Origin of the sequence: Actinosynnema sp. NPDC002837, from assembly GCF_040295345.1 — a bacterium.
GTDB lineage: Bacteria > Actinomycetota > Actinomycetes > Mycobacteriales > Pseudonocardiaceae > Actinosynnema.
In genome coordinates this window covers 112,249-158,633 of the sequence record NZ_JBEOVG010000013.1, presented here as the reverse complement: position 1 = coordinate 158,633, position 46,385 = coordinate 112,249, and the positions used below count along the sequence as shown (strand labels likewise).

Here is a 46,385-nt window from a genome sequence, read left to right as displayed (position 1 = left end):
CGAGGACTACCTGCGGGCACGGCGGCTGCCGCGTGCCACGGACGGGGAACGGCCGGCGCGGGATCGCCGCGCCGGGGGCCCGGCTCAGTCGGACACCGGGTGGATCAGCTCCACGCTGCCGCGTCTCGCGGCCCAGTGGTCGATCGCCTGTCCGCACGCCTGGTCGAGGTGGCGGACGCCGGTCAGGTCGACGCGGACGTGCTTGCTGTCCGGCACGGCCTCCAGGGTCTCCAGCAGGCCCGGCAACTTGAGGAACGTCGCGTTGCCGCGCACCGCCACGTGGTGGTGGTCCTCGCCGTGCGCGGTCACCGTGACGGTCAGGCGGGACATGTCCCAGGCCGTCTTGACCACCGCCGCGAGCAGGCCCGCCAGGGTGCCGGTGAGCAGGTCCGTCACCACGATCAGGCCCGCGGTGAGCACCAGGACGGCGGCTTCCGCCCGGTGCGCGCGGGCCAGGGCCAGGACCTGTCCGAGCGCCAGGAGCTTCCACCCCGCCTGCACCAGCAGCGCGGCCAGGACCGCCAGCGGCACGTAGGACAGCACGCCCGGCAGCAGCACGACGAACACCAGCAGCCACACGCCGTGCAGCACGCGGGACAGCCGGGTGCGGGCGCCTGCGTCCACATTGGTCGCGCTGCGCACGATCACGGCGGTCATCGGCAACGCGCCGAGCACACCGCACACCGCGTTGCCGACGCCCTGCGCCACCAGCTCCCGGTTGTACCGCGTGCGCGGCCCGCTGTGCATGCGGTCCACGGCCGCCGCGCTGAACAGGCTCTCCGCCGACGCCACCAGGGCGAACGTCAGCATCGCGCCCAGCACGCCCGCGTCCAGCGGGGAGAAGTCGACCAGGGACACCACGTCGGTCAGCGGGCCGACCGAGATGCGCGGCAGCGGGAGCAGCGCGCCCACCGCCGAGGCGACCACGACGGCCACCAGCATCCCCGGCACGGCGCGCCACGGCGTGCGCTTCCACAGCCACGCCACGACCAGCGTCAGCACGCCGACGGCCAAGCCGCTCAAGCCGACCGGCGTCGTCACCGCGGTCCGCGCGAGGTCGGCCAGGCCCGCGAACTTCTCGCCGGTCGTGGCGGGCTGGTCCTGCCCGCCGAACGGGTAGAGCTGGCCGAGCACGAGCACCAGGCCGATGCCCGCGAGCATGCCCTGGACCACGGCCGGCGAGATGGCGCGGAACCAGCGGCCCAGCCGCAGCAGGCCCAGGGAGATCTGGAGCAGTCCCGCGCCGAGCACGATGAGGCCGAGCGCCGCCAACCCGTGCTCCGCGACGGTGTCCGCGACCAGCACGGTCAGGCCCGCCGCCGGGCCGCTGACCTGCATGGTGCTGCCGGGCAGCAGGCCGACCACGAGGCCGCCCACCACGCCGGTGATGATGCCCAGTTCCGCCGGCACGCCGGAGGCGACGGCGATGCCCACGCACAGCGGGAGCGCCACCAGGAAGACCACCAGCGAGGCGCCGACGTCGGGCCAGAAGGTCGGCGGCGCCGGTCGTTCGGTCCGGGTGCTCACGCGCCGACCCCCGGGTCGTTCACGGTGCGTGATGTCGTGCGGGTGAAGGGTTCGGGCTCGCCGGCGGGCCCGCGTCCCATTTTCCGGGAAACGCGAGGTGAATGCGCACGGGCGGGCCGGAGCCGTTGACGGAATTCCATTCGGTTTACCCCACTCGTCGTTGGTCGGACGATGCGATCTACTGGCGGTGGGGCGCCGATCAGTTCCGGAACACCTGTAAAGCCGACGGCGTGGTCCAGGAACGGAGGTGTTCTTCGCGGCCTCGTCCTACGGGCGGCGATGTGCTCACGGTAGCGCGGCGGGTCGTGCCGGGAACGTCGCGGTGAGAGCGCGCGACCGGTCTGGCCGGCCACGATCGGGTGGACCAAGATCGCGGCTCGGGGCCCTGGCGGCACTCGCGGGCGGGTTCTTCCTCCGAGCCGGCCGCGCTGTGCCCGACCGGGACGGCGCGCACGACGCCGACGTGGCCGAACGGGGAGGGTGCGAGCACGGCGACGAGCGCCAAGGCCATCGCGACGACGACGACACGCGCCATGACACCCCCCGATGAGCCGCGCCTGTGATCAAGTGTCACAAATCCGGGTGACGTGACGGTTAATCCGGAACCGCCTACGCCCACTCCGCCCGATATTCACTCGATGGTTCGTGACGCAGATCATCTACCGGGTATTTCAATCACTGTGAGTGATCGAAATACCCTGTGCGGGGTGGAGACTGGCACGCCGGCGGACATCGCCGCACAACTGCAAGCCGATCTGGAGCAGTACCCGGACGAGCGGACGCAGATCCTGATCGAGGCAGCCGAGACGTGGCGCCAGGCCGGCGAGGGCGAACGTGCCGTCGCACTGCTGGAGCAGGCCGTCGCCGAGGGCGGTGAGGACGCCGACGAGGCCCGCGTGGCGCTGGCCGACGTGCTGTTCGCCCTCGACCGGGTCGAGCAGGCCGAGGCCCAGCTCGACACCCTCCGGCGCGAACGGCCGCCGTCACCGGCGCCGTACCACCTGGCGGCCGAGCTGCTGGAGGAACGCGGCTCCCTCGACGAGGCGCTGACCTGGTACGGCATGGCCCTGTCCCGGTTGACCGAGGAGGAGCTGGCGCAGCGGTCGGGCGAGTTCGGGTTCGCCTCCTACGCCAACACCGTCCTGGCCGGCCGGCGACGTGTGCGCCAGGCCCTGGCGATGCCCCCGGACGAGCTCGACGAGTCGGTCCGGTCCATGGAGGACCACGCGGAGGAGTTCGCCCGCGCCCTGACGCCGCGGGCGTCGCCGAAGGAGGCGCGGGTGCTGTTCTGGCCTCGCGGCGAGATCTCCCGCGCGCACGAGACGTGGCCGCAGCTGGTGCAGCACGCTGACGAGGAGACCGTCCTCGCCGACCGCGAGGCAGCCAACCGCGAGCTGTCCGAGTCGGGCGTCGCCCGGATCACCATGGTGCCGCTGACCGTCCACCGGCTCTTGGACTTCGCGGCCAGGACGGGTGGCGATCCCGCCGACGAGCAGATCCGCCTGGCGTGCCTGGCGGAGATCGTCGAGGAGGGCGGCGCGGTCGCCTGGCCGCCCGCCCGCAACGCGCCCTGCTGGTGCGGTTCGGCCGCCAAGTACAAGAAGTGCTGCGGCCGCCCAGGCCGGTGAACCACGCCTAAGAGAGGGCTGCGAGGGTGAACGAGGCGGCAGCCGCGACCGAGAGCAGCGCCCGGACGTGGTTCATGGGCACCCACTCGCGGAGGTAGCGGGTCCAGTACTCGGTCGTGCCGAGCCGTTCGAGCTCGTTGTTGCGCGGGATGTGGAACGCGCCCGTGAGCACGATCCCGCCGAGGACGTAGAGCGCCGCGCCCGCCCACGCCCAAGGGTCGCCCTCGAACGCCGCGACCACACCGACCACCGCCGTGCCGACGAAGACGCCGATGAACGCGGGGTTCACCACGGCGAGGTTGATCGCCCGCATGGCGGCGACGCCGACCGCCGGCTCGGCCCGCCGCAGCCCGGGCATGACCATCGCGGAGAACGCGAAGAAGACTCCAGCCATCATCCCGCAGCCGAGGGCCGCGATGATCGTCACCGTGGGGAACATGGACCCAGTCAAGTGGACGGGTCCTCGACTTTCCATCGCTCGACGCCTCGATCGCATACGCGAGCGTCTTAGGCTGGCGGCCGTGGACGTTCTCGCCGGGCTGCTGGACGGGCCGCGCGCCCGTGGCGCGTTCCTCATGCGCACAGTCCTGGACCCGCCGTGGTCGCTGCGCATCGAGGACCGCGCGCCGTTGACCGTGGTGGCGATGGTGCGCGGCGGCGGGTGGTTGCTGCCGCACGACGGCGATCCCGTGCCGCTGGGCGCCGGTGACGTCGCCGTGCTGCGCGGGCCCGACCCGTACGCGTTGGCCGACGACCCGGGCACGCCCGTGCAGGCGGTGGTCCACCCCGGCGAGATCACCACCACGCCGGACGGCGCCGCGCTGTGCGAGCAGTGGGGCCTGGGCGTGCGCACGTGGGGCGCGAACCCCGACGGGTCGGTGGTGATGCTCAGCGGCACGTACCAGTTGGACGGCGAGGTGAGCCGACGGCTGCTGTCGGTGCTGCCGCCGTTCCTCGTGGCGCCGCGCGCGGAACTGCCGCTGGTGCCGCTGCTGGCCGACGAGATCACCCGGGACGAGCCGGGCCAGGAGGCGGTGCTGGACCGCCTGCTCGACCTGCTGCTGATCTCCGTGCTGCGGTCGTGGTTCTGCCGTCCGGAGGCGGAGACGCCGACCTGGTACTCGGCGCACGCCGACCCCGTGGTGGGGCGCGCGCTGCGGCTGCTGCACGGCGACCCGGCGCGTCCGTGGACGGTGGCGACGCTGGCCGACGCCGTCGGCGTGTCCCGGGCCGCGCTGGCCAGGCGGTTCACCGAACTGGTCGGCGAACCGCCGATGGCCTACCTGACGGACTGGCGCCTCACCCTGGCCGCCGACCTGCTGCGCGAACCGTCCGCCACCGTCGCCGCGGTGGCCCGCCAGGTCGGCTACAGCACCGCGTTCGCGCTGAGCACGGCGTTCAAGCGGGAACGCGGCGTGAGCCCCTCCGAGCACCGCGCGGGCGCGTGAGCGAAGCCGCTAGGCGCCGATCAGGCGGGCGGCGAGGTAGCCCTCCAGCTGGTCCATCGACACCCGCTCCTGCGACATGGTGTCGCGCTCCCGCACCGTCACGGCGTGGTCGGTGAGGGTGTCGAAGTCGACCGTCACGCAGAACGGCGTGCCGATCTCGTCCTGCCTGCGGTAGCGGCGGCCGATGGCGCCCGCGTCGTCGAACTCGATGTTCCAGTGCTTGCGCAGCGCGTTGGCCAGGTCCTTGGCCTTCGGCGACAGGTCGGCGTTGCGCGACAGCGGCAGCACGGCGGCCTTCACCGGCGCCAGCCTGCGGTCCAGGCGCAGCACGACCCGCTTGTCCACCCCGCCCTTGGCGTTCGGCGCCTCGTCCTCGGTGTAGGCCTCCAGCAGGAACGCCATCATCGGCCGGCCGACACCCGCGGCGGGCTCGATCACGAACGGCCGGTAGCGCGAGTTGGTGGCCTGGTCGAAGTACGACAGGTCGACGCCCGAGTGCTCCGAGTGCGTGGTCAGGTCGAAGTCGGTGCGGTTGGCGATGCCTTCCAGCTCACCCCACTCCTGGCCGCCGAACCGGAACCGGTACTCGATGTCGACGGTCCGCTTCGAGTAGTGCGACAGCTTCTCCTTGGGGTGCTCGTAGTGCCGCAGGTTCTCCTTGGAGATGCCCAGCTCGTTGTACCAACGCGTGCGCTCGTCGATCCAGTACTGGTGCCATTCCTCGTCCGTGCCCGGCTCGACGAAGAACTCCATCTCCATCTGCTCGAACTCGCGCGTGCGGAAGATGAAGTTGCCCGGCGTGATCTCGTTGCGGAAGCTCTTGCCGATCTGGCCGATGCCGAACGGCGGCTTGCGGCGCGACGTGGTCTGCACGTTGAGGAAGTTCGTGAAGATGCCCTGCGCGGTCTCCGGGCGCAGGTAGTGCAGGCCCTCCTCGGTCTCCACCGGGCCGAGGTGGGTCTTGAGCAGGCCGTTGAACATCTTCGGCTCGGTGTACTGGCCGCGGGTGCCGCAGTTCGGGCACGGCACGTCGGAGACGTCGCCCTCCGCGACCTGCTTGCCGGTGCGCTCGGCGTACTCCTCGACCAGCGTGTCCTGCCGGAACCGCTTGTGGCACGAGTTGCACTCGACCAGCGGGTCGACGAACGCCTCCACGTGACCGGACGCCGCCCACACCTCGCGCGGCAGGATCACCGACGAGTCGAGGCCGACCACGTCCTCGCGGCCGCGCACCATGAAGTTCCACCACTGGCGCTTGATGTTGTCCTTCAGCTCGACGCCGAGCGGACCGTAGTCCCAGGCCGACCTGGTGCCGCCGTAGATCTCGCCGCACGGGTAGACGAACCCGCGACGCTTGCACAGGCTGACGACGGTCTCGATGCGATCGGCTGCCACGGACACTCCATCGGGAGATGCAGAAAGGGACGGAAACGGGCTTGCCAGCGTAGTCCTTGCCGTCGGGCAGCCCTCGGGCGACCGGGCCGCACCCGTGCGCGCACGTTCCGGTGACGGCGGCGTCCGGAGGCGGGGTCGCGGGACCGGCCCGCTCAGCGCGGAGTCGTCGGACCTGCGGCTTCGCCGAGACGGACGGTGCCGGCGTCGTGCGCCAGCAGGCTCACCTCGCGGCGGACCGCGCCGTCGGCGGCCACCAGCAGCGGTTCGTAGGCGGCCGGCTCGTCGGTGCTCGCCTCCGACAGCAGGGGGATGACGTGCTCGCGCACCTCGAACGGCGACAACGCCCGCCGGTAGGCGACCACGGAGTCGAACTCGACCGTCAGCACGAAGCGGTCCGCCTCGTCGGTCGACCGCGACAGCTGGGCACGTCGGCAGCCGGGCTGGGCGGTGAGCAGGGCCAACGCCCGGTCGACGCGCCCGGTGAACGCCTCGACCCCGGTTTCCGCCACGGTGAAGCGGCACACGAGCAGCACGGTGCAAGGATGCCACGGTGGCTGGTGACTCGAAGCGGACCCTGATCCCCGGTGCCGGACCGCTCTCGCGGGTGCCCGCGCCGGCGGCGTTCCTGCTGGTCTTGGCGCTGTTCCTGGCGGGCGTGTGGCTGCGGGGCACGGTGGGCGCGCTGCTGCTGGGCCTGCTGGCCCTCGGCGTGGCGGCGCTGCTCGCCACCACGTGGCCCCTGCTCACGCCGAGCGCACGCGTGTTGAGACTGCTCGTCCTGGCCGTGCTGGTGCTCGTCACGGTGTCCGTGCTCTAGCGCCGTAGTATCGGTGGTGAAAATCCATACCACGTGGGAGGCGCCGTGACGGCAGGAGTGCGGGGCGAACACGTGCACTCCCCGGAACGCCGGGTGCCACCACCGGCGCCGCGGCAGCCGACCCGGACCCTGTCCGCGGCCGGCGAGCTGCTGCGGGCGCTCGCCGCGCCGGTGCGGATCGCGATCGTGCTGCAACTGCGCGAGGCGGACCGGTGCGTGCACGAGTTGGTCGAGGCGCTGGGCGTGGCCCAGCCGCTGATCAGCCAGCACCTGCGGGTGCTCAAGGCCGCGGGCGTGGTGCACGGCGAGCGGCACGGCCGCGAGGTCGTCTACCGGCTCGTCGACGAGCACCTCGCGCACATCGTGGTAGACGCGGTGACCCATGTGGACGAGGGGCCGCCGCGTGGTATCAACCAGACCGACCGGACCCCCCGGACGGAGGAGATGTGACCACTAGCGAGCGCCCGACCACCGCGGTGCCCGGGCTGCGCTCGACCAAGCAGCGCACCGCCGTGTCCAAGCTGCTCGACTCGCTGGGCGAGTTCCGCTCGGCCCAGGAGCTGCACGAGGAGCTGCGCAAGCGCGGCGAGGGCATCGGCCTGACCACGGTCTACCGCACGTTGCAGTCGCTGGCCGACGCCGGCGAGGTCGACGTGCTGCGCACCGACTCCGGTGAGGCGATCTACCGCCGCTGCTCCCAGCACCACCATCACCACCTGGTGTGCCGCGGGTGCGGCCGCACGGTGGAGGTCGAGGGCCCGGCGGTGGAGAAGTGGGCCGACCGGATCGCGGCGGAGAACGGGTTCGTCGAGGTCAGCCACACCGTGGAGATCTTCGGCACGTGCCGCGACTGCTGCGACGGCGGCCGAGCCGAGGCCCGGCACTCTTAGCCCGGGCCTCGTGGCTCAGCCCTCGTAGGTGTCCTCGGGCGCGGTGATCGGCACGACCTGCGACACCGTGAACGTCGGCACGAACGCGCTCTCCTTGGTCGCCGAGCCGGGCACCACCCGGCCGGTGGCCTCGACCCACTGGTCGGTCGGCAGCGCGGCGAAGTCCTGACCGACCATCTTCGCCTTGACCGGCGAGGCGTCGGCGGCGCAGCACGAGATCGTCAGCCGGGCGATGAACACGTCGGCGTCCTTGCGCACCACGAACCCGGTGAGCTTGACCGTGCGGTCGTCCAGCGAGCCGGAGTCGTCCCACGCGGTGCGGGTGACGAACTCGCCGATGGTGAGCGGCACGACCTCGTCGGACGGCAGCGGGGCGAACCCGCTCGACGCCTTGGCCTCCTGGGCGGCGTTGCGGTCGGACCGGTTGACCGTGTCCGCGCCCAGCGCCGGCGGGCTGATCAGGAACACCGCGAGCACCGGCAGCAGCAGCATCCACGGGCTGCGCGACGAGCCGTGCTCGTGCCCGGCGTGCTCGATCCCGCTGGGCTCCGCCTGACCTGCCCGGGACTGCCCGGCGCGGATGTCACGGGCGATCGACACCAGGGCCAGCACCACCATGACGCCGCCGGTCACGACCAGCCACGGCTGCAACGACTCCTTGACGTACCGCAGGTACGTGCCGGTCAGCGCGAGCTTGAGCAGCGCGCCGCCGAGCAGGACCAGCAGGATGTTCTGCGTCTCACGCCTCATGGGTCCCCACGCCTCCTCGGTTCTCCCGCCTCACAGGAACACCGCTCCCGCCGCCAGGGCCGACGCGATCGCGACCAGGAACGTGGCCGGTGCGAAGCGCGCCGCGAAGGACTTGCCGAACGCGCCCGCCTGCAGCGCGATGAGCTTGACGTCGACCGCCGGGCCGACCACCAGGAACACCAGCCGGGGCAGCAGCGGCAGCGCCGACATCGAGGCCGCCACGAACGCGTCCGCCTCGCTGCACAGCGCCAGCACCACGGCCAGCAGCGACAGCACCACGACGGCCAGCACGATCTGACCGCCCAACGTCTCCAGCCACGCCTGCGGCACGAGGACGTTGAACGCCGCCGCGAACACGCCGCCGAGCACCAGGAACCCGCCCGCGTCGACCAGGTCGTGCCGCGCGGTCTCGGCGAACACCAGCCAGCGGGACGACCCGTCGTGGTCGGGCAGGCGGCGCAGCGCGCGTTCGGCGATCCACTCGGCCTTGCCGAACCGGGTCCACAGCCAGCCCATGACCACGGCGGTGAGCAGCGCGCCGACGAACCGCGCGGGCACCATCATCGGCGCGTTGGGGAACGCCACGGCCGTGGACACGAGCACGATCGGGTTCACCGCGGGCGCCGCGAGCAGGAACGTCAGCGCCACGGCGGGCGCCACGCCCTGCTGCATCAGGCGGCGGGACACGGGCACGGCCGCGCACTCGCAGCCGGGCAGGGCCACCCCGGCGACACCGGCGACGGGCACGGCCAGCGCGGTTCTCGTCGGCAGCGCCCGGCGCAGCACGGTGGCCGGGATGAACGCCGCGATCGCACCGCTGATCAGCACGCCGAGGACGAGGAACGGCAGCGCCTGCACGCACACCGCGACGAACACCGTCGACGCCGTGCGCAGCACCGGCACGTCGAGCACGCCGACCAGCCAGTCCTGCAACAGCAGCGCCGCCACGAGCAGCACGCAGAGCACTTCCAGCGAAGTGATCTTCCAGCGCGGCGGCGGACGGCGCGGCCCCGCGCCCCGGATCTCGCCAGTGATTGTCACTTTCGAGATGATGCCAGAACCACCGCCGACGGCTCACCGACCTACGTCGGGTCTTCAGCCGCCGGCCACGTGACCGTCACGGGCGGTAGGTTCGGAGTGTGGACTGGCACGGGTGGCACGCCGACTACGACCGCCCGGACTCCGCGCTCGCCCGGCGACTGCGGGCCGTCCAAGCGCAGGTCAGGGCCGCGTTGGACGACAGCCCGCCCGGGCCGCTGCGGGTGCTCTGCCTGTGCGCGGGGCAGGGGCGCGACCTGCTGGAGGTGCTCGCCGACCACCCCCGGCGGCACGACGTCCGCGCGCGCCTGGTCGAGTTGGACCCGCGGAACGCGGCGGTCGCCGAGGCGACGGCCCGGGCGGCCGGCCTGACCGGGGTTGAGGTGCGGACGGCCGACGCCTCGCTCACCGACCACTACCGCGACCTCGCACCGGCGGACCTCGTGCTGGTCTGCGGCGTGTTCGGCAACATCACCGACGAGGACATCGAGCGGACCGTCGACCACTGCGCCCAGCTGTGCCGGACGGGCGGCACGGTCATCTGGACCCGCCACCGCGGCGCGCCGGACCGCGTGCCGCTGATCTGCGAGTGGTTCGAGGAGCGCGGCTTCGCCCGCCGTTGGCTGTCCGACCCGGACGCGGGCTTCGGCGTCGGCGCCCACCGCTTCCACGCCGAACCGCAACCGCTGGCCGCGGGCGTGCGCATGTTCACGTTCGTCGGGTACGAGGTCCTCGAGAAGGACGCCCAGCGGTAGACGTAGGAGAACCGCCGGGGCACCGTCAACGGTCCCCCGAACCCCGGTACGGCCGTGCCCGACCGTACCGAGGTGGCCACCCGGCGTTACTCGGAGCCCTCTTCCTCGTCACGCAGCTCGGCGATCGTCGCCAGCACGTCCACCGCCTCCGTGACCGGGAGCAGCGGCTCGACCACGGCGGTCACGCCGCGGCTCGCGGCCAGCACCTCCTCGGCCAGCCGCACGGCGTCGTCACGCTCGTAGGGCCCGCACACGAACGAGGCCCACTCCTCCCCCGCCGACGCCTCGAACGTGATGGCCCACGGCAGGCCCTCCACGTCCGTCTCGTCGTCGGGCTCGTACACGATCACCCCGGCCATCAGGCACCGTCCCCGGTTCCGGCCAGCAGCTCGTTGCGCAGCTGCGAGGCAGTGGACACGACCAGCATCAGCAGCGTGCTCAACGGCTCCGGCTTGAGCCCTTCGGCCGGGAACGCGTAGCGCAACGTCACGTCCATCCCGCGCTCGGTGTTCACCACGCCGAGCGTGCCGAACAGGCCCTGACCGGCGCGTTCCGCGGCGGACACGGCCAGGCTGGGGTCGTTCGGCAGGTCCCACGCCACCACGCAGGTCAGGCTGAGCACGGTCAGGCCGTCGGCCAGCCGCATCGCCTGCACCGCGCACGGCACCTCGGCGTGCTGGAAGCTCAGCGCGCCGTCGTCGTCGACGTGCACCTCGTGGAACATCTCCAACGCCTCGCGGGCCGCGGTGAGCAGCTCCGCGGTCACCTTGGCGTCCTCGTCGGTCACTTAAGAATCCTCCACGTCGGGCTTGTCCACGGCGCCTCCGAAGCGCCGGTCGCGCATGGCGTACGCCTCGCAGGCGCGCCACAGGTCGAGCCGGTCGAAGTCCGGCCACAGGATGTCCTGGAACACCAGCTCCGCGTACGCCGACTGCCACAGCAGGAAGTTCGACGTGCGCTGCTCGCCGGACGGCCGGATGAACAGGTCCACGTCCGGCATGTCGGGCTGGTACATGTGCTTGGCGAGGGTCCGCTCGTCGACCTTCTCCGGGTTGATCTTGCCCGCCGCGGCCAGCCGGGCGATCTCCCGCGCCGCGTCGCCGACCTCGGCCCGCCCGCCGTAGTTGATGCACATCGCCAGGTTCAGCACGTCGTTGTCCTTCGTGCGCTCCTCGGCGACCTCGAGCTCCTTGATGACGCTGCGCCACAGCCTTGGCCGGCGGCCGGCCCACCGCACCCGCACGCCGAGCTCGTCCAGCTCGTCGGTGCGGTGGTGGATCACGTCGCGGCTGAAGCCCATGAGGAAGCGGACCTCCTCCGGGCTGCGCCGCCAGTTCTCGGTGGAGAACGCGTACAGCGACAGCCACTTCACGCCCATCTCGATCGCGCCCTTGGCCGCCTCCACCACGACGGCCTCGCCGCGCTTGTGCCCCTCGATCCGGGACAGGCCGCGCTGGTTGGCCCAGCGGCCGTTGCCGTCCATCACGATCGCGATGTGCCTGGGCACGAGGTCCGCGGGCAGCACCGGCGGCGTGGCGCCGGTGGGGTGCGGTTCCGGGGGTCGGGGAACGCGCTGGACGCGCTCAACCCGCCGTCGGCGGAGCATGGCTGTCCTCTCAGGGGGTGTGCTGCGGAGGGGTTTCTCGTGCGGCAGGCGACTCTAACCGTCGGTCGCCTGCGCCTTTCTCTCGACCAACGGCAGCGACCGCAACTGGCGCTCCAGGTGCCACTGCAGGTGCGCGGCGACCAGGCCGCTCGCGTCGCGGCGGGCGACGGCGGGAATGCCGTCCACCTCGTCCCACCGGCCGTGCAGCAGCGCCGCGAGCAGGCGCAACGTGTCGGTGGACGGCGTGGCGCTGCCCGGCGGACGGCACCGCGGGCACACCATGCCGCCCGCGTGCACGTTGAACGCCTTGTGCGGGCCGGGGTCGGCGCAGCGAGCGCACTCGTCGACCGCCGGCGCCCAGCCCGCGAACGCCATCGCGCGCATCAGGTAGGCGTCGAGGATGAGCGAGGCGTCCCGCTCCTTGGCCGCCAGCGCCCGCAACGCGCCCGCGACCAGCAGGTACAGCCGCAGGACGGGTTCGCCCTCCTCGGAGGTGAGCCGGTCGGCGGTCTCCAGCACCGCGCACCCCGCCGTGTAGCGCTGGTAGTCGTCCACCAGCACCACGCCGAACGCGTCCAGCGTCTCCACCTGCGTGATCACGTCCAGCGACCGGCCCGGGTAGAACTGCACGTCGACGTGCCCGAACGGCTCCAGCCGCGCGCCGAACCGCGACGACGTGCGGCGCACGCCCTTGGCCACCGCGCGCAGCTTGCCGTGCCTCTGGGTGAGCAGCGTGATGATCCGGTCGGCCTCGCCGAGCTTCTGCACCCGCAGGACCACACCGGTGTCGCGGTAGAGGTTCGCCACCTTCGCCAGTCCCTAGAAACCCAGTCTGCGCAGCTGCTTCGGGTCGCGCTGCCAGTCCTTGGCGATCTTGATGTGCAGGTCGAGGTACACGCGGGTGCCGAGCAGCTTCTCGATGTGCCTGCGGGAGGTGATGCCGACCTGTTTGAGGCGCTCGCCCCGGTGGCCCAGGATGATCGCCTTCTGGCTCGGCCGCTCCACGAACACGTTGGCGTGGATGTCCACCAGGTCGTCGCGCCCCTCGCGGGGCAGCATCTCCTCGACCACCACCGCGATCGAGTGCGGCAGCTCGTCGCGCACGCCCTCCAGCGCGGCCTCCCGGATCAGCTCGGCGACCAGGGTCAGCTCCGGCTCGTCGGTCAGCTCGCCGTCCGGGTACAGCGCCGGTCCCTCCGGGAGCTTGCCCAGCACCAGGTCGGCCAGGGCGTCGACCTGGTAGCCGTTCACCGCGGACACCGGGATCAGCTCGGCGAAGTCCATCACCTTCTGCAGCGCGAGCAGCTGCTCGGCCACCTGCTGCTGACCGACCAGGTCGGTCTTGGTGACGATGCCGATGACCGGGGTGCGCTTGGCGATCTTCTCCAGCTCGGCGGCGATGAACTTGTCGCCGGGGCCGACCTTCTGGTCCGCGGGCACGCAGAACCCGACCACGTCCACCTCGCTCCACGTCTCCCGCACCAGGTCGTTGAGGCGCTGGCCGAGGAGCGTGCGGGGGCGGTGCAGGCCGGGGGTGTCCACGAGGACCAGCTGGCCGTCCTCGCGGTGCACGATGCCCCGGATGGTGTGCCGGGTGGTCTGCGGTTTGCTCGACGTGATCGCGACCTTGGTCCCGACCAGCGCGTTGGTCAACGTCGACTTGCCTGCGTTGGGGCGGCCGACGAAGCACGCGAACCCGGAACGGTAGCCATCCATCCGTCCATTGTCCCCGCACCCGTCGGCCGCGCCGCGTCAGCCCTCGTCAGTCCTTTCGGTCGTCGCGCTCACGGGCGGGCCGGGGACTCTGCGCCCCCGGTCGCGAACGCGCGCAACCCCAACGGCGCCGCGAACGCCTCCTCGAACCACCGCAGGTCGTCGTCCTGGTCCGGGTCGTCGACGAACGCCCGGACCACCGCGCACCACTCGTCCCGGTCGAGCACGGCCCGGTAGCGGTCGACCGACCGTGCCCGCCGCTCGGCCGTGCCGATCTCCGAAGCCCGCAGGTGGTGGGCGATGACAGCCGCCCGGGTGTACCGGCCCGCGCTGGGCGCCTGCCGACCCAGGTGGTCGGCGTACGCGTCCAGCACGGCGTGCGCGTGCGGGTAGTGGTCCAAGGTCCCGCCCATGCCCTCCGCGCCCGCGATCCTGGCCAGCAGGAGTCCGGTGTGGTCCACGAAATCGTCATCCGACCAGGTGGTGATGGCCTCGTGCAGGTGGGCGGCCGTCGCCACCCGTGCCGCGAAGTAGGAGTTGAGGAAGTCTCCGTCGCACGACCGGCGCAGCAGCCAGTCCCGTTCCTCCGTGCCGCCGACCAGGCACAACGCCTCCACCACGTACACGCGGCCCCAACCGGCGACCCGGTCGCCCAACCACACCAGGGCCTCCGCGCCGCCGCGCCGACGTTTCAGCGCGTCGGCGGCCAACCACCCGAACGAGTTCGACAGCAGGCCGATCGTGCGGATCAGCGGGATGTCGTCCTCGTCCCGGCCGGTGGCCAGCAGCGCCAGGCCCAACGCCACGGCGGGCTGGTCCGGGCCGTGCCGGACCAGCCACCGGCCGGTCTCCCGCACGCGCTCCCGATCGGCCCGGCGCGCCGCGGCGGTCATGCGGTCGTTGCGGAAGATCGGCACGTCGAGGTCGCGGACGGCTTCGGCGAGGGCCTGCGGTGGGTCGTCACCGGCGAAGTGGCGGTCCAGGGCCTTGGCGACGTCCGCCCCGACCCGGCGTCGACCGCCCTGCCCGGAGTGGCGCTTCGCGCGCGGCTCGCCGGGGAACGGTCGGCCCTCGTTCGGCAGCGGTCGGTCGGGGTGCTGCTCGTGCAACCGCACGGCGTGCTCGTACAGGCTGATCCGGGGTCCCGCCCCGGTCGTCCCGCTCATCGGCGGGCGGAGGACTCGATTCTCTCGGTCATGATCGCGAGCCTAGCCGCTGCGCGATCACGAAGTCGCCCCTCTCCGGCCCGGAACCCCGGGCGGCACGGTCGGCTCACACCCCGGGTGACCGCCCGGTAACCCTCTGGAGGCTCCCGTGACACTGCTCCGCGCCCTGCCCTTACCCGTGTTGGTGGCATCGACCCTGGTCGGCGGCGCCGGCGTGGCGTCGGCGGCGACCGCCACCGTCGGCAACACCGACGGCGACGGGCTGAACGTGCGGTCCGCGCCGACCTCGGCCAGTTCGTCGCTCGGCCTGGTGTGGGACGGGCAGCGGGTCGACATCTCGTGCCAGGTGCGCGGCCAGTCGGTGACCAACACGCGTGGGTTCACCAGCGACCTGTGGGACTACGTGCCCGCGTTGCGCGGCTACCTGGCCGACGCCTACCTGGCCACCGGCTACGACTACCGCATCCCCGGCGTGCCGGACTGCGGCACGCAGACCGGGCGGCTGGTGCCGGTGTCGCAGTTCCACGGTCAACCCAACCAGGGCGAGGACTGCGGACCGGCCAGCGTGGTGTCCGCCCTGCTCGCGGCGGGCGTGACGCCCAGGTCGTGGAACGCGAGCCGCCCGGTCGACGCGATCAACCGCGCGCGGTCCGACATGGGCTACGACCCGACGTGGAACGACCCGAACAAGTTCGGCACGAACGAGTCCGACGTCAAACGCGCGCTCGCGGCCAACGGCGTGTCCGCGACGGTCGTCTTCAACGACCTGAACCGGGTGCTCACCCACGTCCGCAACGGCCGCCCGGCGATCATGGCGGGCAACATGGTCAGCCTGCCCTGGTCAGGCCGCAACGTCCCGCACTTCCTCACCGTCGCCGCCTACGACGGGGACTACCTGGTCCTCGACCCGGCGTCCCAGGCGATCGTCTACCGGGCGTCCGCCTCGACCCTCTCGGCCTACTTCAACCACGACCTCGGCCGCGCGGGCGTGCTGCTCTGAGAGCCCTCTTCCCGACCGGCAGCTGCCAAGGCGGCCGGTCGGGAGCGGCTCTTCGGACACCGCCGCCATCAACGGTCGTGCACCACGAACCCCTGAACCACCGAATTCCGATAGGTCCGCAAGGCGGACGGGTAGTGCCTGTCCTCTTGGTAAGCGATCACGTGGCCGGGCAACGCGGTGGCCTGCCAACCGACACCGAGCCCTTTGACCAGAAGCGCCAACGCCGAGTCCACTGTCGGCGGAATCCCCCCGAAGTCCAGCACGACCGCCTCCTCGTCCTTCATCGCGCCGTGGTACCTGAACGAGTAGGGCAAGGACTGCTTCAGCACCGCTGCCGCTTCCCTGATCGAGCGCTCACCGGTCAACTCGCGCACCGGGAGGTACAGGTCCACGGGATGTTGCATGTCGAAGTGGCCCTCGGCGACCGGTGAGGCATCCCGGCCCCGGCCTGGATCGCTGTTGCCGAACCCGTTGCGATTCCACGGGGGAACTACGTGCTGTCGTTTCATCAGCAGCGCTTCGGGAGCGATGGCGGTCAAGTCCTCGCTCACGTACAGGTGCGTGAACGAGACGTCCCGCGGGTCCAAGCCGCGGCGCCCGGAGATCTTCCTGAGCGCCCGACCGAGGTTGGCCGGCAAGGTGCGCTCGGCCTTCCCGATGTAGACCAACTGCCCCCTGTGGAACAGCTCGTAAATGCCGGGACGCGGTTGGAGGCGGTCGAGGTTCCCTTCGTCCAGCGGTTGAGGTGACGACTCGGCGAGCCTTGCCCCGAGTTGCTGGGTGAACGCCGCGGTGAAGCTGAAGGCGAAGTCCCCGCCGTCGCTGCTCGAAGTCAGAGGTGGCCGTGCGCGCACGGGGTCCGCGCTCCTCGGGTAGGCCATCACCGGGCTCTCGCTGCCCGTTCCCGCTGTCCGGGGCGCACGTGCTCCTGCCGAACCCCCGCGGTCGGGTGCAGGCGCATCGGCCAACCGTTCGGCGGCCAACCTCAGCACCCGGAAGCGCTCGACCTGCAGGGCGGTGTCCAACCCAGCCGGCGGCGACAATACGGTCACCAGGGCTTCGAGGAGGTCCCAGTTCGGCAGCAGCGGTTTAGCGAACGCCCGGCGAACCCATTCGTGGGTGGCCGTGGTGCGGAAGGCGCCCGCGTTGATATGTCCCGCCACCCGGCGGGCACTCGGCCTCCCCGCCAGGCGGTGCAGCTCGTGCAGCGCTTCGTTCAACTCACGCAGGTGCGGTGGAAGAGGATCCGGTCGAGCGAAGGGCGGCATCACACCTCAACACGGCAAGAACTGTCAACAGCTGTCAACGCGCGTCAACCGGCGGTCCGCCGGCTCCACTCGGCCGTCACATGATGACCAACTCCGTCACCGTTCGTCTACCTGCTCCCGAGAGCCCCGAAGCTGGAACTACCAGCGCACCGAGCGGGTGGGCTCAACGTGAAAGGGGACGCGGGTGTCCGTGGTCGACATCGTCCTGTCAGCTGGACTGGTTTCGCTCCTCGTACTTCTCGGCGTCGTGTACCCGGCTGTCTGGTCGCGGCAGGCCGCACGCAGGAAGGACGCGTACCGCGTGCTCGACCTGCTGCTGCGCAGGCGTCGCCGATGACTCCGATCAGCTCTGGCCCGCCACCGGGCCCGGCTGGCCAACGAGGGCGGACCGTGGTGCGGGCGCCCCTACACGGTCTCCTGCACGGCGCCGGACGCGTCGGCGCGCAGCACCGGCGCGCCGGCGGTCAGGTCGCGCACGGCCGAGACGGAGTCCGCGTCCACGGACTCCGAGGCGGTGACGACGGCTGCCGCTTCCAAGCCCTCGGCGCCGCTCGACACCGCCGCCGCGACCGCCGCCTGGAGGGCGGTGAGCTTGAGCGACGGCAACGCGACCGTGGTGGCCGCGTAGGTCCGGCCGTCCGTGTCACGCACCGCCGCGCCCTCCGCCGCACCCGTGCGGGCCCGCGCCGAGCGCGCCAGCGTCACGATCTTCTGGTCCTCGGGGTCGAGCTCACTCACCGGTGGTCCCCTCGCTGTCGTCGCCGTTGTGCACCGGGCGCACGAGCACCGTCGTGATGCGCATCCGCCCGCGTTCGTCCTTGCCGCCCTCGGCCCGCATCCGCAGGCCCGCGATCTCCGCTTCCGTGCCCGGCAGCGGCACGCGGCCCAGGCGCTGCGCCAGCAGGCCGCCGACCGTCTCCACCTCGTGGTCGTCCAACTCCGTGCCGAACAACGCGTCCAGGTCGTCCACCGGCAACCGCGCGCTGACCCGCACCGAACCGTCGGTCAGGTGCTCCACCGGCGGCCGGTCGTCGGTGTCGGACTCGTCGGTGATCTCGCCGACGATCTCCTCCAGGATGTCCTCGATGGTGAGCAGGCCGGCCGTGCCGCCGTACTCGTCCACCACGACCGCCAGGTGGTTGCGCGACAGCTGCATCTCCCGCAGCAGGTCCGCGATCGGCTTCGAGTCCGGGATGAACGACGCCGGCTTCATCACGTCCGCCACCGACGTGCCGTTGGGCTCCTCGGCCAGCGTCAGCCGCACCAGGTCCTTGAGGTTCACCACACCGACGATGTCGTCCACGCTCTCCCCGATCACCGGCACCCGCGTGTACCCGGTGCGCAGCGACAGGGCCAGCGCCTGGCGGATCGACTTGGCCTGCTCGATCCACACGATCTCGGTGCGCGGCACCATCACCTCGCGCGCGATCGTGTCACCCAGCTCGAAGACCGAGTGGATCATCTCCCGCTCGCCCTCGTCCACGACGCCGCGCTCCTGCGCCATGTCCACCAGCTCGCGCAGCTCGACCTCGGAGGAGAACGGGCCTTCGCGGAAGCCCTTGCCCGGCGTGATCGCGTTGCCGACCAGGATCAGCAGCTTGCTCAACGGCCCCAGCACGCGGCCGAGCACCCGGATCGGGCCCGCCGCGAGCAGGCTCACCGCGTACGGGTGCTGCCTGCCGAGCGTCCGCGGACCCACGCCGACCAGCACGTACGACACCACGAGCATGCTCAGCCCGGCGACCAGCATGGCCACCCAGTCGGTGGCGATGAGCCCGAGGCACACCACGGTCACCAGCACCGTCGCCGCCAGCTCGCAGCCCAGGCGCAGCAACAGCAGCAGGTTCACGTGCCGCGGCCGGTCGGCCAGCAGCTGGATCAAGTGCCTCGTGCCCGCCCGGCCCTGCCGCTGCAACGCCTCGACGCGTGCCCGCGACACCGTGCCCAGCGCCGCGTCGACGCCCGCGAACGCGCCCGCCGACAACACCAACACCACGGCCAGCACCAGCAAGCCGGCGGAACTGCCTATCACCTCGGCCGCCTCAGGCTGTCGGCTCGGGCCGGTCCGCGTCCTCCAGGCCGACCGCCCCGAGGAGCTTCGAGTCGGCCTCGCGCTGCGCCGACTTGCGCTCGGCCTCGGCCGCGGCCGTGCGGAAGTCGCCCAGGATGCGGTTCTGCAACGTGAACATCTCCCGCTCCTCGGCCGGTTCCGCGTGGTCGTAGCCGAGCAGGTGCAGCACACCGTGCACGGTCAGCAGGTGCAGCTCGTCCAGCAGGCTGTGGCCCGCCTTCTTGGCCTGGTCCTTGGCGAAGTCCGGGCACAGCACGATGTCGCCGAGCAGGGCCGGGCCGAGGCCCGCCGCGTCCGGTCGGCGGGCGGAGTCCAGCTCGTCCATCGGGAACGCCATCACGTCCGTCGGGCCGGGCAGGTCCATCCAGCGCTGGTGCAGGTCCGCCATCACGTCCAGCTCGACCAGCAGGACGGACAGCTCGGCCAACGGGCTGACGCCCATTCGGTCCAGGGCGAACCGGGCGGCGGCGACGATGGACGGCTCGTCCACGCTCACGCCCGACTCGTTCGCGATCTCGATGCTCACGGCGCCTATCGTCCCCGGCGTTGCCCGCGCGACCGCGCACCGGGTCCGGCGTGGTGCTGGTGCCCGTTGGCCGCGTCGCCCTCGTCCTGCTCGACCTGCCACTTCTCGTAGGCGTCCACGATGTCCGCGACCAGCCGGTGGCGGACCACGTCGTTGCTGGTCAGGACGGAGAAGTGGACGTCGTCCACGCCTTCGAGGATGTCCTTGACGACCTTCAGGCCGCTGCGCTGCCCGCCGGGCAGGTCGATCTGCGTGATGTCACCGGTCACCACGATCTTCGAACCGAAACCCAATCGGGTGAGGAACATCTTCATCTGCTCGGGCGTCGTGTTCTGCGCCTCGTCCAAGATGATGAACGCGTCGTTCAGCGTGTTGTGGGTCAGCAGGTAGTCCTCGGTGACGTACAGCGAGTCCGCTGCGGCCACCTGGATGCACACCGCCTCGGTGCGGCCCGCGGGCTCGATGCTGTCGATGAACCGCATGGGCCGCCCACCGCCACCGGACGCGAGGTACTTCTCGCGCTTGCGAGCGAGCCTGAAGGGCTCGACGCCTTCCGGCAGGCGGATGTCGACGACGTGCGCGTCGTGCCGGTAAGCCACCTCGCGCCCACCGGCGAAGCCGGGCCTGCGCCCCTCGGCCACGCGGGTCCTGGTGTATGCGACACCACCGAGTGACCGGACCAGGCCGATCACGTCGTCCCTGAGCGCGGCCGACGTGGTCGTGTACTGGATGCGGCAGCTGCGCCCCGCCTGGGTCACGGGTCCGCCGTCGGAATCCAGGAGGCCTTGGAGCAGCGCGACCCTGACCTCAGCCGTGTTGGCGAGGTAGACCTCGGGGATGAACTTCGTGTGCGAACGGGTGCCGAGCAGGTCCAGCGCTCGGAGCGCCCCGGTGACGGGGTTCTCCAGCGTCACGACGTCGCCCGGCGACTTCACCCGGTTGAGGGTGTAGTTCACCCGGTCCTTCAGGTTCACCGCCACCCCGGGCAGGGCGGACTGGAGCGCGACGGCCAGTTCGGGGTCGTTGGTCGCGAAAGACGGCGTGGTGGACCCGGTCAGGCACCCGTCGCCGAGCAGGAGACCCAGGGCGTACGGGTCCATCGGGACCTCGCGCGCCGGATGGCAGGTCGGCGCGCTGAGCACCGGCAACTCGTACCGGCGGGCGTGCGCGGCGCGGAGGTTGCCGATCATCTCCTTGGTCTGCAGCACCCGCCACGGCTTGTTGCGGCGGCGGTCGGACCTGGTCCGCACCGTCCAGAGGTGATCACCGCAGGCCAGCGTCGACGCGCCGTCCTGGGCCGTCACCCGGTAGACGTCCTTCACCCCTTGCGGGTAGACGCCGAGAACCGGGGTCGGCTCGCCGTTCGAGCCGATGACGAGATCGCCGACCTGGAGGCTGCCGATGGGCCGGAAGCCGTCCGGGGTCAGCACGTTGGTGAACACCGGCTGCGCCCGGCCGCGCATGTAGGCCAGTGGGGCGACCTCGATCGTGCCCGCCTGGGTCAGGCGGGGGATCGACTCCGGGTCGACCATGTCGTGCAGCGCGTCGTACAGGGGGCGCAGGTACGGGTCGATCTTCTCGTACAGCGTGCCGGGCAGGTAGCCCAGCCGCTCGCCCGCCTCGACCGCCGGGCGGGTCAGGATGATCCGGTTGACCTGCTTGGCCTGCAGCGCCTGCACGGCCTTGGCCATGGCCAGGTAGGTCTTGCCCGTGCCGGCGGGACCGATGCCGAACACCACGGTGTTCTGGTCGATCGCGTCCACGTAGTGCTTCTGGTTCAGCGTCTTGGGCCGGATGGTGCGGCCACGCCGGGAGATGATGTCGAGGCTCAGCACCTCCGCCGGTGACTCGGCGGTGCCGGCGGACAGCATCGCGACCGTGCGGCGGACCGTGTCCTGGCCGACCTGCTGACCGCGGCTGGCGAGCGTGACCAGCTCGGCGAACACGCGTTCGGCGAACGCCACGTCCGCGGGCTGGCCGGAGAGCGTGATCTCGTTGCCGCGCACGTGCACGTCGGCGACCAGCAGTTCCTCGGCGAGCCGGAGGTTCTCGTCACGCGACCCGAGCAGGGCGAGCACCGCGCCGTCGGGCACGGCGAACTTGGATTGGGCGTCGGCCGCGGTCGGGGCTGCCTGCGGCGTGTTGTCGTCGGTACCGGCCACGTGGCCTCGGGCCCTCTTCCTGCGCGTTCGCGCCGTGCTCGAATGAACTCGACCTACCGCTTCCGATGCTAGCCGCCACCACCGACACTCCGCACCGGAGTAAGAAACGGGTTGGACACGGCGGGTGTACTCGGTGATGTGACGGAGTTGCGCGTGCTCACCCCTTACGACCTGCCCGCCTGCGTCCGCCTCGCGTCGGACCGGGGGTGGTCGGAGGAGCCGGAGAAGTGGGCGTTCCTGCTGCGGGTCGGCACCGGGTTCGGGCTGTTCGACGGTGATGAGCTGGTCGGCACCGCCATCGTCACCCGGTTCGGCGACGAGCACGCGGCGGTCAGCATGGTGCTGGTGGCGTCGAGCCACGGCGGTCACGGGCTCGGGCGGAGGGTGGTGGAGCACGCGCTGGAGTTCGCGGGCACGCCGGTGGTGTCGTTGCACGCGACTTCGTACGGCAAGCCGCTGTACGAGAAGCTGGGGTTCCGGTCGGTGGGCTTGGTGACCGCGCACGTGGGCGCGTTCGGCGGCGCGGCCTCGGGCACGTCGCGGCCGGCCGAGGAGGCGGACCGGGCGAAGCTGGCGGCGGTCGACGCCGAGGTGTTCGGCGCCGACCGGTCGGCGATGTGGCACGCGCTGTTCGGGTTCGCGTCGCAGGTCAGGGTGGCCGAGGACGGGTTCGTGGCGACGTGGCGCAACGGGCCGTTGACGATGGTGGGTCCGGTCGTGGCGCCGTCGGCGGTGCGTGCGGCGGAGTTGGTCGCGGACGTGGCGGTGGGCGCGACGGTGCGGGTGGACGTGCGGGATCGCGCGTTGGGCGCGTGGCTGGAGGCACACGGGGTAATGCCGCGGTTCACCGCGGACCTGATGGTGCGCGGTGCGTTCAGCGGTGACCGCGCGCGCCTGTACGCGCCGGTGATGCAGGCCCTGGGTTAGAGCCCTCGGGCTCAGGCGAGCGGGCCGAGCCGCCGTCCGCCGAGGACGTGCAGGTGGGCGTGGAAGACGGTCTGGCCCGCGTCCGCGCCGGTGTTGAACAGCAGCCGGTAGCCGCTGTCGGCGACGCCCTCGGCCTTCGCCACCTCGCCGGCGGCCAGGAACAGGTCGTCCAGCACGGTGGGCGCGGCGGCGGCCAGGGCCACGGCGTCCGCGGCGTGCGTCTTCGGCACCAGCACGACGTGCGTCGGGGCTTGGGGTGCGATGTCGCGGAACGCCAGCGTGGTGTCGGTCTCGTGCACCACGGTCGCCGGGATCTCGCGGGCGACGATGCGGCAGAACAGGCAGTCGGACATGGCTCCGCAGGCTACCGACCCGGGCCGGTCACGCGCCCTGGGCGTTCAACTCGGGGTCGGAACACGCGGGGCCCCTGGGTTCTACGTCCGGGTCAGGCGGAGGGCGGCGGTGCGGCAGGCGGTCCAGGCCGGGGTGCCGGGGGTGATCAGGGACATGTGGTCGGTGGCGGGCAGGGCGATCAGCTCGGCGCCCGAGGCGCGGGCGAAGGCCTCGCTCTGGGCGAACGGCACGTCCTCGTCGTCCTCGCCGTGGACCAGCACCATGGGCTTGGGGATCGGCAGCTGCGCCGCCGGCGAGGCGTCGGCGTAGAGCGCGGGCACCTCGGCCGGTGTGCCGCCCAGCAGTTCGGCGGCACGGCGGGTGATCTCCGGGTGCTGGAGGAAGTCGAGGACGCCCGCCTGCGCCACGGCGCCCACGACGCGGGGGTGGCGGGCGGCGGCCCACACCGCCAGGTGCCCGCCCGCGGAGTGACCCAGCGTGACCACCGGGCCGAGCGCCGGGTCGAGGGCGTCGATCGCGGCGAGCACGTCCTCGCCGGTGGCGGGCCAACCGCCGCCCCCGGTTACCCGCCGGTACTCCACGTTGTACGCGGCCGCGCCGTGAATGACCAGGTCAGCGGCCAGAGGTCGGCCGAGTTCCAATCCGTAGCGCTGATGCCAGAAACCACCATGGATTACCACGATGACCGGAAAAGATTCACCGGACGGCGCGGAAAACTCGCCGAACTGGCTCGGGTGCGGCCCGTAGACGATGCGCAATCGAAACCCCTTGGACGCAAAAAAGAGGCCGCGTCGCGGTGGGACCTGGGGGTCGTCCCACCGCGACGCGGCGGCGCCGGACCGAGGGGGGAGGTGTCCGGCGAGTCTGGTCGAGGGGTGACCCTGGTTAGCCCAATGGAACCCCTCTGCCATGAGCGTAACCCCTATGTCAGGCGTTCGCCAGGAGAGGGCAACACCAATTACCGCCAGCGATCGGTCAGCACACCCAGCGCACCCAAAGCGACCGCCGCCGCCGTCGACGCTCGCAGAACGGTAGGTCCCAGTCGCACTACGTGCGCGCCCGCACCGGTCAACCTGGACAATTCCTCGTCGGTGATGCCACCTTCCGGTCCGACGACGAGCAGCACATCACCCGACGCGGGCAGCTGAACCGATCCGATGCCGACCGAAGCGGATTCGTGCAAAACCAAAGTGACCGCCGACACCGACGCCAACCGCGCCAGCCCGGCGGTGGAAACGGGTTCCGCGACCGACGGCACGCGCGCCCGGCGTGCCTGCTTGGCCGCCTCACGCGCGGTGCTGCGCCAGCGTTCGAGGGCCTTCGCGCCGCGCGGGCCGTCCTCCCACTTCGTCACGCAGCGCGAGGCACGCCACGGCACGACGCCGTCCACCCCGGCCTCGGTGGCCAGCTCGACGGCCAGCTCGCCCCGGTCGCCCTTCACCAGCGCCTGCGCCACCACGACCCGCACGGACGGCTCCGGCACGGTCCACCGTTCGACGACGCGCAGCCGCAGGGAGTCCTTGAACGCCTCCGACACCACGCACCGCACCTGGTCGCCCGTGCCGTCGGAGAGCACCAGCTCCTCCCCCGCGCGCAACCGGCGCACGGTGGCCGCGTGCCGCCCCTCGGGGCCGTCCAGGACGGCCTCGTCACCGGGCGGCAGCGCGGCGACCAGGAAGACCGGCAGCGTCACCGGTGGTTGCGGCCGGACCGCAGCCGCGAGAAGAGCCCGCCACCGCCCTTGCCGTTGTGCGCGAGCGTCGGCTCGTCCTCACCGCGCGACACGGCGAGCTCGCGCAGCAGTTCGGCCTGCCGGGCGTCCAGCTTCGTCGGCGTGACGACTTCGAGGTGCACGTGCAGGTCGCCGCGGCCGTCGATGCGGCCGCTGGACCGCAGCCGGGGCATGCCGCGCCCGGTGAGCACCAGCTCGGTGTTCGGCTGGGTGCCGGGCTCGATCTCCAGCTCCTCCTCGCCGTCCAGCGTCTGCAACGGCAGCACCGCGCCGAGGGCCGCGGTCGTCATCGGGATGCGCACGGAGCAGTGCAGGTTGGCGCCGTCGCGCTCGAAGACCTCGTGCGGCACCTCCTCGACCTCGACGTACAGGTCGCCGGCCGGTCCGCCGCCGGGGCCGACCTCGCCCTGGCCCGCGAGCCGCACCCGCATGCCCTCGGCCACGCCGGCCGGGATCTGCACCGAGATGGTGCGCCGCGAGCGCACCCGGCCCTCGCCCGCGCACTGCTGGCACGGGTCGGGGATGACCTCGCCGAGGCCGCGGCACACCGGGCACGGCCGCGCCGTGACGACCTGGCCGAGGAACGAGCGCTGCACCGACTGCACCTCGCCCCGCCCGCCGCACGTGTCGCAGCGCACCGGGGACGAGCCGTCCGCGCAGCCGCTGCCGACGCACCGGTCGCACAGGATCGCCGTGTCGACGGTCAGTTCGCGCGAAGCCCCCGCCGCGCACTCCTCCAGCGTCATCGACAGCCGGATCAGCGCGTCCGAGCCGGGCTGCACCCGGCTGCGCGGACCACGTCCGCCACCGCCACCCGCGCCGAAGAACGCGTCCATGATGTCGCCGAGACCGAACCCCGCGAACGGGTCGCGCATGCCGCCACCGCCGCCCGACTCCAACGGGTCGCCGCCGAGGTCGACGACCTGCCGCTTCTTCGGGTCCGAGAGGACCTCGTAGGCGGCGGTCACCTCCTTGAAGCGCGCTTCCTCGTTGGGGTTGACGTCGGGGTGCAGCTGCCGCGCGAGCTTGCGGTAGGCGCGCTTGATCTCGTCGGGAGTCGCGTTCTTGGAGACCCCGAGCGTGCCGTAGTAGTCCCTCGCCACCGTGTTTCCTCCTGCGAACGCGCTGCGACACGCGTCCGCTCGCTTGCGAAACGTCCTTCGGGACCGCGGTGTTCCCCGCCGTCACCGTCCGGTCAAGATCTCCCCCACGTAGTTGGCGACCGCTCGCACCGCCGCCATCGTGCCGGGGTAGTCCATGCGGGTGGGCCCCACCACTCCCATGCCGCCGAGCAGGTTGTCCCGGCTGCCGTAGCCGATGGACACGACCGAGGTGCTGCGCATCTCGGCCGCTTCGTTCTCCTCGCCGATGTGCACCAGGATGCGGCCCGGGTCGCGGGCCGCGGCGAGCAGCTTGAGCACCACGACCTGCTCCTCCAGCGCCTCGAGCACCTGGCGCAGCGAACCGGGGAAGTCTGCCACGTTGCGGGTGAGGTTCGCCGTGCCACCCAGGACCAGGCGTTCCTCGGGGTGCTCCACCAGCGACTCGATGAGCACCGTGCTCACCCGCAGCACGATGTCGCGCAGGTCGCCGGGCACCTCGTCGGGCAGCTTCGCGACCTCGGCGGAGGCGTCGGACAGGCGCTTGCCGACCATGGCGCCGTTGAGCATGGACCGGATGCGGGCGACGTTGTCCTCGGTGACCACGTCGCCGAGGTCGACCGAGCGCTGGTCGACGCGGCCGGTGTCGGTGATCAGCACCAGCATCAGGCGCGCCGGTGTGATGGCGAGCACCTCGATGTGCCGGACGGTGGAGCGGCTCAGCGTCGGGTACTGGATGACGGCGACCTGGCGGGTCAGCTGGGCCAGCAGCCGGACGCTGCGGCGCAGCACGTCGTCCAGGTCGTAGGCGCCTTCGAGGAAGTTCTGGATGGCCCGGCGCTCGGGCGTGGACAGCGGCTTGACCTCGCTGAGCCGGTCCACGAACAGGCGGTAGCCCTTGTCGGTCGGCACGCGGCCGGCGCTGGTGTGCGGCTGGGTGATGTAGCCGTCCTCTTCCAGCGTCGCCATGTCGTTGCGCACGGTCGCGCTCGACACACCCAGGTTGTGCCGTTCGACCAGGGCTTTCGAGCCGACCGGCTCCTGGTTGGACACGTAGTCGGCGACGATCGCGCGCAAGACTTCGAACCGGCGCTCATCGGCGTTCACGCGCGTCACCTCCAGGGACGGACAAGGTCCTTCACCTTGAGTTTACGGAGGTTCGCGCCCGGATCGGAAAACCCGCTCGCCGGGCTTCGGCGCGGTCGGTAGCTTCGGGTGTGCTCACCCGCATCCAGGCCGCCCTGCGCGACGCGATCAGGGCCGACGCCGAGCGCGTCGGGCCGTTCCTCGTCCGCTTCGACGCGCACAGCGACAACCTGTTCATGAACTACGCCGTGCCCGACGAGGGCGCGGCGCCGACGCGGGGTGACGTGGACGCGCTGGTGGCGGCGTTCCGGTCGCGGTCGCGCACGCCGAGGCTGGAGTACCTGCGGCCGTCGCCGGTGGTGGACGCGGCGCTGGAGGCGGCCGGGTTCACCGTCGACCAGCTGTTGCCGGTGATGGCGGTCGACGAGCTGGTCGCGCCGCCGTTGCCCGCCGGGCTGACGGTCGAGGCGGTGACCTCGGACGACGACCTGTTCGCGGTGTCGGTGGTGCAGAACACGGCGTTCGGCGTCGGTGGGGTGGTCGGCGCGGAGGACGTGGCGCGGCAGCGGTCGCTGCTGCGCGACGACGGGGTGATCGTGCTGGCCCGGCTGGACGGCGAACCGGTGGGCGCGGGCGCGTGCACGGCGCCGCGGCACGGGCTGTCGCAGGTGGCCGGGATCGCGGTGCCGGCGGCGTTCCGGGGGCGTGGGATCGCGTCCGCGGTCTGCGCCGACCTCACCGCGCGGGTGTTCGACTCGGGCTGCACGCCGTTCCTGGAGACCGAGCCGGACGCGAAGGTGGACCGCCTCTACGGACCACTGGGCTACCGCACGATCGGCCACTCGGCGTCGGTCACCTTGGGTCGGTCGTCGCTTCCCCGATCCGCCGCGAGCAAGGACGGGTGACCGGTCGTTCGCCCACCGGGTCGGTGAAGCGTCCGTCACACCGGATGGCGCCAGGCACGACCGGCCACCTCGACGCTGCGTACTCGAGTGCCGCTGTGAGTTCCTCGGTCCGCGTTGTCGTGGTCGACACGGGAGTGGCCCTCCCGGATGCCGTTGCGGGACCGACCGGGCACCGGGAGTCGGACGCAGTCACCGCCCAGGAAGTGGGGGCACACCCTGGCCGGCGATCCGCCCCTTTGATCTCCGGCGCCGGCGCCTGGGCCAAGGGTCGGTGTCGGACCGTTCGGGGGCCGGGTCTGCGCGACGAAGCATGGTGTCGGCTGATCAGCCCGCACTTCACCCTTGCGGGCGAGTCCATTGCGGCGGCCGGCCGGGCAGGTTCCACCCCGAACCGCGTAACCAATCCACCAGGCAGGCCGCCGGCGCGACAGGTCTCTTTGCACATTGCGCAACCGTCGATGATCCGAGAATGTCCGAAATATAGCCGGTCGATGAAACCCCTTCGGTCGCCCGTAACGGCGGAACGGATTCCGTCCCGCGCGGAAATGGGGGATTTTCCGTGTCCCTGTCGTTGGGTGACGCGTACGCTCGAGGGGTGACCGGCCCGATCGTCAAGCCCACGAGTACCGATAAGCGCGTCTGGCCACCGAACCCGTGGCGGGCGGTGTTCGTGGTCGGCGGGTTCACCGCACTGCTGTATCTGGTCGAAGCCATCGACGCGGTCCTCCCGGCCGATCTCGACCGGATGTTCGGCATCGTGCCGAGGTCCGTGTCCGGGCTGGACGGCATCCTGCTGGCGCCGCTCCTGCACCTCGGCTGGTGGCACCTGCACGCGGACGCGCCGTTCGTTCTGGTCCTGGGCTTCCTGGCGATGGCCGGCGGTCTGCGCCAGTGGATCGCGGTCACCGCGACCATCTGGCTGATCAGCGGCGTCGGTGTCTGGCTCATCAGTCCAGACGGGGTGCACACCGCCGGGGTGTCCGGCGTGACGATGGGCTGGTTCGTCTTCCTGCTGGCCCGTGGGACCTTCACCGGCGGGGTCCTGCACCTCGGTGTCGCCGTGGCGCTGCTCCTCTACTGGGGCAGCACCCTCTGGCTGATCTTCCCGAGCGACCCGATCATCGCCGGACAGGCACGTTGGTCCGTCTCCTGGCAGGCCCATTTGTTCGGTGCCGCCGCAGGTTTGCTTGCCATGTGGCTGGTAGCCAAGGCCAATTGGCTTGACCGCGCCAAGAAGTGGCGTCACCTCACCTCATGACCGGATGAGGTGCCAGAATGGCGATGTCGCCGGTCCGACACCTGTGCGCCGGCCGCCAGGCGTGCGGAGAGGGCGGAACGAGCGGGACGTGCTGCCACCTCGCGGCCGGCGGCGGCCGCGGTGACTCGAAGAAATCGGCCATGGCCGACATGCCACTTCTGACTTCTACCCCAAATCTTTTTCTGCACTCCCTCGCCCTTCGTTCGAGAGCGCGGTAATGCGCAATCGCGGACGCTGCGCGGTTCCGCGCGTGACGACAAGCCCGACCCTCGATGAGGTGATCACGTGAGTCGGCGCACGACGGCGTCGGCGAGCAGCCGGCCCCGGTCGGTGAGCACGCAGCGGCCCCGGTCGAGGGCGGTGGGGTCCAGCAGGCCGTCGGCGGCGGCGGTCTTGGCTTCGGCTTGGCCCGAGGCATCGAGGACGTCCAGCGGGAGGCCGGTGGCCAGGCGCAGCTCGAGCAGCACGCGTTCCACCCGGCGGTCGTCGTCGGCGAGGACCTCGCGCCCTGCGGCGGGTGACGTGCCGGCGGCCAGCAGTTCGGCGTACTTCGCCGGGTGCTTGACGTTCCACCAGCGCACGCCGCCGACGTGGCTGTGCGCGCCGGGGCCCGCGCCCCACCAGTCGGCGCCCTGCCAGTAGAGCAGGTTGTGCCGGCACGCGGCGTCCGCCGACGCGGCCCAGTTCGACACCTCGTACCAGGTCAGGCCCTGCTCGGTCATGGCACCGTCGATCAGCTCGTACTTGTCCGCGAGCACGTCGTCGTCGGGCATCGGCACCTCGCCGCGACGCACCCGGCGGGCCAGCGCGGTGCCCTCCTCGACGATCAGCGCGTAGGCCGACACGTGGTCCACGCCCGCGCTCCGGACGGCGTCGAGCGACGACCGGAGGTCGTCGACGGTCTCGCCCGGCGTGCCGTAGATGAGGTCGAGGTTCACGTGCTCGAACCCCGCCGCGCGGGCCTCCTGGGCGGCGGCCACCGGGCGCCCCGGCGTGTGCACGCGGTCGAGCACGGCCAGCACGTGCCGGGCGGCCGACTGCATCCCGAGCGAGACGCGGGTGTAACCAGCATCACGGATGGCGGAAAAGAACTCGGGCGACGTGGACTCCGGGTTGGACTCCGTGGTGACCTCCGCGCCGGGCGCGAGGCCGAACGACGACCGCACCGCGTCGAGCACCTGGCCCAGCCCTTCGGCGCCGAGGAGCGACGGTGTGCCACCGCCGACGAACACCGTGTCCACCGCCGGCGGGACACCCAACACGGTCGCCGCGAGGTCCAGCTCGCGCCGCAGCCCTTCCAGCCAGGACGCCGGTGACGCGGAAGTGCCCAGCTCACCGGCGGTGTAGGTGTTGAAGTCGCAGTAGCCGCACCGGGTCGCGCAGAACGGGACGTGGACGTAGACCCCGAACGGGCGGTCACCCAGACCGGTGAGCGCGGAGGTGGGCAGTGAGCCGTCGGGTGGTGCGGGATCACCGATCGGCAGGGCGGAGGGCATGGACCCCATTGTCCCATTTACCAGCACCGCGACCGTCGTCCCACGATGCGGATGGCGGTGGACCACGAGGTGGACGCGTGGCACGCTGAGGCACATGACATCGACCGGAGTCCGCCTGGTGGTCCGCCGCCACGTCGACTTCCGTCGTGTCTCCAGCGCGATGTGCCGTCGTTCGGCATAACCCGCGCCTGCCTTTTTGTTCCCGTCGGCGCCGGGTGCGCTGACGAGACCCCCACCACGGCTGTCCTGGGACTCGCACGCGCACCAGCGCCCCGAATCCCCGGAGGACGAGGATGGTCCCCCCGACGACGACGCCTCAGCGCACCAAGCAGCGCCGAGGTGAGGGGCAGTGGGCGCTGGGCTACCGCGAGCCGCTGAACCCGAACGAGCGGAGCAAGAAGGACGACAACCCGCTCAACGTCCGGTCGCGGATCGAGAACATCTACGCCCACGGTGGCTTCGACTCGATCGACCCGGCCGACCTGCGCGGCCGTTTCCGCTGGTACGGGCTCTACACCCAGCGCAAGCCCGGCATCGACGGCGGTCGCACCGCGACGCTGGAGCCGGAGGAGCTGGACGACGAGTACTTCATGCTGCGCGTCCGCATCGACGGCGGCCAGCTCACCACGCAGCAGCTGGCGCTGATCGGCGAGCTGTCCCAGACCTACGCGCGGGACACGGCCGACATCACCGACCGGCAGAACGTGCAGTACCACTGGATCCGCATCGAGGACGTCCCGACGATCTGGCGGAAGCTGGAGGACGCGGGCCTGACCACGATGGAGGCCTGCGGCGACAGCCCGCGCGTGGTGCTCGGCTCGCCGGTGGCGGGCATCGCCGCGGACGAGGTGGTCGACGGCACGCCCGCGATCGACGAGATCCTGCGCCGCTACATCGGCGACCCGCGCTTCTCGAACCTGCCGCGCAAGTTCAAGACGGCGATCTCGGGCCTGCCGGACGTGGCGCACGAGATCCACGACGTGGCGTTCGTCGGCGTGGACCACCCCGAGCACGGCCCCGGCTTCGACCTGTGGGTCGGCGGCGGACTGTCGACCAACCCCATGATCGGCAAGCGGCTGGGCGCGTGGGTGCCGGTCGACGAGGTGCCGGACGTGTGGGAGGGCGTGATCAGCGTCTTCCGCGACTACGGCTACCGCAGGCTGCGGCACCGCGCGCGGATCAAGTTCCTGGTTGCCGACTGGGGCGTGGACAAGTTCCGCGAGGTCCTCGAGAACGAGTACCTCGAGCGCAAGCTGATCGACGGCCCCGCGCCGCAGAACCCGGCCAACCCGCGCGACCACATCGGCGTGCACCGGCAGAAGGACGGCCTGTTCTACGTCGGCGCGGCCCCGATCGCGGGCCGGGTGTCCGGTTCCACGCTGGTCGAGGTGGCCAAGGTGGTGGAGCGGGCGGGTTCGGGCCGGGTCCGGCTGACGCCGCAGCAGAAGCTCGTGGTGCTGGACGTCCCCGAGGCCGAGGTCAAGAACCTCCAGGCGGACCTCGCGAAGCTGGGCCTGCAGACGGAGCCGTCGCCGTGGCGGCGGGGCGTGATGGCCTGCACCGGCATCGAGTTCTGCAAGCTCGCGATCGTCGAGACCAAGGCGCGCGCGGTGGAGCTGGTGTCCGCGCTGGAGTCCCGGCTGGCCGACGTCGTCGCGGGCGTCACCGAGCCGATCTCCGTGCACATCAACGGCTGCCCGAACTCGTGCGCCCGGATCCAGACCGCGGACATCGGGCTCAAGGGCCAGATCGTCACCGACGCCGACGGCAACCAGGTCGAGGGCTTCCAGGTGCACCTGGGCGGCGGGCTCGGCCTGGACGCCGGGTTCGGCCGCAAGCTGCGCGGCCACAAGGTCACCGCCGCCGAGCTGTCGGACTACGTCGAGCGCGTGGTGCGCAACTTCGTGGCCAAGCGCGAGCCGGACGAGCGGTTCCCGCAGTGGGTCGCCCGCGCCGACGAGGGTGATCTCAAGTGAGCGCGGTCGAGCCGCCGTCCCCGGAGGAGCGGCCATGAGCGAGCGAGCCACCCCCTTCTACTGCCCGTACTGCGGCGACGAGGACCTCCGTCCGCAGGAGGAGCCGAGCTACTCGTGGCTGTGCGCCTCCTGTCGCCGCGTGTTCACCGTCAAGTTCGTTGGTCTCAACCTTCCTCAGGAGGTGCAGCGATGACCGCCCCCACCAGGGTCGAGGAACTGAAGGTGATCGCGGAGGCCGCTTCGGCAGAGCTGGCGGATGCCAGTGCCGAAGAGGCGCTCGCGTGGACCGCCCGCACGTTCGGCGAGAGCTGGATCGTCGCGTCGAACATGCAGGACGCCGTCCTGATCGACCTGGCGACCAAGGTCAAGCCGGACGTGGACGTGCTGTTCCTGGAGACCGGCTACCACTTCGCCGAGACCATCGGCACGCGGGACGCCGTCGACCTCGTCTATCCCGACGTGCACATCGTCAACGCCGCGGCCGAGCAGTCGGTGGCCGAGCAGGAGGCGCAGTTCGGCCTGCTGAACAAGACCGACCCGAACCGGTGCTGCGAGCTGCGCAAGGTCATCCCGTTGCGGCGCACGCTGAAGGACTACGACGCGTGGGTCACCGGGGTGCGCCGCGTCGACGCGCCGACCCGGGCGAACACGCCGATCGTGACGTGGGACGAGCGCAACGGGCTGGTGAAGGTCAACCCGATCGCGCCGTGGACCGACGAGCAGTTCAACGCCTACATCGCCGAGCACGGGATCCTCGAGAACCCGCTGGTGCAGGCGGGTTACCCCTCCATCGGCTGCGCGCCGTGCACCGCGAAGCCGCTGCCGGGCGCCGACGCCCGCAGCGGTCGCTGGGCGGGCCAGTCCAAGACCGAATGCGGGTTGCACGGATGACCACCGCGACAGCTCTCGACACGTTGGGCCGCCTGGAGTCCGAGGCGATCCACATCTTCCGCGAGGTGGCGGGCGAGTTCGACCGGCCGGTGATCCTGTTCTCCGGCGGCAAGGACTCCACCCTGCTGCTGCACCTCGCGGTCAAGGCGTTCTGGCCCGCGCCGGTGCCGTTCCCGCTGCTGCACGTGGACACCGGGCACAACTTCGACGAGGTCATCGAGTTCCGCGACCAGGTCGTGGCTCAGCACGGGCTGCGGCTGGAAGTCGCCAAGGTGCAGGACTACATCGACGACGGCAGGCTGGCCGAGCGCCCCGACGGCACGCGCAACCCGTTGCAGACCGTGCCGCTGCTGGACGCGATCACCGGCCACAAGTTCGACGCGGTGTTCGGCGGCGGTCGTCGCGACGAGGAGCGGGCCCGCGCCAAGGAGCGGATCTTCAGCCTGCGCAACTCCTTCGGCCAGTGGGAGCCGCGCCGGCAGCGCCCGGAGCTGTGGAACCTCTACAACGGCCGCCACCGCCCCGGCGAGCACGTCCGGGTGTTCCCGCTGTCCAACTGGACCGAGCTGGACGTGTGGCACTACATCGCCCGCGAGGGCATCGAGCTGCCGTCGATCTACTACGCGCACCGGCGCGAGGTGTACCTGCGCGACGGGATGTGGCTGGCGGAAGGCCCTTGGGGCGGTCCGCGCGAGGGCGAGCAGAAGATCGAGAAGACCGTCCGCTACCGGACCGTCGGCGACGGGTCGTGCACCGGCGCGGTCGAGTCCGACGCCGCCGACATCGAAGCCGTCATCGCCGAGGTGGCGGCCAGCAGGCTCACCGAGCGCGGCGCGACCCGCGCGGACGACCGGCTGTCCGAGGCCGCCATGGAAGACCGCAAGCGGGAGGGCTACTTCTAGATGAGCGACCTGTTGAGGTTGGCGACGGCGGGCAGCGTGGACGACGGCAAGTCCACGCTGGTCGGCAGGTTGCTGTACGACACCAAGTCGGTGCTGGCCGACACGCTCGACGCGGTGCACCGCGCCAGCGCCGACCGCGGCCTGACCACGCCGGACCTGTCGCTGCTGGTGGACGGCCTGCGCTCGGAGCGCGAGCAGGGCATCACCATCGACGTGGCCTACCGCTACTTCGCCACGCCGAAGCGCTCGTTCGTGCTGGCCGACACCCCCGGCCACGTGCAGTACACCCGCAACACCGTGACCGGCGCGTCCACCGCGCAGCTGGGCGTGCTGCTGGTCGACGCGCGCAAGGGCGTCATCGAGCAGACCCGGCGGCACGCGGCCGTGCTGGCGCTGCTGGGCGTGCCGCGGCTGGTGCTGGCGGTGAACAAGATCGACCTGGTGGACTTCGACGAGGTCACGTTCTCCCGCATCGCCAAGGAGTTCACCGCGCACGCCACCGCCCTCGGGTACGCCGAGGACGCCGTGGTGGAGATCCCGGTGTCGGCGCTGGCGGGCGACAACGTGGTGGAGCGCTCGACGCGGACGCCCTGGTACGACGGCCCGACGCTGCTGGAGCACCTGGAGTCGGTGCCGGTCGACGCGGACGCGCACGACGCGCCGTTCCGCTTCCCGGTGCAGTACGTGATCCGCCCGCGCACCGCCGAGCACCCGGACTACCGCGGTTACGCGGGCCAGGTCGCGGCGGGCACGGTGCGGGTCGGCGACGAGATCGCCGTGCTGCCCGCCGGGCTGCGTTCGACGGTGACCGCCATCGACACCGCCGACGGCCCGTTGCAGGAGGCCGCCGCGGGCCACTCGGTGACCCTGCTGCTGGCGCACGACCTGGACATCTCGCGCGGCGACCTGATCGCCGCCGCGGGCGACCAGCCGACGGTGACCGACGAGTTCGACGCCACGGTGTGCTGGCTGTCGGAGAAGGCGTTGACGCCGGGCGCGCGCGTGCTGGTCAAGCACGGCACGCGGACCGTGCAGGCGATCGTCACGGAGCTGCGCACCCGGTTCGACGAGCAGAAGCTCGCCAGCACCGACGCGCCGGACTCCCTGACCCTCAACGAGATCGGCCAGGTCGCGGTGCGCACCGCCGAGCCGATCCCGGTGGACGACTACACGAAGGACCGCCGCACGGGGGCGTTCCTGGTCATCGACGCGGCCGACGGCAGCACGCTGGCGGCGGGTCTCGTGGGTGCGCCGCTGCCGGAGGTGGACGGCGTGGACAGCTGTACCGAGGGCGGCGACGCCGCCCAGCCCGACAGCCACGCCCTCGTGTCCCCCGGCCCCTGAAAGGTCCCGCGATCGTGAGCGCCCAACGCCGCTTCCTGACCACCTCGCTCGCAGTGCTGACCGCGCTGACGGCACTCGCCGGCTGCTCCCGGATCGACCGCGGCGAGTCCGCCCCCGCCCAGAACCAGGGCGCGGCGGCGGAGGTCCGCCTCGGCTACTTCCCCAACGTCACCCACGCCGCCGCGCTGATCGGCGTGGACAAGGGCTTCTTCGCCAAGGAGCTCGGCTCCACCAAGCTCACCACCCAGACGTTCAACGCGGGCCCCGACGCGGTGAACGCGCTGCTGGGCAGCTCGCTCGACGTGTCGTTCATCGGCTCCGGCCCGGCCATCAACGCCTACGCCAAGTCGGGCGGCGAGGCGGTCCGGCTGGTCGCCGGCGCCACGTCCGGCGGCGCGCAGCTCGTGGTCAAGCCCGAGATCACCTCGCCCGCCGACCTGAACGGCAAGGTCCTCACCACCCCGCAGCTGGGCAACACGCAGGACGTCGCGCTGAAGAAGTGGCTGGCCGACGAGAAGCTCGACGTGCAGGTGACCAACGTCGAGAACTCGCAGTCGCTCGACCTGTTCAAGCGCGGCGACGTCCAGGGCGCGTGGGCGCCGGAGCCGTGGTCGTCGCGGCTGGTGCTGGACGCGGGCGCGAAGGTGCTGCTCGACGAGAAGGACCTGTGGGAGGACGGCAAGTTCCCGACCACGGTGGTCCTCGTGCGGGCGAAGTTCCTTCAGGAGCACCCGCAGACCGTCGAGGCGCTGCTGCGCGGCCACCTCGCGGCCACCGACTTCGCGCTCGACCACGAGGTCGAGGCCAAGCAGGTCGTCAACAACGCGTTGAAGCAGCTCACCGGCAAGGCGCTGGGCGAACCGGTGCTGGACCGGGCGTTCGACAACATCGAGCTGACGCTGGACCCGCAGGCCAAGAGCTTCCCGCGGTTGGCGCAGGACGCGGTGACCGCGGGCGTGGCCAAGGAGGCCGCGAACGTGGCCGGGCTCGCCGATCTCACGCTGCTGAACAAGGTGCTCTCGGCGGCGGGCAAGCCGACCGTGGACACCGCCGGGCTGGACGAGAAGTAACTCGAGGAAGGCAGGCACACCATGACCGCCACGCTTGAGACCCCAGCGGCCGTGTCCGACGTGGACGCCGCGGTGACCTTGTCCGGGGTGCGGAAGGTCTTCGGCCACGGCCCGGCCGGCGTCGTCGCGCTCGACGGCGTCGACCTCTCGGTCGCCCCGGGCGAGTTCGTGTGCCTGCTCGGCGCGTCCGGCTGCGGCAAGTCGACCTTGCTGAACCTGGTCGCCGGGCTGGACGCGCCCACCTCGGGCCGCATCGAGCTGACCACGTCGCGGCCCGCCGTGATGTTCCAGGAGGCCGCGCTCATGCCGTGGCTGACCGCGGCGCGCAACGTCGAGCTGCCGTTGCGGCTGGCGGGCGTCAAGCGGGGCGCGCGCCGGGAGAAGGCCAGCGAGCTGCTGTCGCTGGTGCGGCTGGTCGGCGCGGGCCACAAGCGCCCGCACGAGCTGTCCGGCGGCATGCGGCAGCGCGTGGCGCTGGCGCGCGCCCTGGCGTCCACGCTGGGCAGCGCCGAGGACGGCACGCCCGGCCTGCTGCTCATGGACGAGCCGTTCGCCGCGCTGGACGCCATCACCCGCGACGTGCTCCAGGCGGAGCTGGTGCGGGTGTGGCGGGAGACGTCGACGGCGATCCTGTTCGTCACGCACGACGTGCGCGAGGCCGTGCGGCTGGGTCAGCGGGTCGTGCTGCTGTCCTCCCGTCCCGGCCGCGTGGTGCGCGAGTGGTCCACGGTGGACTGCGACGAGCCCGCCGTCATCGAGGACATCACGGCCCACCTGCGAGAGGTGATCAGCGGTCATGCCGCAGCTTGACACTGACCTCTCGGCGGTCGGCGCCGGGCTGGACGCGCTCGACGCGCCGTCGCAGGAGCGGCGCCCGTCGTGGCGCAAGCGGTTCGTCCGCACCGCCGTGCCGCCGCTGATCGCGTTCGCCCTGCTGCTCGGCGTGTGGCAGGCGTTGTGGGCGCTGGCGTTCTGGCCGGAGTACCAGCTGCCGGCGCCCCGCACGGTGTGGGCGGCGGTGGTCGAGGCGGTCGAGACCGGCCGGGCGTTCGAGGTGCTGTGGACGTCGGTGAGCCGCGCCGTGCTCGGCTTCCTCACCGCCGTGGTGATCGCCACGCCGCTGGGGCTGCTGATCGCCAAGGTGCGCGTGGTGCGGGCGGCCATCGGGTCGTTGCTGACCGGCCTGCAGTCGCTGCCGTCGGTGGCGTGGGTGCCGGCGGGCATCCTGTGGTTCGGCGCGACGCCCGCGACCATCTACTTCGTCGTGCTGATGGGTTCGGTGCCGTCGATCGCCAACGGCCTGGTGTCGGGCGTCGACCAGATCCCGCCGCTGCTGCCGCGCGTCGGCCAGGCGTTGGGCGCGAGCCGGTTCGCGGCGGCGCGGCACATCCTGCTGCCCGCCGCCCTGCCGGGTTACCTGGCGGGGTTGAAGCAGGGGTGGGCGTTCTCGTGGCGGTCGCTGATGGCGGCGGAGATCATCGCCACGTCGCCGCAGCTGGGTGAGGGGCTGGGGCAGTACCTGCACAACGGGTCGGCGTTGAACGACATCTCGATGGTGATCGCGGCGATCTTCCTGATCCTGCTGGTCGGCGTGGGGATCGAGCTGCTGGTGTTCCGGCCGTTGGAGCGGGCGGTGCTGCGGGCGCGCGGATTGACGGGCGCGCTGTGACCGCGCTGGTGGCCGTGGCGCACGGCAGCCGTGATCCGCGCTCGGCGGCCGTGGTGCACGAGTTGTTGGACGTGGTGCGGGCGTTGGCGCCGTCGCTGGACGTGCGCGGGTCCTTCCTGGACCTCTCCGTGCCGCTGCTGGGCGACGTGCTGCGCGGGGCGTACGCGGACGGCCACCGCTCGGCCGTGGTGGTGCCGTTGTTGCTGGGCAAGGCTTTCCACGCGCGCGTCGACGTGCCGAGCGCGGTGGCGGACGCCCGGCTGCCCGGCCTGGACGTGACGATCTCCGACGTGCTCGGTCCCGACCCGCGCCTGGAGTCCGCGGCCCTGCGCCGCCTGGCCTCGGTCGGCGTCCGCTCCCGCGACCGCACGCTCGGCGTGGTCCTGGCGGGCGCGGGCTCGTCCCACGCGCCCGCGAACGCCCTGGTGTCCTCCATCGCCGCCCGCTGGGCCGCCGGCTCCGGCTGGGCGGGCGTGGAAGCCGCCTTCGCCTCCGCCGCGCAGCCCGACGTGCCCACCGCCGTCGCCCGCCTGCGCGCCCGCGGCGCCCGGCGCATCGCCGTCGCGTCGTGGTTCCTGGCGCCGGGCTTCCTCCCGGACCGCGTCACCCGCCTCGCCGGCGAGGGCGCGATCATCGCCCCGCCCCTGGGCCCGGACCCGGAAGTGGCCGAACTGGTCCTCCACCGCTACCACTCGGCCCTGACCACCCACCTGGCCGCCTCCGCCTGACCCGCGCGTCCTACTTCCGGTCAGGCGTGTCCTGTTTTCGGAACCCCCGAGTCGAACGCGCGGAACGCCCTGGCCAGAGCTGTGAACTGTTAACCGTTGACGTGAAACCTACTCACAAGTAGTCAGAGGGTACCGCTCCGCCGCTTCTGGAAGCCCTCCACCTCAACGGGGAGAGGACCAATGAAACCTGTCCGAATCGCGGCACTCGCCTTGCTGCCCGTGCTGGTGTTCGCCTCCACGGCCCAGGCCGCGACCCACCCCATCACCTACAAGATGCGCGCGAGCGCGGTGGGCCAGACGTCCGAGTTCACCCTGGACCAGACGATCGACGCCACCGCTCCCGCCACGGCCGCGCCGAACAGCGCCGTCGCCGTGGTCATCGACCCGGCGCCCAACCGCGTGCCGTCGGAAGCCTCCGGCTACCGGGTGCGGGAGATCAAGAATTTGGTGCTGAGGATCCCGGTGCCCGCCAACTCCACCTACCGGTCCGTCACCCTGCAAGGCGGTTCGGGGCTCAACAGCACGCCCACCGCCGCGCTCGAAGGCGGCAACGTGGTGCTGAAGCTCGCCGGCCCGCTCGCCGGCGGCGCCGCCTTCGAGCTGCCCACGCTGACGCTCAACCTCACCGCCGGCGCGTCCGGCGCCATCACCACCAAGCTCGGCGGCACCAGCTACTCCGACGCCGGGCTGACGTTCACCGCCGTGGTGATCGCCGGGATCTTCCCGGTCAACGCCCCGGCGACCGGGTACCCGGACCCGAGCCCGGCGCTGACCACCACGACGATCGGCTGACCGCCGCACGGCCGTGGTCGGCACCCGCCGACCACGGCTCCGATCGGGTGACGGCGGCGAGTGCCGACGGCCGAGGGGTTCACCGTCCGTCCGACGTGAACGGATCACCCTCCAGGGCCTCGACCAGGCGTTCCATCACCTTGAGCGTGGTGCGCAGGTCGTCCAGGTCCACCTGGGCCGAGACGCGGTTGGTGAACGCGTGCTGCGCCCGCGCGAGGCCGGAGACGGCTTCGTAGCCCGCCGCCGTGGGGCGGAACAGCTTGGCGCGCTTGTGCGCCGGGTTGGGCAGGTACTCCGCCAGACCCCTCGCCACCAGCACGTCGGCGATGCGCTGCACGCTCTGCCTGGTCAGGCTCATCTCCCGGGCGATGCCCGACACCGGCAGCGGCTCGCGCAGGACGGCGCCGAGGACCTGCCACCACGCGGCGGTCAGGCCGACCGGCTTGGTCATCACCTCCGCCGCCTCCAGGAAACCGCCGTAGAGGCGGAACGTGCGCATGATGACCTCGGTCAGCACGTCCCCCGCCTCCGTGCGGGGCTCGACGTCGCTCACGACACCGCGGCGACGAGCTTGCCGAACCACGCCGGGTCGCCCGTCCGGTACAGGCCGTACCACGCCTCCAGCACGGCGGGCTCGTACAGGTCCAGCTCCACGAAGATCTCCCGCGCGAACTCCAACGCCGACGCCGCGCCGGCCGTGATCAGGCCGTCCGCCCGCACCGCGCGTTCCGACCTGAACAACGACGCGCCCGCGTACCCCGGCACGGCCGCCAGCTGCTCGACCGCGTTGCCGCCGTGCGCACGGGAGTCCAGCAGGCCCTCGGCGGCCAGGCCGATCGTCGCGCCGCAGATCGCCGCCACCGGCACGCCCGCGTCCAGCCACCGCCGCGCCGCCGCCCCGAACACCGCGTTGTCGCCGCTCTCCCAGGTGTCCGCGCCGGGCAGGATCAGCATCGCGCTGTCCGCCGGGTCGACGTCCGCCAGCGCCAGGTCCGGCGTGATCCGCAGGCCGCCGATCGACGTCACAGGGTCGAGCGTCGCGCCGACGGTCCGCACCCGGTAGCGACCGGGCACCTTCTGGAACTGCGGCGTGTTGATCTGCGCCGTCGCATACCCGAACTCCCAGTCGGCCAGCGTGTCGTAGAGGGCGAGGTGAACCGTCTTCGTCGTCATGACAGCATCCTGTCATTTTGACAGCACACTGTCAACAAACCCGGATCGTAGAGTGCCACCCATGGCAGACGAGCTGGTCCACTACGAGGTGCGGCGTGGCATCGCGACGATCACGCTGGACTCACCCCACAACCGCAACGCCTTGTCCGCGCAGCTGCGCGCCGAGCTGACCGGGCACCTCGAAGCCGCCACGGCCGACGACGCCGTGCGCGTGGTCGTGCTGAGCCACACCGGACCGGTGTTCTGCTCCGGCATGGACCTGAAGGAAGCGGGCGGCGCGAGCGCCGACAAGCAAGGGGTCAACGAGTTCCCGGCGATCCTCGAACAGCTCTGGACCAGCCCGAAGCCCGTGGTCGCACGGCTCGCGGGCCCGGCGCGCGCGGGCGGCGTCGGCCTGGTCGCGGCGTGCGACATCGCGGTCGCGGTGGACACGGCCACGTTCGCGTTCAGCGAGGTCCGCATCGGCGTGGTGCCCGCCGTCATCTCGGTGACCGTGCTGCCCCGCCTGCTGCCGCGCGCCGCGCACGAGCTGTTCCTGACCGGCGAGACGTTCGCCGCGCCGAGGGCCGTCGCCATCGGCCTGATCAACTCGGCCGTGCCCGCCGACGACCTCGACGCCGAGGTCACCCGCTACACCGACATGCTCGCGCTGGGCGCGCCGAACGCCCTCGCCGCCACCAAGCGGATGCTCCGGGAACCGCGGTCCACCGACCTGGGCGAGGTGTTCGCCGACATGCTGGCCCTGTCCGCACGGCACTTCGGCGGTCCCGAGGGCCAGGAGGGGATCGCCGCGTTCGTCGGCAAGCGCAAGCCGTCGTGGGTCCCCGCGGCGGACTAGTCCGGGTAGACGACGGTCAGGACGCGGTCGCCCAGTTCGGCGGTTCGGGCGACCGCGTCGGCCAGGACGGCCTCCACGTCGGCGTTCCCGCCCTCCCACTCCAGCACGTGCTCGCCCTCCGGCAGCCACGACAGGTCGGTCAGGCAGTCGTACAGCGCGTCCAGGTTGTGCCCGAACCAGTCGGGGAAGCTCAAGGCGTCCGCGATGGCCCCGATGGCGTCCTTCTTCGAGCGCGCGCCCCGGCGCACCACGTGCCGGTAGGTCATTTGGTCACGTCCACGACGACGAACGACTCGTAGTGGTCGGCGGTGTAGTAGACCTCGTCGGACGACCCGGTCACGAGCCGCCGCGCGCCGCGGTCGTCACTGCCCGGCGTGGGCACGGTGTACTCCCGGTAGTAGTCGGAGGGTTTGGCGGGCAACAGCTTCTCGCGGTTCTGGAACGTCACGCCGTCGTTGCGCGGGTACGGGAACGGCCCGCCCCTCCCGATCAGCTCCCACGTGGCCTTCACCTGCGCGGGCAGGCCCGACAGCGGCTCGACCGGCAGCCCCGAGCCCGCGCCCGGCACCGAAGCGGAGGCCGAAGGCGGCGCGGGGTCCGACGACGTGCCGGTGAGGTCCTTGGCGAAGTAGCCGACCACGACCAGCGCGATCAGGCCGAGCAGTGCGACGGAGAGCCGCCGGGCGGGAGTCACGGTCGCAGAGCCTACGAAGGCCCGCCCGCGTCCACCTCCCGGGGCCGGTCCGCGTCACCTGCCCGGTCGACCTTCGGCACCGGGTTGAACCTGGTCGAGGCGTTGTCCACGACCCGGTCGATGAACCTGGCCACCCCCAGGGACAACGGCAGCAGCACGCACATGAGCAGCGCGAACTGGAACGGGAACGCCAGCTGCGCCAACCACAGCTCGACCCCGTCCCACCACTGCTCGAACGCGTCAACCACACCGGCGAGCGTAGTCCCGTGACGCGCTTCACCGCACACGGATCACTACCACTCGGTAAGTTGCCCGCATGTTCGCCGTCTACGCAGCCGAGCCGAGCCCCCAAGACCCGATCGCCGCCGTGCGCGTGGGCGAACGACCGGAACCCGAGGTCCCGGAGGGTTGGGTGAAGGTGGCCGTGAAAGCGGCGAGCCTCAACATGCACGACCTCTGGACGCTGCGCGGCGTCGGCATCAAGCCCGAGCAGTTCCCGATGACCCTGGGCTGCGACGGCGCGGGCGTGCTGGAGGACGGCAGGGAGGTCGTGCTGCACTCCGTGATCGGCGACCCGGACTGGTCCGGCGACGAGACCCTCGACCCGCGCCGCACCCTGCTCACCGAGAAGCACCAGGGCACGTTCGCGGAGTACGTCGTCGTCCCCAAGCGCAACGCGCTGCCGAAGCCCGCGGGGCTGAGCTTCGCCGAGGCGGCGTGCATGGGCACGGCGTGGCTGACCGCGTACCGGATGCTGTTCGTGAACTCGGGGCTGCGCCCGGGGCAGACGATGCTCGTGCAGGGCGCGTCCGGCGGCGTCTCGACGGCGCTGGTGCAGCTGGGCCGTGCGGCGGGGTTCCGGGTGTGGGTGACCGGCCGCAGCGAGGAGAAGCGCGCGTTGGCCGAGAGCCTGGGCGCGCACCAGGCGTTCGAGTCCGGCGCCCGGCTCCCCGAACGGGTGGACGCGGTGTTCGAGACCGTCGGCAAGGCCACCTGGTCGCACTCCATGAAGGCGCTCAAGCCGGGCGGCACGCTGGTCATCTCCGGCGCGACGAGCGGTGACGCGGCGGCGGCCGAGCTGCCGAGGCTGTTCTTCCTGCAGTTGCGGGTGGTCGGCTCGACCATGGGCACGCGCGAGGAGCTGGGCGACCTGCTGTCGTTCTGCGACCTGACGGGGCTGCGCCCCCAGATCGGCGCCGAGCTGCCGTTCGAGCGCGTCGAGGAGGGCTTGCGCGCGATGCTCGACGGCGAGACCGCGGGCAAGATCGTCTTCACGCGGAGCTGATCGCGCGGCCCAACCGTCCGTCCGCACAAAGAACGCGCCCTCGAATGGTGCGATCGGACAAACCCGGTGACAGTTGACCGGCGTACGGTTCGCCGCACACCGATCCACCGAGGGAGTTGGACGATGACGGTCCAGGACGGATTCGGCCGTGGCAGCGGGGTGTTCCGCCGCAAGCCGATCGAGCAGATCAGTGACGAGAAGACGGCGCTGACCCGGACGTTGGGGTTGTGGCAGCTCACCGCGATCGGCATCGGCGGCATCATCGGCGCGGGCATCTTCTCGCTGGCCGGCGCCGTGGCCAACAAGACCGCCGGCCCCGCCGTGCTGATCTCGTTCCTCGTCGCGGGCATCGCCAGCGCCGCGGCGGCGTTCTCCTACGCGGAGTTCGCGGGCCTGATCCCCAGGGCGGGCTCGGCCTACACCTACGGCTACGCGGTGCTCGGCGAGATCGTCGGCTGGTTCATCGGCTGGGACCTGCTGCTGGAGTACACCGCGATCGTGGCCGTGGTGGCGATCGGGATCAGCGGCTACTTCAACGAGCTGCTGAACCTGCTCGGCCTCGACCTGCCGGTGTGGATGCTCGGCGCGCCCGGCACCGAGACCGGTGACGTCGCGGCGGGCAGCTACAAGGTGAACCTGTTCGCGGTGCTGCTGTGCCTGCTGATCGCGTTCGTGCTCAACATGGGCATGAAGAACGCGGCGCGCTTCGAGACGACCCTGGTGTACCTGAAGGTCGCCGTGGTGCTGCTCGTGATCGTGGTCGGCGCGTTCCACATCAACACCGACAACTACAACCCGTTCTTCCCGTTCGGCATCTCCGGCGCGCTCACCGGCGCGGCCACGGTGTTCTTCGCGGTGTTCGGCTACGACGCGATGAGCACGGCCGCCGAGGAGTCCAAGGACTCCCAGAAGCACATGCCGAAGGCGATCATCTACTCGCTGGCCATCTCGATGGTCCTGTACGTGCTCGCCTGCCTGGTGCTCACCGGCATGGTCAACTACCAGGACGTGGACGCGGAGAGCGCGTTCGCCTCGGCGTTCGCCGACGTCGGCCTGCCGGCGCTGGGCATCATCATCTCGGTCGGCGCGGTGCTGGGCATCACGACGGTGCTGTTCACGTTCCTGATGGGCGCGGCGCGGGTCGGCTACTCGATGTCGCGCGACGGCCTGCTGCCGAAGTGGTTCGCCAAGACCCACCCGGTCAAGCACGTGCCCACGCGCACCACGTGGGTGCTCGGCATCGCGTCCGCCGTCATCGCGGGCTTCCTGCCCATCGCCGAGGCGGCCGAGCTGACCAACATCGGCATCCTGCTGGCGTTCGTGGTGGTCTGCGTCGCGGTGATCGTGCTGCGGTACAAGCAGCCGGACCTGCCGCGCACGTTCAAGACGCCGGGCATGCCGGTCGTGCCGATCATCGGCGTGGTGTTCTCGCTGTGGCTGATCACGTTCCTGGCGCCGGAGACCTGGCTGCGCTTCGGCGTCTGGTTCCTCATCGGGCTGGTCGTGTACTTCGCCTACAGCCGGCGCAGGTCAGTGCTCAACGACCCCTCGAACGCCGACCGCGAGGACTGAGTCGCACCAGTCGTCGACCACGTCGGCGAGCACGGCCATCGGCAGCGGTCCGCCGCCGAGCACCAGGTCGTGGAAGGCCTTGATGTCGAAGCGGTCGCCCAGCCTCCGCTCCGCCTCACCGCGCAGGCGCTGGATCTCCAGCCGCCCCACCATGTAGGACAGCGCCTGCGCGGGGTTCTCGATGTACCGGTCGACCTCGGAGAAGATGTCCACGTCGGGCATGACGGCGTTGGCGCGCAGGTAGTCCACGGCCTGCTGCCTGCTCCAGCGCAACGCGTGCAGACCGGTGTCCACCACCAGGCGCGCGGCGCGCAGCGAGTCGCCCGACAGCATCCCCAGCCGCGCCACGTCGTCGCTGTAGAGGCCCATCTCGTCGGCCAGCCGCTCGGCGTAGAGCGCCCAGCCCTCCAGGTAGGCCTCGATGGACGCGAACCGGCGCAGCAGCGGCAGGTCGTCGACCTGCTGGGCCAGCGCGATCTGGAAGTGGTGGCCCGGTACGCCCTCGTGGAACGCGGTCGACTCGGCGCTGAACCGCTCGCGCAACCGCGACTGGTGGGTGTTGACGAAGTAGGTGCCCGGTCGGGAGCCGTCCATCGCCGGGTCCACGTAGTAGGCCAGCGGCGCGTTCGGGGCCTCCGCCTCCGGCACAGTCTCGACCGCGCAGCGGGCTCGCGGCACCGTGCCGAACCACGCCGCCGCGGCCTCCTCGGCGCGGGCGATGGTCCGCGCCGCCAACGTCACCATGTCCTCGGCGCTGCGCCAGCGCAGTTCCGGGTCGGCCAGCAGCCGGGCGCGCACGCCGGCGGCCGTGGTCGGGCCGAACACGCGGCCGC

52 protein-coding genes and 3 pseudogenes (1 of these 55 running past the window's edge) are annotated in these 46,385 nt (G+C 71.6%); 24 read left to right on the top strand and 31 right to left on the bottom strand.

The annotated features are described in order from the left end of the window. Nucleotides 1–84 precede the first annotated feature (84 nt). Nucleotides 85–1,527, bottom strand: a complete 1,443-nt coding sequence (locus ABTZ99_RS12930; protein ID WP_499611061.1) for a SulP family inorganic anion transporter — start codon at nucleotides 1,525–1,527, stop codon at nucleotides 85–87. Between the two features lie 707 nt (nucleotides 1,528–2,234). On the opposite strand from ABTZ99_RS12930, the gene ABTZ99_RS12925 reads away from it, so the two are divergent. Next, the gene (locus ABTZ99_RS12925; RefSeq protein WP_499611058.1) at nucleotides 2,235–3,155 is read left to right on the top strand and encodes an SEC-C metal-binding domain-containing protein; all 921 of its coding nucleotides are present in this window, start codon (nucleotides 2,235–2,237) and stop codon (nucleotides 3,153–3,155) included. Between the two features lie 7 nt (nucleotides 3,156–3,162). On the opposite strand, the gene ABTZ99_RS12920 is transcribed toward ABTZ99_RS12925, so the two are convergent. Continuing rightward, the gene (locus ABTZ99_RS12920; protein WP_498784031.1) at nucleotides 3,163–3,594 is read right to left on the bottom strand and encodes an anthrone oxygenase family protein; all 432 of its coding nucleotides are present in this window, start codon (nucleotides 3,592–3,594) and stop codon (nucleotides 3,163–3,165) included. A gap of 82 nt (nucleotides 3,595–3,676) precedes the next feature. On the opposite strand from ABTZ99_RS12920, the gene ABTZ99_RS12915 reads away from it, so the two are divergent. Further along, a complete protein-coding gene (locus tag ABTZ99_RS12915) occupies nucleotides 3,677–4,603 on the top strand; it encodes an AraC family transcriptional regulator (protein WP_499611054.1) in 927 nt (308 codons plus the stop codon). Between the two features lie 9 nt (nucleotides 4,604–4,612). On the opposite strand, the gene ABTZ99_RS12910 is transcribed toward ABTZ99_RS12915, so the two are convergent. Continuing rightward, on the bottom strand, nucleotides 4,613–5,998 hold the full coding sequence (locus ABTZ99_RS12910) for a glycine--tRNA ligase (protein WP_498784035.1): 1,386 nt from the start codon (nucleotides 5,996–5,998) through the stop codon (nucleotides 4,613–4,615). Between the two features lie 152 nt (nucleotides 5,999–6,150). Beyond that, complete coding sequence (locus ABTZ99_RS12905) at nucleotides 6,151–6,531, bottom strand: antibiotic biosynthesis monooxygenase family protein (RefSeq protein WP_498720217.1); 381 nt, start codon at nucleotides 6,529–6,531, stop codon at nucleotides 6,151–6,153. Between the two features lie 17 nt (nucleotides 6,532–6,548). Here ABTZ99_RS12905 and ABTZ99_RS12900 point away from each other — a divergent pair, with 17 nt between their 5' ends. The 3 genes from ABTZ99_RS12900 to ABTZ99_RS12890 are packed head-to-tail and all read left to right on the top strand — an operon-like array spanning nucleotide 6,549 to nucleotide 7,705. Further along, a complete protein-coding gene (locus ABTZ99_RS12900; protein ID WP_498784037.1) occupies nucleotides 6,549–6,815 on the top strand; it encodes a DUF6703 family protein in 267 nt (88 codons plus the stop codon). Between the two features lie 45 nt (nucleotides 6,816–6,860). Continuing rightward, a complete protein-coding gene (locus ABTZ99_RS12895; protein ID WP_372470458.1) occupies nucleotides 6,861–7,265 on the top strand; it encodes an ArsR/SmtB family transcription factor in 405 nt (134 codons plus the stop codon). Then, nucleotides 7,262–7,705 carry a Fur family transcriptional regulator gene (locus tag ABTZ99_RS12890; RefSeq protein ID WP_498786892.1) on the top strand — a complete coding sequence of 148 codons (444 nt, stop codon included), beginning with the start codon at nucleotides 7,262–7,264 and terminating at the stop codon, nucleotides 7,703–7,705. Before ABTZ99_RS12895 ends, ABTZ99_RS12890 begins: the two co-directional genes overlap by 4 nt. A gap of 15 nt (nucleotides 7,706–7,720) precedes the next feature. Here the strand turns inward: ABTZ99_RS12890 and ABTZ99_RS12885 are convergent, their stop codons facing one another. Both ABTZ99_RS12885 and ABTZ99_RS12880 read right to left on the bottom strand, forming a co-directional pair. Beyond that, nucleotides 7,721–8,455 (bottom strand): TIGR03943 family putative permease subunit, encoded by a 735-nt coding sequence (locus ABTZ99_RS12885; RefSeq protein ID WP_499611048.1) that lies wholly within the window; start codon nucleotides 8,453–8,455, stop codon nucleotides 7,721–7,723. Between the two features lie 30 nt (nucleotides 8,456–8,485). Then, entirely contained in the window at nucleotides 8,486–9,496 is a 1,011-nt protein-coding gene (locus ABTZ99_RS12880; protein ID WP_499611045.1) for a permease, read from the bottom strand. 98 nt (nucleotides 9,497–9,594) lie between these two features. Between ABTZ99_RS12880 and ABTZ99_RS12875 the strand changes: the two genes are divergently transcribed. Continuing rightward, entirely contained in the window at nucleotides 9,595–10,248 is a 654-nt protein-coding gene (locus ABTZ99_RS12875; RefSeq protein ID WP_499611042.1) for a class I SAM-dependent methyltransferase, read from the top strand. Nucleotides 10,249–10,334: 86 nt separating this feature from the next. Here the strand turns inward: ABTZ99_RS12875 and ABTZ99_RS12870 are convergent, their stop codons facing one another. From ABTZ99_RS12870 to ABTZ99_RS12845, 6 genes are all read right to left on the bottom strand, one after another. Continuing rightward, nucleotides 10,335–10,607, bottom strand: coding sequence for a hypothetical protein (locus ABTZ99_RS12870; protein WP_499611039.1), 273 nt, complete (start codon nucleotides 10,605–10,607; stop codon nucleotides 10,335–10,337). Then, complete coding sequence (locus ABTZ99_RS12865; RefSeq protein ID WP_230566865.1) at nucleotides 10,607–11,035, bottom strand: YbjN domain-containing protein; 429 nt, start codon at nucleotides 11,033–11,035, stop codon at nucleotides 10,607–10,609. Before ABTZ99_RS12865 ends, ABTZ99_RS12870 begins: the two co-directional genes overlap by 1 nt. After that, the gene (locus ABTZ99_RS12860; RefSeq protein ID WP_498786897.1) at nucleotides 11,036–11,854 is read right to left on the bottom strand and encodes an isoprenyl transferase; all 819 of its coding nucleotides are present in this window, start codon (nucleotides 11,852–11,854) and stop codon (nucleotides 11,036–11,038) included. It abuts the gene before it with no gap. A 54-nt stretch (nucleotides 11,855–11,908) separates the two neighbouring features. Further along, nucleotides 11,909–12,661 carry a DNA repair protein RecO gene (gene recO / locus ABTZ99_RS12855; RefSeq protein WP_498786898.1) on the bottom strand — a complete coding sequence of 251 codons (753 nt, stop codon included), beginning with the start codon at nucleotides 12,659–12,661 and terminating at the stop codon, nucleotides 11,909–11,911. A 12-nt stretch (nucleotides 12,662–12,673) separates the two neighbouring features. Then, complete coding sequence (gene era / locus ABTZ99_RS12850; RefSeq protein ID WP_499611035.1) at nucleotides 12,674–13,570, bottom strand: GTPase Era; 897 nt, start codon at nucleotides 13,568–13,570, stop codon at nucleotides 12,674–12,676. Nucleotides 13,571–13,638: 68 nt separating this feature from the next. Next, the gene (locus ABTZ99_RS12845; RefSeq protein ID WP_499611032.1) at nucleotides 13,639–14,733 is read right to left on the bottom strand and encodes a hypothetical protein; all 1,095 of its coding nucleotides are present in this window, start codon (nucleotides 14,731–14,733) and stop codon (nucleotides 13,639–13,641) included. 148 nt (nucleotides 14,734–14,881) lie between these two features. Here ABTZ99_RS12845 and ABTZ99_RS12840 point away from each other — a divergent pair, with 148 nt between their 5' ends. After that, nucleotides 14,882–15,733, top strand: a complete 852-nt coding sequence (locus tag ABTZ99_RS12840) for a C39 family peptidase (protein WP_499611029.1) — start codon at nucleotides 14,882–14,884, stop codon at nucleotides 15,731–15,733. Nucleotides 15,734–15,801: 68 nt separating this feature from the next. On the opposite strand, the gene ABTZ99_RS12835 is transcribed toward ABTZ99_RS12840, so the two are convergent. Continuing rightward, nucleotides 15,802–16,953 (bottom strand): GIY-YIG nuclease family protein, encoded by a 1,152-nt coding sequence (locus ABTZ99_RS12835; RefSeq protein WP_499611027.1) that lies wholly within the window; start codon nucleotides 16,951–16,953, stop codon nucleotides 15,802–15,804. 232 nt (nucleotides 16,954–17,185) lie between these two features. On the opposite strand from ABTZ99_RS12835, the gene ABTZ99_RS12830 reads away from it, so the two are divergent. Further along, complete coding sequence (locus tag ABTZ99_RS12830; RefSeq protein ID WP_498778427.1) at nucleotides 17,186–17,338, top strand: hypothetical protein; 153 nt, start codon at nucleotides 17,186–17,188, stop codon at nucleotides 17,336–17,338. A 68-nt stretch (nucleotides 17,339–17,406) separates the two neighbouring features. Here the strand turns inward: ABTZ99_RS12830 and ABTZ99_RS12825 are convergent, their stop codons facing one another. From ABTZ99_RS12825 to ABTZ99_RS12800, 6 genes and pseudogenes are all read right to left on the bottom strand, one after another. Then, nucleotides 17,407–17,739 (bottom strand): cytidine deaminase-like protein, encoded by a 333-nt coding sequence (locus ABTZ99_RS12825; protein ID WP_498778426.1) that lies wholly within the window; start codon nucleotides 17,737–17,739, stop codon nucleotides 17,407–17,409. Further along, the gene (locus ABTZ99_RS12820) at nucleotides 17,732–19,030 is read right to left on the bottom strand and encodes a hemolysin family protein (RefSeq protein WP_498778434.1); all 1,299 of its coding nucleotides are present in this window, start codon (nucleotides 19,028–19,030) and stop codon (nucleotides 17,732–17,734) included. The genes ABTZ99_RS12825 and ABTZ99_RS12820 overlap by 8 nt, the downstream gene beginning before the upstream one ends. 13 nt (nucleotides 19,031–19,043) lie before the next feature. After that, on the bottom strand, nucleotides 19,044–19,598 hold the full coding sequence (gene ybeY, locus ABTZ99_RS12815; RefSeq protein ID WP_233820390.1) for an rRNA maturation RNase YbeY: 555 nt from the start codon (nucleotides 19,596–19,598) through the stop codon (nucleotides 19,044–19,046). 5 nt (nucleotides 19,599–19,603) lie between these two features. Next, nucleotides 19,604–19,969, bottom strand: a pseudogene (locus ABTZ99_RS12810) (PhoH family protein); the annotation flags it as partial. 309 nt (nucleotides 19,970–20,278) lie between these two features. Further along, nucleotides 20,279–20,698: pseudogene (locus ABTZ99_RS12805) on the bottom strand (PhoH family protein); the annotation flags it as partial. Between the two features lie 351 nt (nucleotides 20,699–21,049). Next, nucleotides 21,050–21,760: pseudogene (locus tag ABTZ99_RS12800) on the bottom strand (PhoH family protein); the annotation flags it as partial. A 138-nt stretch (nucleotides 21,761–21,898) separates the two neighbouring features. Between ABTZ99_RS12800 and ABTZ99_RS12795 the strand changes: the two are divergent. Then, nucleotides 21,899–22,687 (top strand): GNAT family N-acetyltransferase, encoded by a 789-nt coding sequence (locus tag ABTZ99_RS12795; protein WP_499611022.1) that lies wholly within the window; start codon nucleotides 21,899–21,901, stop codon nucleotides 22,685–22,687. Between the two features lie 11 nt (nucleotides 22,688–22,698). Here the strand turns inward: ABTZ99_RS12795 and ABTZ99_RS12790 are convergent, their stop codons facing one another. The 5 genes from ABTZ99_RS12790 to hrcA form a co-directional block, all read right to left on the bottom strand. Further along, nucleotides 22,699–23,040, bottom strand: coding sequence for a histidine triad nucleotide-binding protein (locus ABTZ99_RS12790; protein ID WP_498778422.1), 342 nt, complete (start codon nucleotides 23,038–23,040; stop codon nucleotides 22,699–22,701). Nucleotides 23,041–23,121: 81 nt separating this feature from the next. Next, entirely contained in the window at nucleotides 23,122–23,682 is a 561-nt protein-coding gene (locus tag ABTZ99_RS12785) for an alpha/beta hydrolase family protein (protein WP_499611018.1), read from the bottom strand. Between the two features lie 317 nt (nucleotides 23,683–23,999). Next, nucleotides 24,000–24,734, bottom strand: a complete 735-nt coding sequence (locus ABTZ99_RS12780; protein ID WP_499611015.1) for a 16S rRNA (uracil(1498)-N(3))-methyltransferase — start codon at nucleotides 24,732–24,734, stop codon at nucleotides 24,000–24,002. Beyond that, nucleotides 24,731–25,876 (bottom strand): molecular chaperone DnaJ, encoded by a 1,146-nt coding sequence (gene dnaJ / locus ABTZ99_RS12775; RefSeq protein ID WP_230572916.1) that lies wholly within the window; start codon nucleotides 25,874–25,876, stop codon nucleotides 24,731–24,733. The genes ABTZ99_RS12780 and dnaJ overlap by 4 nt, the downstream gene beginning before the upstream one ends. Nucleotides 25,877–25,957: 81 nt before the next feature. Further along, entirely contained in the window at nucleotides 25,958–26,980 is a 1,023-nt protein-coding gene (gene hrcA / locus ABTZ99_RS12770; protein ID WP_498778419.1) for a heat-inducible transcriptional repressor HrcA, read from the bottom strand. A gap of 110 nt (nucleotides 26,981–27,090) precedes the next feature. Between hrcA and ABTZ99_RS12765 the strand changes: the two genes are divergently transcribed. Next, nucleotides 27,091–27,864 carry a GNAT family N-acetyltransferase gene (locus tag ABTZ99_RS12765; protein ID WP_499611010.1) on the top strand — a complete coding sequence of 258 codons (774 nt, stop codon included), beginning with the start codon at nucleotides 27,091–27,093 and terminating at the stop codon, nucleotides 27,862–27,864. Nucleotides 27,865–28,459: 595 nt separating this feature from the next. Continuing rightward, a complete protein-coding gene (locus tag ABTZ99_RS12760) occupies nucleotides 28,460–29,122 on the top strand; it encodes a rhomboid family intramembrane serine protease (RefSeq protein WP_498778417.1) in 663 nt (220 codons plus the stop codon). Between the two features lie 281 nt (nucleotides 29,123–29,403). On the opposite strand, the gene hemW is transcribed toward ABTZ99_RS12760, so the two are convergent. Next, complete coding sequence (hemW, locus tag ABTZ99_RS12755; RefSeq protein ID WP_499611007.1) at nucleotides 29,404–30,618, bottom strand: radical SAM family heme chaperone HemW; 1,215 nt, start codon at nucleotides 30,616–30,618, stop codon at nucleotides 29,404–29,406. A 293-nt stretch (nucleotides 30,619–30,911) separates the two neighbouring features. On the opposite strand from hemW, the gene ABTZ99_RS12750 reads away from it, so the two are divergent. The 10 genes from ABTZ99_RS12750 to ABTZ99_RS12705 all read left to right on the top strand — a co-directional run bounded on the left by ABTZ99_RS12750 (nucleotide 30,912) and on the right by ABTZ99_RS12705 (nucleotide 39,990). Further along, the gene (locus ABTZ99_RS12750; RefSeq protein WP_499611004.1) at nucleotides 30,912–32,594 is read left to right on the top strand and encodes a nitrite/sulfite reductase; all 1,683 of its coding nucleotides are present in this window, start codon (nucleotides 30,912–30,914) and stop codon (nucleotides 32,592–32,594) included. A 34-nt stretch (nucleotides 32,595–32,628) separates the two neighbouring features. Next, nucleotides 32,629–32,787: a hypothetical protein gene (locus ABTZ99_RS12745; protein WP_015098919.1), complete on the top strand. Its 159-nt coding sequence runs from the start codon at nucleotides 32,629–32,631 to the stop codon at nucleotides 32,785–32,787. Continuing rightward, nucleotides 32,784–33,485 (top strand): phosphoadenylyl-sulfate reductase, encoded by a 702-nt coding sequence (locus ABTZ99_RS12740; protein WP_498778414.1) that lies wholly within the window; start codon nucleotides 32,784–32,786, stop codon nucleotides 33,483–33,485. The genes ABTZ99_RS12745 and ABTZ99_RS12740 overlap by 4 nt, the downstream gene beginning before the upstream one ends. After that, nucleotides 33,482–34,387 carry a sulfate adenylyltransferase subunit CysD gene (cysD, locus tag ABTZ99_RS12735; protein WP_498778413.1) on the top strand — a complete coding sequence of 302 codons (906 nt, stop codon included), beginning with the start codon at nucleotides 33,482–33,484 and terminating at the stop codon, nucleotides 34,385–34,387. The genes ABTZ99_RS12740 and cysD overlap by 4 nt, the downstream gene beginning before the upstream one ends. Then, nucleotides 34,388–35,731, top strand: coding sequence for a sulfate adenylyltransferase subunit 1 (locus ABTZ99_RS12730; protein WP_498778412.1), 1,344 nt, complete (start codon nucleotides 34,388–34,390; stop codon nucleotides 35,729–35,731). It begins immediately after the preceding gene. A 14-nt stretch (nucleotides 35,732–35,745) separates the two neighbouring features. After that, nucleotides 35,746–36,801: an ABC transporter substrate-binding protein gene (locus tag ABTZ99_RS12725; protein ID WP_499610999.1), complete on the top strand. Its 1,056-nt coding sequence runs from the start codon at nucleotides 35,746–35,748 to the stop codon at nucleotides 36,799–36,801. A 21-nt stretch (nucleotides 36,802–36,822) separates the two neighbouring features. Next, a complete protein-coding gene (locus ABTZ99_RS12720; protein WP_498778410.1) occupies nucleotides 36,823–37,611 on the top strand; it encodes an ABC transporter ATP-binding protein in 789 nt (262 codons plus the stop codon). Beyond that, complete coding sequence (locus tag ABTZ99_RS12715) at nucleotides 37,598–38,470, top strand: ABC transporter permease (RefSeq protein ID WP_499610996.1); 873 nt, start codon at nucleotides 37,598–37,600, stop codon at nucleotides 38,468–38,470. The genes ABTZ99_RS12720 and ABTZ99_RS12715 overlap by 14 nt, the downstream gene beginning before the upstream one ends. After that, nucleotides 38,467–39,198 (top strand): sirohydrochlorin chelatase, encoded by a 732-nt coding sequence (locus ABTZ99_RS12710; RefSeq protein WP_498778408.1) that lies wholly within the window; start codon nucleotides 38,467–38,469, stop codon nucleotides 39,196–39,198. Before ABTZ99_RS12715 ends, ABTZ99_RS12710 begins: the two co-directional genes overlap by 4 nt. A gap of 180 nt (nucleotides 39,199–39,378) precedes the next feature. Next, nucleotides 39,379–39,990, top strand: coding sequence for a cyclase (locus ABTZ99_RS12705; RefSeq protein ID WP_499610993.1), 612 nt, complete (start codon nucleotides 39,379–39,381; stop codon nucleotides 39,988–39,990). 79 nt (nucleotides 39,991–40,069) lie between these two features. Here the strand turns inward: ABTZ99_RS12705 and ABTZ99_RS12700 are convergent, their stop codons facing one another. Together ABTZ99_RS12700 and ABTZ99_RS12695 are read right to left on the bottom strand one after the other, a co-directional pair. Next, nucleotides 40,070–40,543: a MarR family winged helix-turn-helix transcriptional regulator gene (locus ABTZ99_RS12700; RefSeq protein WP_498778406.1), complete on the bottom strand. Its 474-nt coding sequence runs from the start codon at nucleotides 40,541–40,543 to the stop codon at nucleotides 40,070–40,072. Then, nucleotides 40,540–41,163: a DJ-1/PfpI family protein gene (locus ABTZ99_RS12695; protein WP_498778405.1), complete on the bottom strand. Its 624-nt coding sequence runs from the start codon at nucleotides 41,161–41,163 to the stop codon at nucleotides 40,540–40,542. The genes ABTZ99_RS12700 and ABTZ99_RS12695 overlap by 4 nt, the downstream gene beginning before the upstream one ends. A gap of 61 nt (nucleotides 41,164–41,224) precedes the next feature. On the opposite strand from ABTZ99_RS12695, the gene ABTZ99_RS12690 reads away from it, so the two are divergent. Further along, a complete protein-coding gene (locus ABTZ99_RS12690) occupies nucleotides 41,225–42,001 on the top strand; it encodes an enoyl-CoA hydratase-related protein (protein WP_499610989.1) in 777 nt (258 codons plus the stop codon). On the opposite strand, the gene ABTZ99_RS12685 is transcribed toward ABTZ99_RS12690, so the two are convergent. From ABTZ99_RS12685 to ABTZ99_RS12675, 3 genes are read right to left on the bottom strand one after another with little or no spacing between them, the layout of a single operon-like run. Further along, nucleotides 41,998–42,267, bottom strand: coding sequence for a barstar family protein (locus ABTZ99_RS12685; protein WP_498778403.1), 270 nt, complete (start codon nucleotides 42,265–42,267; stop codon nucleotides 41,998–42,000). The two genes, ABTZ99_RS12690 and ABTZ99_RS12685, sit on opposite strands and share 4 nt — an antisense overlap. Continuing rightward, the gene (locus tag ABTZ99_RS12680; protein WP_499610985.1) at nucleotides 42,264–42,695 is read right to left on the bottom strand and encodes a guanyl-specific ribonuclease; all 432 of its coding nucleotides are present in this window, start codon (nucleotides 42,693–42,695) and stop codon (nucleotides 42,264–42,266) included. Before ABTZ99_RS12680 ends, ABTZ99_RS12685 begins: the two co-directional genes overlap by 4 nt. Nucleotides 42,696–42,706: 11 nt before the next feature. Continuing rightward, on the bottom strand, nucleotides 42,707–42,943 hold the full coding sequence (locus ABTZ99_RS12675; protein ID WP_498778401.1) for a hypothetical protein: 237 nt from the start codon (nucleotides 42,941–42,943) through the stop codon (nucleotides 42,707–42,709). A gap of 68 nt (nucleotides 42,944–43,011) precedes the next feature. Between ABTZ99_RS12675 and ABTZ99_RS12670 the strand changes: the two genes are divergently transcribed. Continuing rightward, nucleotides 43,012–43,980: a zinc-binding dehydrogenase gene (locus ABTZ99_RS12670; protein WP_499610982.1), complete on the top strand. Its 969-nt coding sequence runs from the start codon at nucleotides 43,012–43,014 to the stop codon at nucleotides 43,978–43,980. Between the two features lie 123 nt (nucleotides 43,981–44,103). Continuing rightward, on the top strand, nucleotides 44,104–45,552 hold the full coding sequence (locus ABTZ99_RS12665; protein ID WP_498778399.1) for an amino acid permease: 1,449 nt from the start codon (nucleotides 44,104–44,106) through the stop codon (nucleotides 45,550–45,552). On the opposite strand, the gene ABTZ99_RS12660 is transcribed toward ABTZ99_RS12665, so the two are convergent. Further along, on the bottom strand, nucleotides 45,511–46,385 hold the 3' portion of the coding sequence (locus tag ABTZ99_RS12660) for a DUF885 domain-containing protein (RefSeq protein ID WP_499610980.1). 781 nt of this gene lie beyond the right edge of the window; 875 of the gene's 1,656 nt are visible here — the last part of the coding sequence; the start codon falls outside the window, past its right edge — the gene reads right to left on this strand; its stop codon occupies nucleotides 45,511–45,513. The genes ABTZ99_RS12665 and ABTZ99_RS12660 overlap by 42 nt on opposite strands.

Excerpts from the sequence above, each read along its gene's own strand:
- ABTZ99_RS12920 (WP_498784031.1), bottom strand. The coding sequence starts at position 3,594 with ATGTTCCCCACGGTGACGATCATCGCGGCCCTCGGCTGCGGGATGATG.
- ABTZ99_RS12885 (WP_499611048.1), bottom strand. The coding sequence starts at position 8,455 with ATGAGGCGTGAGACGCAGAACATCCTGCTGGTCCTGCTCGGCGGCGCG.
- ABTZ99_RS12870 (WP_499611039.1), bottom strand. The coding sequence starts at position 10,607 with ATGGCCGGGGTGATCGTGTACGAGCCCGACGACGAGACGGACGTGGAG.
- ABTZ99_RS12860 (WP_498786897.1), bottom strand. The coding sequence starts at position 11,854 with ATGCTCCGCCGACGGCGGGTTGAGCGCGTCCAGCGCGTTCCCCGACCC.
- era (WP_499611035.1), bottom strand. The coding sequence starts at position 13,570 with ATGGATGGCTACCGTTCCGGGTTCGCGTGCTTCGTCGGCCGCCCCAAC.
- ABTZ99_RS12845 (WP_499611032.1), bottom strand. The coding sequence starts at position 14,733 with ATGAGCGGGACGACCGGGGCGGGACCCCGGATCAGCCTGTACGAGCAC.
- ABTZ99_RS12790 (WP_498778422.1), bottom strand. The coding sequence starts at position 23,040 with ATGTCCGACTGCCTGTTCTGCCGCATCGTCGCCCGCGAGATCCCGGCG.
- hemW (WP_499611007.1), bottom strand. The coding sequence starts at position 30,618 with ATGCCCTCCGCCCTGCCGATCGGTGATCCCGCACCACCCGACGGCTCA.
- ABTZ99_RS12750 (WP_499611004.1), top strand. The coding sequence starts at position 30,912 with ATGGTCCCCCCGACGACGACGCCTCAGCGCACCAAGCAGCGCCGAGGT.
- ABTZ99_RS12745 (WP_015098919.1), top strand. The coding sequence starts at position 32,629 with ATGAGCGAGCGAGCCACCCCCTTCTACTGCCCGTACTGCGGCGACGAG.
- ABTZ99_RS12740 (WP_498778414.1), top strand. The coding sequence starts at position 32,784 with ATGACCGCCCCCACCAGGGTCGAGGAACTGAAGGTGATCGCGGAGGCC.
- cysD (WP_498778413.1), top strand. The coding sequence starts at position 33,482 with ATGACCACCGCGACAGCTCTCGACACGTTGGGCCGCCTGGAGTCCGAG.
- ABTZ99_RS12730 (WP_498778412.1), top strand. The coding sequence starts at position 34,388 with ATGAGCGACCTGTTGAGGTTGGCGACGGCGGGCAGCGTGGACGACGGC.
- ABTZ99_RS12720 (WP_498778410.1), top strand. The coding sequence starts at position 36,823 with ATGACCGCCACGCTTGAGACCCCAGCGGCCGTGTCCGACGTGGACGCC.
- ABTZ99_RS12715 (WP_499610996.1), top strand. The coding sequence starts at position 37,598 with ATGCCGCAGCTTGACACTGACCTCTCGGCGGTCGGCGCCGGGCTGGAC.
- ABTZ99_RS12705 (WP_499610993.1), top strand. The coding sequence starts at position 39,379 with ATGAAACCTGTCCGAATCGCGGCACTCGCCTTGCTGCCCGTGCTGGTG.
- ABTZ99_RS12695 (WP_498778405.1), bottom strand. The coding sequence starts at position 41,163 with ATGACGACGAAGACGGTTCACCTCGCCCTCTACGACACGCTGGCCGAC.
- ABTZ99_RS12690 (WP_499610989.1), top strand. The coding sequence starts at position 41,225 with ATGGCAGACGAGCTGGTCCACTACGAGGTGCGGCGTGGCATCGCGACG.
- ABTZ99_RS12685 (WP_498778403.1), bottom strand. The coding sequence starts at position 42,267 with ATGACCTACCGGCACGTGGTGCGCCGGGGCGCGCGCTCGAAGAAGGAC.
- ABTZ99_RS12670 (WP_499610982.1), top strand. The coding sequence starts at position 43,012 with ATGTTCGCCGTCTACGCAGCCGAGCCGAGCCCCCAAGACCCGATCGCC.
- ABTZ99_RS12665 (WP_498778399.1), top strand. The coding sequence starts at position 44,104 with ATGACGGTCCAGGACGGATTCGGCCGTGGCAGCGGGGTGTTCCGCCGC.